Genomic DNA, 57,671 nt, shown 5'->3' on the forward strand with positions numbered 1-57,671 from the left:
CCGGCGGGTACGGGCTGTAGTGCGGTGTCGAGGACGTACGTCCGGGTGTTGGCCAGCGGGCGGCCGATCGGCACCACGTTCGGGACCGCCGAGGCTGTCGGCATCGGGAACTGGGTCGCGCACAGTGTTGTCTCGGTCGGCCCGTACAGTGCCCGCACCGCGATGCCCGGGACGGCCTCCAGCACCCGGCGGACGGCCGGGGCGGAGACGACGTCCCCACCGGTCAGCACCTCGCGCACGCCGGTGAAGATGCCCGGGTCCTCCTCCGCGATGACGCGGAACAGCCCGGCGGTGACGTGCACGTGGGTGAGCCCGTGCGCCCGGACCAGCTCGCGGATGGCGGAGGCGTCCAGGTCGCCCTGCGGTGCGACGACCACCTGGCCGCCGGAGAGCAGCGGCGCCCACAGTTCGTAGGTCGAGGCGTCGAAGGCGTGCGGCGCGTGGAAGAGCACCCGCAGTCCGTCGGGGTGGTGCCAGCACGGGTCCGTCGCGAGCTGCACCACGTCCCGGTGGGTGATGGCGATGCCCTTGGGCACCCCGGTGGATCCGGAGGTGAACATCACGTACGCGAGCTGCTCCGGGTGGAGCCCGGCGGGCTGGGTGCGCCGCCTGCGCGGGCCGTCGAACCAGCCCTCGGTGAGCGGCAGGACGGGGCAGGGGGCGTCGGCGGCCAGCGGGTGGCCCTGGTGCGCGGGATCGACCAGGACGAGCGCCGCCCGCGTCTCGGCGGTGATCTGCCGCAGCCGCTCGGCCGGGTGCCGGTCGTCCAGCGGGACGTAGGTGCCGCCGGCCTTGGCCACCGCCAGGATCGCCGTCACCAGGTCGGCGGAGCGGTCCATCAGGAGGACCACCGGGCTGTCGGCGCCGACGCCCGACTCGGCGAGGTGGGCGGCCAAGTGTTCCGCCCGGGAGTCGAGTTCGGCGTAGCTGAGCTGTTCGGTGCCGGTGATCAGGGCGGGGGCGTCGGGGGTGGCGGCGGCCTGGGCCTCGAACAGCTGCGGCAGGGTGGCCTCGGGCACCGGTGTCGTCGGTCCGTTCCAGCCGGTGAGCAGGTGCTCGCGTTCGGCGGGGTCGAGGATCTCGATGCTGCCGATCGGGATGTCGGGGTCGGCCGCGACGGCACGCAGGACGCGCAGCAGCCGCTCGGCGAGGGCGGTGGTGGTGGCGTGGTCGAAGAGGTCGGCCGCGTACTCGACCGCCACCGACAGGCCCGCCTGGGAGCCCTGTTCGGTGAAGCGGAAGGACAGGTCGAACTTGGCCACGTCCAGCTCGAAGGGGTGGTCCGCGCAGGCCAGGTCGCCGAAGGCGGCGGGCACCGCCGGGCCGCTCTCCAGGGCGACGAGCGACTGGAAGAGGGGATGGCGGGTGGTGCGCGGGGGGTTGAGGTGTTCGACCAGGCGCTCGAAGGGGATGTCCTGGTGGTCGTAGGCGTCGAGGTCGGTGCGGCGGACGCGGTCCAGCAACTCGCGGAAGGTGGGGTCGCCGGACGTGTCGGTGCGCAGCAGCAGGGTGTTGACGAAGAAGCCGACCAGGTCGTCGAGGGCTTCGTCGGTGCGTCCGGCGACGACGGTGCCGATCGGGAGGTCGGTGCCCGCGCCGAGGCGGGTGTAGAGGGTGGCGACGGCGGCTTGCAGGGCCATGAACAGGCTGGCGTTCTGCGTGCCGGCCAACTCGGCCAGGGCGGTGTGCAGTTCGGCGCCGACCTCGAACTCGGCGGAGCCGCCCCGGTGGCTGGGCGCGGTCGGGCGTGGCCGGTCGTAGGGGAGCGCCAGCTCCTCCGGGAGGCCGGACAACGCCTGCTGCCAGTGGGCGAGTTGTTCGGTGAGCAGGGTGGTGGGTTGTTGCGGGGTGCCGAGGAGTTCGTGCTGCCAGAGCGCGTAGTCGGCGTACTGCACCGGCAGCGGCTCCCACTGCGGTGCGGCGCCGGCCAGCCGGGCCTGGTACGCGGTGGCGAGGTCGCGCAGGAGCGGGGCGACGGACCAGCCGTCGGTGGCGATGTGGTGCATCAGGACGAGCAGGACGTGCTCGTCGTGCGGGAGGGAGAACAGCGTGGCGCGGACGGGCAGGTCGTGGGCGAGGTCGAAGACCTCCCCGCCGGCCTCGGCCAGGGCGGCCCGGAGCGCCTCCTCGGTGGCCACGGGTATGGCCCGCAGGATCGACTCGGGGCCCTCGGCGATCAGTTGGTGCGGCTGGCCGTCGGTGGTCGGGAAGACGGTGCGCAGCACCTCGTGCCGGGCCACCACGTCCCGCAGCGCGCCTTCCAGCGCGGTGCGATCGAGGGTGCCGGTCAGCCGGAGGGCGACGGGGGTGTTGTAGAGCGCGCTCGGGCCCTCGAACTGCTCGATGAACCAGAGGCGTTGCTGCGCGGAGGACAGCGGGACGCGCTCCGGCCGGGTGGTGGGCCGCAGGGACGGGCGGGCCGCGCCGGAGGCGGGCAGGGCGGCGGCCAGGGCGGCCACCGTCGGGTGGTCGAAGAGCGCGCGGATCGGCAGCTCCGTGCCGAGGGCGGTGCGGACGCGGCTGACCAGCTTGGTGGCGAGCAGCGAGTGGCCGCCCAGGTCGAAGAAGCTGTCGTCGATGCCGACCGAGGCCAGTCCGAGGACCTCGGCGAAGAGCGTGCAGAGCGCCTGCTCGGTGCCGGTGCGCGGGGCCCGGCCGGCGGCGGCGCCGCTGTAGTCGGGGGCGGGCAGGGCGCGGCGGTCGACCTTGCCGTTGGGGGTGACGGGCAGCGCGTCGAGGGCGACGATCGCGGCGGGCACCATGTAGCCGGGCAGGCGGTCGGTGGCGAAGGCGCGCAGTTCGTCGGGCCGGACGGGGCCCGTGACGTAGGCGACCAGGCGCTTGTCGCCCGGCTGGTCCTGGCGGACCATGGCGACGGCCTGGCCGACGGCCGGGTGGGCGGTGAACGCGGCCTCCACCTCGCCGAGTTCGATCCGGAAGCCGCGCAGCTTGACCTGGTCGTCGGCGCGGCCGACGAACTCCAGTTCGCCCGTGGTGGTCCAGCGCACCACGTCGCCGGTGCGGTACATCCGGCCGCCGGGCTCGCCGAAGGGGCAGGCCACGAAGCGCTCGGCGGTCAGGCCGGCGCGGCCGACGTAGCCCCGGGCCAGCCCGGCGCCCGCGACGTACAGCTCACCGGCGACGCCGACGGGGACCGGGCGCAGTCCGGCGTCCAGCGCGTACACCCGGGTGTTGGGCAGTGGCCGCCCGATCGGTACGGCGGCCGGCACCTCGGCGGCGGCGGCCATCGGGTGGCGGGTCGCGAAGGTGGTCGTCTCCGTCGGCCCGTAGCCGTTCACCACCCGCAGGCCGGGGCAGTGCTCCAGCACCCGCCGGATGGCGGCCGGCGAGACGATGTCCCCGCCCGTCCACACCTCGCGCAGCCCGGCGAAGGTCTCCGGGGCCTCGGCGGCCAGCACGTTGAAGAGCCCGACCGTCATCCAGGCGGCGCCGACCCGCCCCCGGCCGATCGCGGTCGCCAGCTCGGCGACGCCGAGCCGCCCGGCCGGGGCGACCACCACGCGGCCGCCCGAGAGCAGCGGCACCCAGAGCTCGTAGGTGGAGGCGTCGAAGGCGACGGGGGAGTGCAGCAGGACGCGCTCGTGGCCGCCGCCCGCGAACGCCCCGCCGAGCGCGAGGTCGACCACGGACCGGTGGGTGACGCCGATGCCCTTGGGCACGCCGGTCGAGCCGGAGGTGTGCATCACGTACGCCAACTGGTCGGCGCTCAAGGGGAGTCCGAGGTTCCCGGCGGTCTCGTAACCCTCGGGGTCGAGTACGTCCGAGGGGTCGAGCACGTCCAGCCCGGCCAGCGCGGGGTGCGCCCGGTGGGCGGTGTCGGCCAGAGCCAGCCGGGCCCCGGAGTCCGCGAGGACGGCCCGCAGGCGCTCGGCCGGCTGCGCGCCGTCCAGCGGCACGAAGGCGCCGCCGGCCTTGAGCACGGCCAGGATCGCCACCACCAGGGCGGCCGAGCGCTCCATCAGCAGTGCGACGGGGGTCTCCGGGCGGACCCCGGCCTCGACCAGCCGCACCGCCAACCCGTTGGCCCGTGCGTTGAGTTCGGCGTAGGTCAGCTCGACGTCGCCGGCCGTGAGCGCGACCGCGTCGGGCGCCGCGGCGGCCCGCGCCTCGAACAGCTCGGGCAGCGCGGCCTCCGGCAGCGGCGCGGTGGCGCCGGTCCCGCCGGTCAGCAGCCGTTCGCGCTCTTCCTCGGTCAACACCGGGACGGTGCCGACGAGTTCGGCCGGGTCGGCGACGATCCGGTCGAGCAGGGCGAGGAAGCGGTCCAGCAGGGTGCGCGCCTCGGCGGGGGTGAAGGCGTCGGGCCGGTGGTCCAGGCGCAGTTGGAGGCCGTCGCCAGGGGTGAGGGCCAGCAGCAGCGGGTAGTGCGCGCTGTCGACGTCCTCGACCAGGGTGACGTGGGTGGCGCCGCTCGGGTCGGCCTCGTCCAGGGCGGACGGGTCCGGGTAGTTGCCGTACACCGTGACGGTGTCGAACAGGCTTCCCATTCCGGCGAGTTGCTGGATCTCGGTGAGGCTGAGGTGCTGGTGGTCCAGCAGCGCGGACTGCTCGTGCTGGAGGCGCAGCAGCAGCTGCCCCCAGCTCTCGGCCGGGTCGAGGGTGACGCGCACCGGCACGGTGTTGATGAGCAGGCCCACCATCCGCTCCACGCCCGGCAGGTCGTGCGGCCGGCCGGAGACGGTGGTGCCGAAGAGCACGTCCTCGCGCCCGGTGAGCCGGGCCAGCAGCACGCCCCAGGCGGCCTGGACGAGGGTGTTGAGGGTGACGCCGTAGCGGCGGGCGGTGCGGGCCAGCGCCTCGGTGGCCGCCGGGGTGAGGCCGGTGTGCAGGCGCAGCGGCAGCTGCGGGGCGGCGGCCGAGCGGCCGGGGGCCAGCAGGGTGGGCTCGTCGGCGCCCGCCAGGGCCTGGGCCCAGGCGGCGCGGGCGGCGGCGCCGTCGCGCCGGGTGAGCCAGCGCAGGTACTCGCGGTAGGGGGCGGCCGGGGGCATCGGCTGCTGGAAGTACAGGCCCCACAGCTCCTCGGCGAACAGCGGGGTGGACCAGCCGTCGAGCAGGATGTGGTGCGCGGCGGCGATCAGCTGGTGGCGCCCGGGGGCGAGGGTGAGCAGGGTGTAGCGCAGCAGCGGCGGCCGGGCGAGGTCGAAGCGGCGGCCGTACTCGGCGGCGGCGATCCGCGCGGCCTCGGCCCGCGGGTCGGCGTGCGCCGTCAGGTCGAGGACGGTGAAGGGCAGTTCGACGCCGTCCGGCACGGCCTGCACGGGCGGGCCGTCGGGGCGCTGGTGGAAGCCCGCCTTGAGGTTCGGGTGGCGCAGCAACAGCGCCTCGGCGGCGGCGCGCAGCCGGTCGGCGTCCACCGGGCCGGTGAGGTCGAAGGTGCAGACGGAGGTGTAGACGTCGGCGCCGTCGGCGTCGTACGCCGCGTGGAAGGCCATGCCCTGCTGGAGCGGCGAGGTGGGCCAGACGTCCACCAGGCGGGCGGGGGCGTGGTGTTCGGCGAGCCGGTCCACCTCGGACTGGCCGAGCGTGACGAGCGGGAAGTCGGAGGGGGTGTGTCCGCCCGCGTCCGGCCGGTCGGCGTGCTCGGCGAGCGCGCGCAGCGCGGTGAACCACGCCTCGGCGAGCGCGGCCACGCGCTCCTCGGCGAGCAGCCCGGTGGCGTAGGACCACTGGGCGACCAGCAGCGGGCCCTGCGGGGTGTCGACGGTGGTGGCGTCCAGGCCGAGCACCCGGCCGAGCGCGAGGCCGGTCGCGGCACCCTCGCTCATCGCCTCGGTGCCGGCGAGCACGTCCTCGGCGGTGACGCCCTCCGGCGCGAAGCGGCCCAGGTAGTTGAACTCGACCTGCGGGTCGGCGTACCCCTCCAGCACGGCGGCGGTGGCCGGGTTGAGGTGGCGCAGCAGGCCGTAGCCGATGCCGTTGTCCGGGACGGCGCGCAGCTGCTCCTTGACCCGGCCGAGGGCCCGGCCGAGCCCGGGGCCGGCCGCGGTGACCTCGGACCAGGGCAGCGCCCCGGGGGCGAGCCGGACGGGGTAGAGGGAGGTGAACCAGCCGGCGGTGCGGTGCAGGTCGACACCGTCGACGATCTCCTCGCGGCCGTGGCCCTCCGCGGTCACCAGTACGGCGCCGTCCGGACCGGTGGTCGCCTCGCCGCGCCAGTGGCCGAGGGCGAGCGCCAGCGCGGTGAGCAGCACGTCGTTGACCTGCGCGTGGTAGGCGGCCGTGACCCGGGTCAGCAGCGCCTGGGTGGTCTCGGCGGGCAGCACGAGCCGCAGGACGCCCTCGGTGGCGTAGGTGTCCCGGGCCGGGTCGAGCGGGCGCGCGCCGAGCAGCGGGTCCGGGGTGGCCAGGGCGGCCTCCCAGAGCGGGAGTTCGGCGGCCCGGCGGTCGGTCCCGGCCTCGGCGGTGAGCCGCTGGGCCCAGCGGCGGAAGGAGGTGGGCACCGGCGCCAGCGCCACGGCCCGGCCCTCGCGGACGGCGGCGAGCGCGGCGAGCAGGTCCTCCTCGACGATGCGCCAGGTGACGCCGTCCACCGCCAGGTGGTGGATCACGAGCAGGAGCTGCGGGGGCAGGCCCGGCCCGGCCTCGAACCGGACGGCCTGGAGCATCCGGCCGTCCTCGGGCGAGAGGCGCTCGCGGGCGGCCTCGGTCTCGGCGCGCAGCGCCTCCTCGGTGGCCGGGCCCGCGACGTGCCGCAGCGCGGCCTCGGCGGGGACGGCGCCGGGGGCGGGGACGTGCAGCGTCCAGGGGCGCTCGGCGAGCGGGGAGGTGCGGGCGCGGAAGACGTCGTGGTGGTCGAGCAGCGCCTGGAGGGCCGTGGCCACGTGCTCGGGCCCGCTCCCGGCGGGGAGGGTGAGCAGGGTGGACTGGTAGAAGCTCTCGACGGCGCCGTGCTGCGCGGCCAGCCAGTGCACGATGGGCGTCGGCGGCACCTCGCCGAGGCCGGCCCCGGCGGGTTCGGCGACGACCGGCCCCTCCAGCGGTCGGGCGATCCGGGCCAGTGCCTCGACGGTCGGCGAGAGGAACACCTCGCGGGGGGTGAGCTGCAGCCCGGCGTGCCGGGCCCGGGAGACGAGCCGGATGGCCACGATGGAGTCCCCGCCGAGCTCGAAGAAGGAGTCCGTGACGCCCACCGCGGGCAGGCCCAGCACCTCGGCGAAGAGGCGGGCGAGGGCGTGCTCCAGCTCCCCGGCGGGGGCCCGGCCGCCCTCCTCGGCGGCGGCGAAGACCGGCGCGGGCAGGGCGCGCTTGTCCACCTTGCCGTTGGGCGTGAGCGGCAGCCGGTCGAGCACCACGACGGTGGGCACCATGTGGTCGGGCAGCCGCTCGGCGCAGTACGCGCGCAGCTCGGCCGGGTCGGCGGCGCCGACGGTGTAGCCGACCAGGCGGCGCTCGCCCGGGCGGTCCTCGCGGACCAGCACCACGGCCTGGCGCACCTCGGGGTGGGCGGAGAGGGCCTGCTCGACCTCGCCGAGCTCCACCCGGAAGCCGCGGATCTTCACCTGGTCGTCGGCCCGGCCGACGAAGTCCAGCTGTCCGTCCGGCCGGTGGCTGCCGAGGTCGCCGGTGCGGTACATCCGGTCGCCGGGCTCGCCGAAGGGGCAGGCGACGAAGCGCTCGGCGGTCAGGCCGGGGCGCCCGAGGTAGCCCCGGGCCAGGTGCGGGCCGGAGACGTACAGCTCGCCCACGGTGCCCGGCTCGACCGGGCGCAGCCGCTCGTCCAGTACGTGGATGCGCACGTCCTGGCAGGGGTGGCCGATCGGGGGCTGCTCCTCGCCGGTGAGCGGCTCGCTCATGGTGACGATGACGGTGGTCTCGGTCGGCCCGTAGCTGTTGAGCATCAGGCGGTCGCGGCCGCAGCGGGCGGCCAGTTCGCGCGGGATGGCCTCGCCGCCGCCGATCAGGGTGCGCAGGGAGGGCAGCGGCACGTCCGGCAGGGTGGCCGCCATCGCGGTGGCGATGTCGGCGTGGGTGACGCCGTACTGCTCGATCAGCGCGGCCAGCGGCTCGCCGACCAGCTGGCTCTGCTCGCGGGGGAGCACCAGGGCGGCGCCGGTGGAGAGCGCCACGGCCAGGTCGGAGACGGAGACGTCGAAGCTGAGCGAGGCGGCCTGGAGCACCCGGCTGCCGGGGCCGACCCCGGTGGCGGCGACCTGCGTGTCGATCATGCTGGGCAGCCCGGTGTGGGTGACGGCCACGCCCTTGGGCACTCCGGTGGAGCCGGAGGTGTAGATCACGTACGCGGTGTTCCCGGCGCTCAGCGGCCGCACCCGCTCGGCGGCCGTGAAGGGGGTGCCGGGCCGGGCGGCCAGCTCGGCGAGGTGCCCGGGGGAGTCGAGCAGCAGCCGGGGGGCGCCGGTCTCGGGCAGCTGGGCGGCGGCCTCGGCGGTGGTGAGCACCAGGGCGGCGCGGGAGTCGGTCAGCATGTGGCGCAGCCGCTCGGCGGGGTAGGCCGGGTCGGCGGGCAGCCAGGCGGCGCCGGTCTTGGCCACGGCGAGGATCGCGGCGACGGCCTCGGGGGACTTCGGCAGGGCGAGCGCGACGATGTCCTCGGTGCCCAGGCCGCGGGCCGCGAGCACCCGGGCCAGCCGGTTGGCGCGGGCGTCCAGCTCGGCGTACGTGAGGGTGGTGCCCTCGGCGTACAGGGCGGGGGCCTGCGGGGTGCGGGACGTCTGGGCGTCGACCAGCGCGGTCAGGGTCGGCCGCCGGTCGGCTCTGTGCGTCTGCTGGACCCCGGACATGTGACTCTCTCCCTCGTACGGCTGGCCCCCGCGGTGGCGGGAACGGCTTGCTCGGCGACCTTCGGGGCGGTCGGCCCGGGCGGTCTATGGAGCGGCGGTGCGGTGGCGTGGTGGCGCGGTTCTGGCGGTGGCGTGGTGGCGCGGTTCTGGCAGTTCCGGCTGTTCTGGTGGTGCGGCTTCAGCGCTGGGCTGTCGCGGTCAGTGGCCGGACTGCTGGGCGAGCAGGCTCTTCGGCCGCAGGTCCTGCCAGTGCTGTTCGACGTAGTCGAGGCAGTCCTGCCGCCCGGCGGCGCCGAAGACCTGCTGCCAGCCGTCGGGCACCGGGCTGAAGACCGGCCACAGCGAGTGCTGGCCCTCGTCGTTCACCAGGACGAGGTAGCTGGCGTCGGGGTCCTCGAACGGGTTCGCCATCGTCGGTTTCCTCTTTGTTCGGAGAAATTTCGGGGAGGGGGGAATTACGCCGGAGCGCGGCTCACGGACCCCAGCCGGAGTCGGCGTTGGGCGCCGAGACGGGGGTGGCGGCGGCCAGGGGTGAGGACGGGTCGGCGCTGCTCTGGACGCCCAGTCCGGCGACCAGCAGAACGGCGAGAATCCCGAGCATATGGTGAATGCGAACGGCAAGATTCTTCATCGTTAATTCCTTTTTCCGAGGGGGCGGTCGGCCCTCTTCGCTCGGAAATTCATCCTGCCGAGGCTCAAACGGGGGTGGAAGCTCTGGCCATGATCGGGAACACGCATTGCGGGAACCGGAAGCTCGAACAGATCATGTCAAAAACAGACAGATCTGATCCAAAGAGTGCCTGGCACTGTCAGATCAGTGGTGGGAACAGGTCACTGGCGAGGGTTTCGGTCAACCGCGCCCCCGCGGCGAGGGCGGCCCCGGCCCCCGGAAGCCGCCGAAGCCGCCGCGGGCGCGGGGGTTACGGAGCGTCAGGACAAAGGTTAACGGAACGTCAGAAGTGGGAGCCCCGGCGCAGTTCCTCGCGGACGGCGGGCCAGTCACCGGTCCACGTCCGCCCCGCCGAGGCGGGTGACTCCAGGGCGATCGTCGCCAGGTAGGCGCGCTTGAGCGCGGCCCGCTCGTCCTGCACCCGGCCCGAGGCCTGCTCGATCCGGCGCAGCCGGGCGTGCAGCCGCTCCAGCGCGCCCCCGCCCGCGAGCAGACGCCGCGCCTCGGGGCCGAAGCGGAAGCCCGCGGCGAGCAGCGGCCAGGCCGACCGCCACACCCGGAACACCTCGCGGTGGCCCGGACCCCACTCCCGCTCGGCCCGGGACAGCCGCGCCATCGCCGCCCGCTCGGTGGGCGCGGCACAGATCTCGCGCAGCGTCCGTGCGAGCGCACCCCAGTCCTCGCCGGGCGCGTGCCGCAGCGCGGCGGGCAGCAGGTGGGCCATCGAGCCGTGCACCAGGGTGCGCGGCCACCGCGCCGCCACCGCCTCGGCCAGGCCCCCGCCGGTGTCGCCGACCAGCACCCAGACCTCGCGCACCCCGCGCTCGGTGAGCTCGGCCAGCACCTGCGGCCAGTGCTCCCCGTCCGTGGCCGGCCACAGGCCCAGGACCTCGCGCCCGCCGTCGGCGGAGATCCCGAGCGCCAGGTGCACCAGCGGGCCGCCCGAGCGGCCGCTGCGCACCGCGTCGAGGAAGACCACCGGGTAGACGGGGTCGAGCGGGCACCGGCGCCGCTCGTCGAGTTCGTCGAGCACCTGGTCGGTGATGGCGGAGACGGTCTCCCGGCTGAGCTCCACGCCGTACACCTCGGCCAGGTGCGCCACCAGCTCGCCGGAGCTGAGGCCGCGCGCGGTGAGCGAGATGACCAGCCGGTCGAGGCCGGGCAGCCGGCGGGCCCGGGGGCGGACGGCCCGGGGGGTGAAGCTGCCCTGGCGGTCCCGGGGCACCCGCACCTCGACCGGGCCGACCTCGGTGAGCAGCCGTCTGGCCCGGGCGCCGTTGCGGACGTTGGCGCCGGGTTCGGCCCCGCGCAGGTGCTCCTGGAGTTCGAGCTCCAGGGCGTGCTCGATCAGCTGCTTGGCGAGCGTCTGGAACAGCCCGCCGTCGCCCAGCAGCCGGATCGCGCCGGAGCCGACCTGCTCGGCGGCGGCCTCCGCCAACTGCCGTACCAGCCGCTGGTCCACCAGCTCGGCCAGGTCCACGGGCGGGACCGCCGGGCCGGGATCAGCTCGCAACAAGGGGTGCCCTCCGTCTGTCGGCCGTTCGTCCGCCGGCCGTCCGCCCCGGCCGCCCTGACGGGGCGACGGGCGCGAGACGGCGGCCATCCGCCTGTCACCGCGGCCGGGTGCGCTCGGGTCCGCCACTGCCGCGGTCGGCTCCCCCGCCTCCGGGCGCGCTCGGCTTCGCCGTCGACCGCTGATTTCCGCGCCACTTGGGCGTACACTCACGGCAGTCAGAGCCCGGGGGGACGGCTTCCGAACGACAGGTGATTTCCATCCTGCCATTTCAGATGCCTTGCGGTGGCCGGTACGGGCATTCGTGAAACCGCAATGCCGAAGCCGGAAGGATGCCCAGATGTGCCTATCCCAGGACAACAGCGCGGGAATGGGGACACCGCAGCTCTGTGACCGGGGGATCGAGTTCTACCGGGTGGCGCTGGCCGAGGGCTGCGCCACCGGAGACGCCCCCGAGTGCCTGCTCGCGATGGGCCTGCTGCGCTCCGTACCCGGCTCCGGCGAGCGGCTGACCCCCGTCCCGCCCGACATCGCGGCCACCGGCCTGACCCGGCCGCTCGAACTCGCCGTGCTGGGCCACCAGGAGCGGCTCGCCGAACTGCGCACCGCCTTCACCGCCGCCGACCGCGCCTACCAGGACGTCATGCGCCGGGCCCAGCTGCCGGTCCGCCTCCTGACGGGCGAGGAGATCAACCCCGCGCTGGAGAAGGCCGTCGCCGCCTGCACCGAGGAGCTGCGCACCGCCCAGCCCGGCGGCGGCCGCAGCCCCGAGCACCTCGCGGACGCCCTCCCGCGCGACCTCGCCCTCGCCGGGCGCGGCGTGCGCCAGCGCACCCTCTACCAGCACACCGTGCGCTCGCACGGCCCGACGCTGGCCTACATCGAGCAGGTCACGGCCCAGGGCGCCCGGATACGCACCCTGAACGAGGTGTTCGACCGGGTGATCATCTGCGACCGCTCCACGGCCTTCGTCCCGGCCGCGGCCGACCGCGAGGCCGCCGCGATGCTCATCCAGTTCCCGCCGCTGGTCGAGTACCTGCTCAAGATCTACGAGCTGATGTGGGAACGCGCCGAGCCGGTCACCTACCTGGAGGGCCGCCACCGCCCCCAGCTGCTCACCGACCGCACCCGCCAGAACGTCCTGCGCCTGATGGTCAACGGCTACACCGACGAGGCCATCGCCTCCCGCCTCGGCATGAGCACCCGTACGGTCTCCAGCCACATCCAGAAGGCCAGCGAACTCCTCGGCAGCCGCAGCCGCGGCCACCTCGGCTACATCATCGCCCGCGAGGGCGTCCTGGACGAACCCCTCGACGACCTGTGACCGGCACCGGCACCGGCACCGGGGGCCGTCGCCGTCGCTCGGCGGGACGGCCCCCGGCGGCCGGTGCTACTCGTAGCGCAGTTCGGCCGGCCGCATCAGGCGCAGGAGCTGCGGCAGGCCGAGCGCGGTCGTGAGGAGGACGGCGCTGGCGGCGATCGCGGACATGGCCAGCATGGAGCCCCAGTCGAGGGCGAAGGGCAGGCCCGCCGTGTACTGGAGGACGGCTCCCATCAGCAGGCCGCCGACGGCGGCCAGCAGCATACCCAGGGCCATCGGGACGAGGGTCTGCCACAGCACCGACAGGCCCAGGATCCGGCGGCGGGTGCCGACGGCGTTCAGCACGCCGAGGATGCGGCGCTGCTCCCGGAAGCGCTCCAGCTGGCCGACCAGCAGGCTGAGGGCGACCAGCAGCAGGGTGACGGCGGAGCCGGCGGTGAGCAGGCGTTTGACGGCGAGGTAGGTCGGGTCGACGGCGCGGTCGAGCGGGGACCCGGCGAGGCCCTGCGGGTCGATCGCCATGACGTCGGTCGCGAGTTGCTCCTTCGGGTCCGGCAGCCCGGGGGCCATCGCGACCAGGACGGTCGCGGGCTGGCCGCGCAGTGCGGCGGCCGGGACGGCGCCCGGGGTGAGGAGCAGCAGGCCGGAGCCGATCCGCCCGTTGGGGTCGGCGCCTTCGACGGGCTCGACGGTGGCCGTCACGGCGGGCAGCGGCCAGGACGGCGGCTCGCCGTCACCGCGGAAGAAGGCGGCGTGGACGGTCGTGCCGGGCTTGGCCGTGGCGGCGGCGTCCGCGCCGGTGTTCGGACCGGTGTTCGTGCCGGCGTTCGTGCCGACGTCCGTGCCCGCGCTCGTGCCGCCGCTCGTGCCGACGTCCGTGCCGGCGTCCGGTCGGGTGGTCCGGCCCTGGACGGCGAAGGCGTCACCGTCCTTGCAGTCGGGCAGGGTCGCGAAGCCGCGCAGCACGGCGCAGTCGGCGATCCGGACGGCGGGCAGGTCCCAGAGCTTGGCGGTGGGGGTCTCCAGGGCGAACTCGGTGTAGGCGGCGGTGGCCCGCACCCCGGGAGAGCGCGCCAGCGAGTCGGCGAGCCGGTCGGCCTGCGGGCCGCCGCCGGGGAAGGACACCGACTGCTGGTACGGCCCGACCGCGGCGCGGGGGCCGGGGCGGTCCTCGTAGCTCGCGCTGACACCGAGGAAGAGCGTCTGCAGGGCGATCGCCCCGGCGACGGCGACGACCACGCCGCTGACCGCGGCCGAGGCGGGGCCCGAGCTCAACTGGAGCCTTCGGATGGCGAGTTGCCAGGACACGCCGCCGCCGGAGCGCCGGGTGGCGGCCTCCACCAGCCAGGGCAGCAGGGTGCAGACGCCCACCAGTATCAGCAGCACGCCGAACGCGACCAGAAGCGAACCACGGGTGTCCTGAACGGAGTTGAAGACGGCGGTGCGCCCCATCCCGGACGGGTTGTACTGCGTGGGCAGTGCCAGCGCGAGCGCCGTCAGGGCGAGGCCGGCCAGCGGCAGCGCCAGCCGCCATCCGATCCGGCGCCGGCCGGGGCCGGAGCGGCGGACCACGCCGAGCGGGTCGACGGTGACCCGGCGCATCGCGAGCAGGCTCACGCCGATGCCGAGGAGCGGCACGACCACGGCGATCGCGGCGGCGATGGCGGGGTGCGGCGCGATGTCCTCGGGGTAGAAGCTGAAGCCCGCGAGCCGCAGGTGGCCGGTCAGCCGCCGGCCGAGCAGGAACAGCGCCGCGCCCGCGACCAGGCCCAGCACCGCGCCGACCAGGGACTCCCCGGCGGCGAGCCGGGCGGTCATCCGGCGGTCCGCGCCGACCAGGCGCAGCGCGGCGAGCCTGCGGTCGCGCCGTTCGCCGCCGAAGCGGGCGGCGGCGGCGAGGAAGACGCCGACCGGGGCCAGCATCACGGTCAGGCCGACCGCGTTGAGCAGGATCAGCCGGGGGTCCATCGGCTTGGGCGGCGAGAAGTGGCCGTACGAGGTGATGCGGGAGGCTCCGGCGTCCCGCGAGAGCCGGTCGCTGCCGAGCAGGTAGCCGGCCTGGCCGGGGCCGAGCAGGCCGTCCGGGCCGATGCCGCCGACCACCGGGTAGGGGAGGCGGTCGCGCAGCAGCTGGTTGGCCGGGTCCTTCAGGAGCTCGGCCAGGGCGGGCGAGACGACCATCCGCCCCGGCGGCGGGTACGCGGCCACTCCGGGCGGGAGCGCCGCGTCCGGGCCCTCGGGCTGGACGACCCGTCCGCGGATCGCGGTGCCCCGGAAGGTGGTGTCGGCGGTGGCGATGAGGACCGTCCGGTCGCCGGGCGTGGGCAGGTCCTCGTCGCGGAAGGTGTCGTTCTGCACGTACAGGCGCTCGTTGCGGTGCTGGACGATGCCGGGGAAGGAGGCGGTGAACAGCAGCAGCGCCACCCCCAGGCCGACGCCGCAGGCGGTGAGCAGCAGCCGCCCCCAGCCGTCCCGTCCGTTGGTGAGGGCCAGCCGCACGCCGAGGCCGAGCTGGTCCAGGAACGGCGAGCGGACCCGGTCGGCGGCGGGGATGTTCGCGTCGGGGCTGCTCACGCCGGGGCTACTGGTGTCGGGGCTGCTCACGCCGGGGCCGTTCGTGGTGGAACTGCTCATATCGCGCCCGCCAGGTCGCGGGTGCGGCCGTCGCGGACGACGATCTCGCGGTCGGCGTAGGCGGCGACCCTGACCTCGTGGGTGACCAGGACGACGGCGGCGCCGCTCTCCCGGGCGGCCTGGGTGAGCAGCTTCATCACCCGCTCGCCGTTGAGGGAGTCGAGCGCGCCGGTCGGCTCGTCGGCGAAGACCGCCTTGGGCCCGGTGATCAGGGCCCGGGCGGCGCCGACTCGCTGCCCCTGGCCGCCGGAGACCTCGCCGGGGCGCTTGGCGGCCACGTCGTCGACCTCCAGGCGCTCCAGCCATTCGCGGGCCCGGGCCTCGGCGGCCCGGCGGCGCAGTCCGTTGAGGCGCAGCGGGAGCGCGACGTTCTCCAGGCAGGAGAGTTCCGGGACGAGCTGGCCGAACTGGAACAGGAAGCCGAACTCGGTGCGCCGCAGGGCGCTCAGCTCGGCGTCGGAACAGGCGGTGAGGTCGCGATCCCGGTAGCGGAGGCGACCGCTGTCGGGTCGGGTGATCCCGGCGAGGCAGTGCAGCAGGGTGGACTTGCCGGAGCCCGACGAGCCCATCACGGCGACGAGTTCGCCGGCCGCGACGGTGAGCGAGGCCCCGCCGAGCGCCGGGGTGAGCCCGAAGTTCTTGTGCAGGTCGTGGGCGGCGAGCAGGGGTTCGGACATGGTCAACGCTGGGACTCCGTGATGCGGGCGGCGAGTTCGTCCAGGCGGGCGGCGGTGAGCTCCAGCCAGCGCAGGTCGGCTTCCAGGTGGAACAGGGCGTGGTCGCAGATCAGCTGGTCGGTGAGGTCACCGGTGAGCTTGCGGCGGGTCAGCTCCCGCATCTCCTTGAGGTGTTCGGCCCGCTGCGCGTCCAGGACGTCGGCGCCGGAGCGGCCGGTCAGGAGGGCGAGCACGACCTTCTGGTAGAGCGTGCTCTGCAGGTACGGCTGCGGGCTCTCCGGGTGCGCGAGCCAGTTGGCGAGGTCGGTGACCCCGGCGTCGGTGATCGCGTACCGCTTGCGCTCCGGGCCGTCGCCGGCCTCGACGCCGTCGACCACCACCAGCCCGTTCTTCAGCAGCCGGGAGAGCGTCGCGTACACCTGCCCGTAGTGCAGGCCGCGGTCGCGCCCGAAGTGCTCGTCATGGAGGCGTTTGATGTCGTATCCGTGGCGGGGCTGGGTCTCCAGCAGGCCGAGGAACAGCTGTCCGAGTGACATGCTCCGGGACTATACAGGCCATGTATACACACAGGTGTATAGCGGGCCCCCTCGGGTCCGGCCGCCGGCGCCGACACGGCCGCGGCCTCCCCGAGCAGGACTCGGGGAGGCCGGAGCGGTTCGGTGCCCGGGTCAGTTCAGACCGTGGGCCTGGCGGTCAGGACGCCTGGGCGCGCACCAGCCAACGCTGGTTGGCATTGGCGGTGCAGGACCAGACCCCGAGCGCGGTGCCGTTCGCGTCGGCCCAACCGGGCAGTTCGAGGCACTTGTCGGAGATCGGGTTGTAGAGCGTGCCGTCGTAGCGACGGACCCAGGTCTGCGCGTCATCGGCGGCGCAGGTCTGGAAGGACACCTTGGTGCCGTTGCCGGCCGGCTTGTCGTTGGTGGTGATGCACCGGTCGGTGCCGGAGACCTTGAACTTGTTGTCGGTGGTCAGGGTGAAGTGCTGGGCGTTGCCGTTGTAGCAGTTGTAGAAGGCGACCGCCGTGCCGACGGAACCGCCCCAACTGTCGATGCACCTGCCGGGGTTGTAGGCGCTCTGGATCTGGACGCTGGAGCTGGCCGTGGCGAGCGAGTTGGCCTGCTGGTCGGTGAACGCGTACGGGTAGATCCGGACGTCGCTGACCGCGCCGTTCACGCGGCCGTCAGGCCCGGGGTACCGGGCGGTGGTCTCCCCGCCGATGTTCAGACTGCCGTTGGCCTTCCAGCCCGCAGGGACCTTCGCGCTTCCGGCCGCTCGGCCGTTGACGTACAGCGTCGCGGTCTGGGTGTCCGAGTTGAACGTCCCGGCGAGGTGGGTCCAGACGCCGATCTGGGGTTGCTCGGAGTCGACGGCCGCGTAGTACGTGGTGGGGCGGAGCTGGTCCGACGAGGGCAGGTTGAAGGCCCACTTGCCGTACGTCGCCGAGTACTGCAGGTAGAACGGACTGCGCTCGTTGCCGGTCAGGGAGACGGCGGTCTGGTAACCGTTGGTGTTGTTGACCTTGACCCAGGCGGCGACGGTGTAGCTCTGGCCGGTGTCGATGTTGGCCTGGTTGGTGCTGCGGTAGAGGGTGTTGCCGTCGAGGACGGTCGCCTTGCCCGCGGCGCCGTTGTGGTCGGTGGTGCGGGCGAACGTGCTCGGGTAGAGCGCGTTGGCGGCGTTGCTGTCGACGGCGGAGGTGCCGTCGAGTGCCCACCAGAGCGGGTTCACGGAGGTGTCCGCGGCCTGGGTCGGTCCGGCCTGCCAGGTGAAGGCGGCGTTGGGGCTGCCGGGGTTGGTGGGCGCGCCCCACCAGATGTCGATCTGGCCGTTGCCGCGCTTGCCCCAGAGACCGGCCGCGCCGTTGCCGGTGAGGTCCCCGTCCGAGCCGAGCGTCGGCCAGGTGTCCGGGGAGACGGAGCCGATCGTGACCGGGCTGGAGATCTGGGTCAGCGTCGGGAGGACGGTGGTGTTCCCGCTGCTGTCCAGTACGGGCCTGCCGTTGCGGTCGGTGGACACCACTGTCCCGGTGGTGAAGGTGTAGGCGAGCAGAGCGCCCTTGCCGCCGTCTGCGGCTGCCTCCAGGTTCCGGGCCCACAAGCCTGGGTGGCCCTGCTTGGCCCAGTCGCCGGGGGCGATGAGCTCCTTGTCCTTCCACCCGGAGGCGGCGAGCCGGACGGGCTTGCCGAGGGTCTGGCGGTCGGTTGCGGGGTAGTACCAGAGGGCGGCGTCGGCGCCGTTGGCGGTGCTCTCGACGGTGAGCAGGCCGCTCTTGTTCTTGAACTGCAGCTTGTAGTCGAGGTCCGTGTTCGCCGGGTCGCCGAGTGCGGCCACACGGAGGGTGGTGGACCAGTCGGTGGCGTTGTATCCGGTGGCGGTGAGCCAGGAGCAGTCCTCGCTGGCCGTCGTGACGCACTTCGGCTTCGGGAGGACCGACCTCGCGTCGACCCGGCCGTAGTAGCCGGTGTTGCCCGGATTCCCGTAGAGGTAGAGGTCCTTGTCACCGGGGGCGTGGGCGACGATGTCGTCGATGTTGTTGCCGCCGGTCAGCGTGCCGCGGTGGGCGAACTGGATGTCGGCCCAGCCCCGTCCGGTGGGTGAGTCGTCGCGCTTGGCGACGAGGGAGACGGCAGGGCTCTTGGCGAGCGGGTTGCCGGCCACGGCGTAGGCGCGCAGGTCGCCCGACTGGTCGGGGGTGACGATGTCGGGCGCACCGTCACCGGTGACGTCGCCGAAGACCGGCGGCGGGCCGTCCGGGTTCCACGGGACGTAGAACGCGTACTGGGCCACCGGCGAGACGTTGCGGGCGTTGTCCATCACCTGGAGGTACACGATGTTGGTGCCCCAGCGGCCCGGCAGGACGCTGACGCCGCCCTGCGGGAGGGCGGATCCGCACTGCCACTGGGCGCCGGAGAGCTGCGGGTCCCAGGACCACCGGGCGCACGTGACACCCGACGGCGTGCCGCCGTTGGGGGCGGTGTCGGCGGCGGTGAAGGGGACGATGCCCCACTCCCAGGCCTTCTTCCTGGTCACCTGTCCGTTGCCGGACGGCGGGAAGTGGTCGGCGAGCGAGCTCTCGGGAAGAGCGGTGTAGACGTCGGGGACGGACAGGCTCGGGGGAGTCAGGTCGACCCCGAAGCGGCATGCGGGGGCGTATCCCGACGAGGTGAAGTCGTCGGTGGCGAAGGAGCCCCAGCCGTAGACGTGCCCGTCCTTGATCACGTCGGAGCGCACCTGGAAGGCGGCGTTGCCTCCGTTGCCGACCAGACCCGATTTCCCGGAGTCGACCTCGGGCGCGCCCGGGAGGTTGTAGTCCCAGATCTTCGACCACGAGTAGAGCGAGTTCTGGACCGGGCTGTGCACGGTGGCGTTCAGGGACACCGCGCCGTTGAAGTTGCTGCCCGCGCCGAGCCAGCCGACCGAGGAACCGTCGCAGCCCTGGTTCTCGGCCCACGGCGACGCCGTGCCCGACGGCGGCCAGACGTAGGTGTTGGTCGGGGTGTCCGGTGCGCGGTCGTACTCGACGACCACCACCGGGTTGTACGTCAGGCGCTTGAAGGCCATCTTGTTGGACTCGTCGCCGGCGAACACGCCGAAGGTCAGGTTGTCGTGGGTGGCGGCGCGTTCCCGGTAGACGGAGGTGACGTCGTACTGGAACTCGCGGTTGTCGTAGCAGCCGCTGCCGCCGGAGCCGGCGACGTCGGCGCGGCCGAGTCGGCCGCCCACCACGGCGGGCGGGTTGTTCCAGGTGGTCTGGTTGTCGATCGGCCCGGTGAAGTAGAGGTCCACCGGATAGGTGTTGGTGCAGGAGAAGTCCGAGGACTCGTACTCCCAGACCGACATGGTGGCCTTGTTGATGACCGTGCCGCCGAATCCGCGGGTGTCGATCTGGAAGTAGGACCGCTCGATTCCCTTGTCGACCTGGTACCCCTGGTACCCGACGCCGGGACGGGCGTACTGGCCGTCGGAGGCGGTGGTCTGCCCGTAGCGGGGCGTCTTCGGGTACGCCTGCTGGGTCCAGGTCCAGGCGTTGCCACTGCGGGAGTCGTAGATCCACCCGGGATCGATGAACCAGGGGCCCTGGCCCTTGCCGAGCACCGAGGCGTCGGTGGTCAGCTCGACGGCGTCGCCGGAGGCCGTGGTGGGCATGGTCGCGACCCTGGCGCCCGTACCGGGCCCGTCCGCGCTACTGGGCTTGTCCGACTTGGCGGGAACACCGGCCTGGGCCGCGCCGTCGCCGTCGGCCGGGGCGGCCTGCGCGGCCGCGGCGGCCTTGCCGGCAGTGGCTGCGGGGACGGTGCCGGCCGCGCCGCCTGAGCTGTCCCACATCCGAGGGGCTGGGGCGTGCCAGCGGACCTTGCCGTCCTTGCCGGTGGCGGTGAGGTTGTTGGACCCGTCGTCCTTGACGGTGACGCCCTGACCGGTGGTACCGAAGCGGATCTTCTTCAGCTGCGGGTTGTTGGCGGCTTCGGCGGTCTTGACGATCAGGACGGTGCTGAGGCCGCCGAACTTGTCGGCGGTGGCCTTCAGGTCGATGCCGGGGGCGACGTCGGGGTAGACCAGGCCGTCGCCGTCGTCGTCGAGGGCCGGCTTGGTCAGCGGGAACGGCGAGTCGATGACGAGCTTCTCGCCGTCCGGGCTGGTCAGCGTGCCGAGGGGGCCGCTGCCGCCACCGGACAGGTGGACTCCGGAGGAAGCGGTCCGAGGGCGGTAGCCGCCCGCCGGGTCGGCGACGAGCTTGGCGTCCAGCGCGGCCCAGACGCCGTCCTGCCGCCTGACGCGTTGCTGGTCGGCGTGCTGGGAACGGGAGAGGTGGCCCGCGGGAGTGGCGACCGTTTCGCTGTACTCGTCCGTCAGTTCGGGTACGGGGACGGGCTTGCCGGTGGACTTGGCCTGGGCGATCGCCCGGTCGGCGGCCGCAGCCGGAGGCTTCTCCTTGGTCTGCCTGGCGTCTGCGGCGGCCATGGCCGTCAGCACGTCCGGGGGAAGCGTTCCGGGTGTGGTGGTAGGCGTGGTGGGCACCGGGGCGGCGAACGCGACGGGTGCCACCGAGGTCAGGGCCAGGACGAGGCCCACGGCCGCGGCGGATGCGCGCGCGGACGGGGTCCGTGGACGAAGGCGTGTGCAGGAGCGGGCGCCGGGCGGAGCAGCGGGCATGTGGTGAGGTTCCCCCCTCGGTACGACAATCGGGTCCGCCCCCTGGCCGATGGGTAAAGGCGCGGGCAGGGGGCGCCAGCAAGATCGCGCAATGGCAAACTGATGGTCAACTCATTTAGGTGTTCGACTGTCTGGTTTGGGGGTGGGCGAACCGCTTTGGTTCCCCTGTGACATGAATCACCACATGTCTTGATCGGTCGACTCCTCGACCCGGGGCCGCATTACCCCCTACTGTCCGCCACAGTCGTCTGTCCACGCCCTAGCTGAGGCGTGGCTACCTATGGGGGGTAACGGTGTCTGTTCGTCGTGTCCGTTTGCCGTGGTCGGCGGGGAGGGGAGCGCCGCCACCAGGGCGGCGTCGAAGCTCTCGTGTCGCTTTTGTGAGCGCTTTGACCGTGCTGAGTGCTCTTGTGTCACCTGTCGTCCCGGCGTTGGCTGCGCCGGTGGCGGACAAGGACAAGATCTGGTCGCCGCCGGGTACTCCGCTGCCGAAGACGGCTTCCGTACCGGGCTCACCAGAGCAGCCGAAGTCGGTGCCGGCGAAGAAGGGCTCACCGGACTGGGTGCCGCCGAAGGGCGCTCCGAAGAGTGCCTCGGGCTCGGCCGTCGCCCTGCTGGATCCCGCGCCGGCGCCCGGTGCGAAGGCCGTTCGCAAGGGTCCGGACGGCGCCGAGGTGTGGGAGCCGGCGGCCGGCGCCTCGAAGCGGGCCGGTGAACTGCCGGTGTGGCTGGCGCCCGTCGCGCCGGATACCGCGTCGAAGGCCTCGGGTGCTGCGCCGGGCGCGGACGCCGGTCCGGCCAACCCGCCGGTCAAGGTGAGTGTCGCCGACGCGAAGGCCACCGGTGCCGCCGGTGTGCAGGGAGCCCTGGTCACGCTGGAGCGCGCCGAGCAGACGGACGCGACGAAGGTGCGGCTGGGTCTGGACCTGTCCGGTGCCGGATTCGGTGGTGGCTTCGCCGAGCGGGCACAGCTGGTGTCGCTGCCCGCGTGTTCGCTGACCACGCCCGAGGTGGCCGGCTGCCTGGCGCGCACGCCGGTGCCCTCGCACTACGACGCGGAGGCGAAGAAGCTCGTCGCCGACATCGACCTGCCCGCCGTCGAAGCCGCTCTGACGAAGGGACAGCGAGCCGAGTCGAAGTCCGGGGACCAGGCGCCGTCCTCCGGCCCTGCGCCCGCAGCCCCGGCGCGGATGGTGCTGGCGGCCGAGGGTACCCCGTCCAGCGGCCTCGGCACCTACAGCGCGACCTCGCTCTCCCCGAGCCAGGCGTGGACGGCCGGCAGCTCGTCGGGCTCGTTCACGTACAGCTACCCGGTCCAGTCCCCGCCGTCGCTCGGCGGCACGGCGCCCCAGGTGGCACTGGGATACGACTCGGCGGCGGTCGACGGGAGGACCTCGTCGACCAACTCCCAGGCGTCCTGGATCGGTGACGGCTGGGACTTCAGCTCGGGCTTCGTCGAGCGCTCCTACAAGGCGTGCGACAAGGCCGGGATCGCCGGATCCGGCGACCAGTGCTGGGGCGGGGCGAACCTGACCCTGTCGTTGGGCGGCCACTCGGGCGAACTCGTGCCCAACGACCCCTGCGCGTCCGGTGACGCCAAGTCCGAGCAGTCCACGTGCACCTGGCGGTTGAGGAACGACGACGGGACCAAGGTCGAGTTCCTCACCGGCGCCGACAACGGCACCTGGAACGGGTCGTACCTCAAGGTCACCGACAGCTCCGGCACGGTCTACTACTTCGGCCTCAACCACCTGCCCTCCGCGTCCGGTGCGCCGACCAGCACCGGCCCGGAGAGCAAGTCGGCCTGGACGGTGCCGGTGTACTCGCCGAACGCGGGTGACCCGTGCTATGACGCTGCCAAGGGCAAGGGATCGTGGTGCCAGACGGCATGGCGCTGGAACCTCGACTACGTCGTCGACGCCCACAACAACCTGACCACCTACACCTACGCGCCGGAGGCCAACTGGTACGCCCGCGGTGGCGGCCAGAACCGCGGCAGTGGTGTGAACTCCTCGTACACCCGCGGCGGCACGCTCGCCTCGATCGGCTACGGGCAGCTGCTCTCCGACCAGCTCGGTGCGAACGGCGCGCACCAGCCCGCCGCGAAGATCGACTTCGAGACGGACGAGCGCTGCGTCTCGGGCGCGGCGGCCTGCGACCCCGCGCAGCGGACCTCGGCCAACGCGGCCAACTGGCCGGACGTGCCGCTCGACAAGCAGTGCGCCGAGCAGGGCACCTGCTCCAGCTACGGGCCGACCTACTGGTCGACCAGGTGGCTGAACGCCGTCACCACCTCGATCCGCTCCGGCGGCTCGTACCGCCCGGTGGACCGCTACGAGCTCACGCACACGTTCAAGAAACCGGCCAACTCCGATGAGAACACGCAGATCCCGTGGCTCCAGGCGGTCAAGCGGATCGGCAAGGACACCTTCAACGGGCAGACCGACCAGGCCTTGCCGGAGGTCACCTTCGCGGACCTGATGCTGCCCAACCGGGTGGACGGCCTCGTCCCGGCCCGCCCCCGCTACTATCGGCCGCGGATCGAGGTGATCACCCTTGAGACCGGCGGCACGATCGCGGTGGACTACAACCGCGAATCGTGCATGCGCACCACGGGCAAGATGCCGTCCTCGGCGGACGGCAACACCATGAGCTGCTACAACGTGAAGTGGTACGACACGGGTGTGGCCGCGATGGTGGACGACTGGTTCCTGCGCTACCCGGTCGCCTCGGTGACCGTCGACCCGAACTCCAACCTCGTCGCCGGCTCGGTCACCAAGGTCACCGCCTACGAGTACGGGCCGGCCGCCTGGCACCGCAACGACGGCGCCCTGGTGGACGACAAGTCCCGCACCTGGGACCAGTTCCGCGGCTACGCCAAGGTGACCGCCGTGACCGGCTCGGGCAAGGACGGCGCGAAGTCCAAGACGTCGACCAGCTACCACCAGGGAATGGACGGTGACCTGAAGGCGGACGGATCGGCCCGGTCGGCGACGGTGTCCGGGCCGACGAGCGGCGCCCGCCGCGACGACGACTGGCTGTCCGGCCGGGTGCTGGAGAGCGACGTCTACGTCGATGCCGACGCGGCCGCACCCGAGGCGTCCACCGTGAACACCAGCAGTGGCCCGGTGACCACCGCGACCCACAAGCGGCCCGGTCTGCCGGACCTCGTCGCCCGGTACGCGGCCACCACCTCGACCAGCACCTCGACCAGCCGGACCACCACCGGAACCCGGGCCACCTCGACGGTGACCGCCAGTGACCCGGCGAACGGCAACCGGATCAAGACCAGCCTCAGCACCGCCGACGGCACACCCGACGTCTGTGTCCGCAACTCCTACGCCACCGGCGCGAATCCGAGCATGACCGGGCTGGTGTCCGAGGCGCTGACCGTCTCCGGAGCGAACGCCTGCACGGCGACGCCGACCGCAGCGAACACCGTCTCCGGCGCCCGCACCCTGTACGACGGTGCGGCGTTCGGCGCGGCGGGAGCCAAGGGGGAACCGACCGGTGCGCAGGTGCTGGACCGCTACGACGCTTCCGGCGCAGCTCAGTTCGTGACCACCGGCACCTCCGCCTACGACGTCTACGGCCGCGCCACCACCGCCACCGACGTGACGGCCACCGACAGCGCCAATCCGAACGGCGCCACCGTGACCACGACTTACGGCTCGGCGAACCCGGGCGAGCTGCCCAACCGGACCGTGACCGGCACCCCGGCCCCGGCGGGAGCGTCCGACGCCGGAGCCAAGCGCAACACCACCACCACGCTGAACCCGGCCCGCGCGCTGCCGATCACCACCACCGACCCCAACGCCCGTACCGTCACCCAGTCGTACGACTCCCTCGGTCGACTCAAGGCGGTCTGGACCCCGGGCCGGGCGACCAGCGCGAGAGCCAACTTCACCTTCGACTACACGGTGGACGGCACAGCCCGGCCGTCCACCGTCACCAGCCGGACGCTGCGCTCCAACGAGAGCTACGCGGTCTCCACCCAGATCGTGGACGGCCTGGCCCGGACCATCCAGACCCAGACCAACCCGGCCATCTCCGCCTACCACGGCCGACTGCTGACGGACACCTTCTACGACTCGCAGGGCCGCACCAACCGGACCTTCAACACCCACTACGACGACACCGCCGGTCCGAACACGGTCCGATTCAACGCGATCCCCGCCGAGGTCCCCGGCCAGACCTCCACCGCCTTCGACGGCATGGGCCGACCGGTGAGCACACAGTTCATCGCCCTCGGCGTGCTGCAGAACACCACGACCACCGCCTACCCGGGCGCCGACCGGGTCGACGTGTCGCCGCCGGCCGGTGCCACCGCGACCAGCACCCTTTCCGACGCCCGCGGCCGCACCAGCCAGCTGTGGCAGTACAGGACGCCGTCCGCTACCGGCAAGCAGGCCGACGCCGACGTCACCACGTACACCTACACCCCGAGCGGCCAGCCCGCGACGCGAGTCGACGCCGCCGGGAACAGCTGGAGCTACGGCTACGACCAGCGCGGCCGTCAGGTGAAGGCCGACGACCCGGACACCGGCGTCTCGATCCGCACCTACGACAGTGCGGGCCGCCTGGCCACCACCACGGACGCGCGCGGTCAGTCGATGGCGCTCACCTACGACCTGCTCGGCCGCAAGACCGGCACCTACAACGGCACGGTCAACCCGGCCAACCAGCTCACCGGCTACACCTACGACACCGTCGCCAAGGGCCAGGCCGCCAGCTCCACCCGGTACGTCGGGGGCGCCGGCGGAGCGGCCTACACCAAGGCCGTCACAGAGCTGGACCCGGCATACCGGCCGACCAAGTCCACCGTGTCGATCCCCGGCAGCGAGATCGGCAAGACCGGGCAGGCGACCTACGAGTACGAGACCGTCTACGACCCGATCACCGGCGCCGTGACCACCGAGTACCGGGCCGCCGTCGGCAACCTCGCCTACGAGTCGATCGGCTACAACTACGAGATCTACGGCCTGCTGCACGACATGGGCGGGGCCGACGACACCTACCTCCGTCAGTCCGACTGGGACGCCTACGGGCGCAACATCCGCTCCACCGTCAACCCGTTCGGCTGGCAGATCGTCGCCACCAACACCTACGACGTGTCCACCGGGCGTCCGCTGACGCAGTACGTCGACAAGCAGACCTCCACCGACGGCACGGTCCAGAACACGACCTACGCCTACAACCAGGCCGGCCGGATCACGGCGATCCGGAGCATCCCGAACAACACCCCGGCCGCCACCGACCTGCAGTGCTTCTCCTACGACTACCTGGGCCGGCTCACCACCGCGTGGAGCGACACCGGGCGGCTCGACCAGCCCACCCCGTCCCTGGCAGGCCAGGGGGCGTGCGCCAACTCCACTCCCACCAGCGGGGCTTCGGCGCCTTCGAAGACGACGGTGGGCGGCAACGCCGCCTACTGGCAGGACTACACCTACGACCTGACCGGCAACCGCACCAAGCTCGTCGACCACAACCCGGCCGGTGACCAGTCCAAGGACGTGAAGGTCGACCAGACCTTCCCGACCCCCGGCACCCGCAACACGCCGACCACCGCGGCCGGCACGGGCGGCGGCACCGGCGGCCCGCACGCACTCGCCGGCGGCACGTACACCTACGGCTCGGCCACCGCCCCCCAGGGCACCGACGAGTACGACGCGGCCGGCAACACCACGAAGATCAACAACCCCAACGGCATCAAGATCCTCAACGCCGGGTCCGTCCTCAAGTCCGGTGAGAGCGTGCGCTCCAACAGCGTCCGACTCGCCATGCAGGACGACGGCAACCTGGTGCTCAGCTCGCTGCGCACCGGCCAGGTCCTCTGGTCCACCAACACCCAGAACCACCCGGGAGCCTGGGCCACCATGCAGGACGACGGCAACTTCGTCGTCTATGACCCGCAGCGCGTCCCGCTCTGGTCCTCGCAGACCTGGGCGGGTAACGCCAGCGGCTACTTCGCGACCGTCCAGGACGACGGCAAGTTCATCGTCTACGCGCCCGGTTGGAATTCCAAGTGGGGCACCTCCACCTGGAATGCCGCCGACTCGGCCAACGCCTCCACGCTGACCTGGGACGTCGAGGGCAAGCTCGCCTCACTCGCTCAGGGTTCGGCCGTCACGACGTACGTCTACGACGCCGACGGCAACCAGCTGATCCGCCGCAACCCCGGCAAGGTCACCGTCAACCTCGGCGGCGGCGACGAACTCACCTACGACACCGGTACCAAGACCAGCACCGGTACCCGCTACTACAGCATCCCCGGCGGCATCACCATGGTCCGCGAGAGCCCGACCAAGCTCACGTACCAGTTCGCCGACCACCACGGCACCAACACCCTGTCCATCGGCCGCGACAGCCTCGTCGAGACCCGCCGCCCCACCGACCCCTTCGGCGCCCCCCGCGGCACCACCTCCAGCACCACCGCCTGGGCCGGCGACAAGGGCTACGTGGGAGGCCTCAAGGACGACGCCACCGGCTTCACCAACCTCGGCGCACGCCAATACCAGCCCAGCACCGGCCGCTTCCTCAGCGCGGACCCGCTGCTCCTGCCTGCGGACCCGCAGCAGTGGAACGCGTACGCGTACGCGCACAACAACCCGGTGAACCGGTCGGACGGAACGGGCTTGTACGACCCCGATGTCCGCTGTATGAAGATGCCCGAGAGCCACGACTGCAAGGCCATGTACACCCCCGTTCCCCAGCCCGACCCGGGTGACGACAAGTACCACATCGGTTCTCCGAGCGAGCCCAACGTCGACTTCGGGGACGACTTCCCGTACGACTCGTCGGTCAAAGCGACGGACAAGGACAGAGCGAGCTACGACAGCTGGCGGAAGGCTGGCGTGGCGGTCCAGCAGTGCAGCCGGTTCGGCATCGGGCTCTGCGACAAGTTCAAGAAGAACGCCTCTCGCCTGTCGGACGGCAGTGACGCCTACATGCACTACATGGACGGGTCCGGAAGCGACTACGTGATCGACTACGCGAAGGCGTACGACGAGGACAAGAACATCCGCCAGCTGGTGGACGAAGAGGTGGAATCGGCTCAGCGGTGGGCGGAGCGGGTCGCGCTGAAGACGGGTCGCAAAGCCTTCAGCATGACCGGTTCGGACGTATCCGCACGGGCCAAGGGTCTCTACCCGGACACGGAGAACTGGCAGAAGGCCCTGGGTGACTACCGGCAATGGGGAAGTGCTGATGTGAGGGTGGAAGGGAACAAGGTCACGATGAAGCTCACCGTCCACGTGCTGGATCGGTACGACTTCAACAAGAGCAACAAGGACATCGCCAGCGGCGTCTCCGACAACGTGAACGGTAGGTTCGCGACGCTCGGCTGGGCCAAGCCCTTCACCACACGAGGCGGCCTGGAGAAGACCGTCACGTGGACAATCGGCGCATCCGGGAGCTTGGTCAGCCCGGGAAGCGGCGCGGAACACCGGTGACCTACGGGCCGGGGCCCGGTCCCGATGACACGACGTCCGGGACGGGCCCTGGCCCTGCGGTTCGGTCGGCAAGCTCTTCAACAAACCTAGAAGGTCAGGGATGATGAACCTGTGAAACGTACGTCGGTGAAGGTGACGCAGCGAGCAGATGGCGCTCGGATTCTGCTGTTGATTCCCGCCGCGGTACTGCTCGCATCCGGCTGTGCGTCTGCACCGGAGACCAGTACCGCCGGGCAAGGTTCGGACCGCCGCCCGACCATTACCGCGCCGACCCCGGCGCAGGTGCGGACGGATGTCGAACCGCTGAAGCGCCGCTTCCCGCAGTTGGGCGAGCTGACCGCGACGAAGTGGGTCGGCCAGGTGCTGACGAAGAACTCCGTGCCGGAGATCCCCGGCCCGACCGACGTGAGCCTGGACGGAGTGGCGCAGGTCGATCCGGCGATCCTGACGGCGATCACGGGCAGCGGGATGTGGCGGGAGAGCGCCATCGAGTGCGGTGTCCCGCAGGAGATCGCCGCTGAGGTCAGGGACACGAAGATGTGGCTCCACAGTGAGGCCTTCGACAAGTCGGTCACGCGGACCCAGTACACGGGGAGCTTCTACTTCGACAAGCAGAGCAGCCGAGTCTACTTCTGCACGGTGAACCCGAAGGAACGAACCAGCTGATTCCGTCACGTTCCCACCTGGGTCCCTCGCCGAAGGCGGCGCGTTCAACGAGGGGCCCAGGTGCGTTCCGACCACACCACGACCCGGTTGGAAGGCTGTCGTCCTCATGCGGGAGGACGTTCTCAAGTTCGGAACGGGTCAGGTGACGTGGTGGACATGGGTCGGCTGCCGCCCGGTGGTTTGCTGCTCACATGATGGCGCGAGATCGGGATCCGAGTCGATGCCGGTCCATGACCGGTACGTGGCCGGGTTGGTGCCGGCGTTCACCGCCGGGCCGCAGACGACTTTGTCGCTGGAGGCGCTCGCGGTGCGCACCGCGGTGCATGTCGTCACGCTGGCCGGGGACGGGGGCTCCGTTGTGGTGGGTGTGATGGCGTAGGTGGCGTACTCGACGGGGTAGGGCTTCCGAAGTCGGGAGCATCTGCCTCAGAGTCGTACTGTCCCGCACCGGCGAATCGATCTCGGTGAGTTTGCTCCGCTTTGACAGACACCATCGGTGTGGTGGTCAGGCGCGAGGACGGTTTCGTACTCGGCGGGAATGCCGATTCGATGTCATCAGAGACGGGTCTCCCAGCGGCTCCATTCTGGCCCAAGATGGACAGCACTTGGGTCTCCGGAAAGTGCACGGAAGGTTGCTAGCTATGACTGAGGCGAACCGTCGATCGGTTAGCGGGTCCACCTTCCGATGGATTGCTACCTGCGCCGTTCGTTATGCCGTGGTCTTCATGGTTGGCTGGATGGCGATATCGCTGACGGCTCCCAGGATGTCGGACCGGGCTGGAGGTTACGGTGCCCGGAAGACTTTGTGGGGATCTTTTCTGGGATACATGGAAGGGGCTCCAGGGATGTTCCTGATGATCGGAGTCCCATCCCTGATATTGCTGGCGCTGATTTCCAGGAGAAGAGGAACCTCTGCGCCTGATGAGTTCAGGGCATTTTCCGCGGCGCTCCTTGTCATCCCTGCGCTGGTGCTCTTCCTGGTCGGCACATGGGTGATGGTCGCCATCCAGATGGCGGTGCAGATCCTCTTTGCAGCGATCATCATGCCGGTTGCCAGGGAAAAGGAAAGCTTCTAGGATCGTTGAAGCACGTGGCCGGTTAAATTAGGTCACGATCAGTTTATGTGGGCGCTCGGCTGGATTTCCCAGCCGAGCGCCTCGCAGAATCCAGCGCTTGTTGGGCCGAAGGGATCGTCTGAGGCGGCAGTGAATGTGGATGCTTCGGGCGCGCAACTCAAATAAGTGGTTCTCTGCGAGGCGAGGAGGTGTGTCGCCTCGGACGGCTTCGCCCGCCCGGGTGACTTCGAGTAGTGCGCGTTGAGACGTTTAGAACGCAGGTATCGGGTGATCGAGACTCTGGGGTCAGGCTGGGAACGAGCCCAGGGCCTATTGCGTGTCCTTGCTGTCTCCCTGACTGGCATCTTGCCGCTGGCGGCTTCGCGCACGGTGGCGAAGGATCCTGTCCCGGCTGTCATCGGGTCCTGGGACACAACCGCCGCTTCGATCCGGTTCCTGGAGGGCGGCAAGCTCGGCGAGGCATGTCTGCTCCCCGCGCCGCCATGTGTCGTGGAGAGTTTCTGTTACTCGACGAGGCGATCACTATCCCGATCTAGAGGTGGTTCAGTATCGTCGAGGAGAGCGTCTCCACGTGATTGCCAGGGATGAGATGGGACAATTTCAGGGAGATCCTGGTCTGCTTGCAGTTCCGTTTGCGTCATCCCTCTTCTCGCCTTCGGGCCGTACCTACCAGAATGGCGGGTGTGTATCAGGGTGCCGATTAACAGATTTAATCGAGTCGGCCGATGGTTCAGTCGGGCGCTGCTGAGATATCTTGCGGTGTGCGTGGCTCCCGTGTGCGTTTTTATGCTCGTTCTTTCAGCATTTGCGCCCGGCGGGCATGACGCCAATGGATTCTCTCGAGCCGACTCCCTGGATAGCCTCAAGCTGCTGGCGCTCATCTCGCTCACGATAACTGTCCCCACACTGTTCTTTCTCTTCCTGGTCTCTTTTCGGGCGGCCAGGGGGAGGAATGTTCGGGGGGTGGCTGCCGTGTTGTTTGCCCTGCCCCCACTGCTCTATCTCCTTGCGGGTGCTTGGCCCTTCCTGCTGATGAGCGCACTCGGTGTGATATACGCAATGGTAGTGATGCCCGCGCCTGCGCCTGGATCCTGATTTTGCGACATCCGGGTCCCCGGGCGCGTGATGCGCATCGGGGGCCCAGATGTTTGTTCTGGGCACTTACGGTAACTTTCCGTTCAATCCTGGTGGGGCTCATCGAGTAATTGCTCGGCGAGCCCGCCACGAGTGGGGGAGCATGGGCGACGCGGGGTCCGGGGGTGTCAGGGGGGCGTCAGGAGTGGGGCGGTGATCGTTGGGATGTCGTCAAGAGGGGGTGGGGCTGGGGGTGGGATCGGGTGAGGTGGGTGGGTGCCGACTCCTCCGTTGCCTGATGTGCCTGGTCCCACTGGTGGTTACCGCAATGCGCCCACCGGGGTGCCGCCGTACGGCGGGCCGGCGGTGCCGCAGCTGCCGACTCTGGACGGGACGCTGGTGGTCGACTTCGCGTTGGTGGGCAAGGCCGGGGCGGATGCGGGCAAGGCGGCCGAGGGCATGGCTGCCGCCTGGACGGCGCTCAGCTCGGCGGCCCTGTTCGGTGCGGCGCCCTGGGGGGATGATCCGGCGCTCGGGCAGGGCTTCGACCAGGTCTTCGCCCAGCCGCGGGACGATCTGCTGAAGGCGGTGCAGGCGCTGCCGGACACCCTGCGCAAGCTGGCCGACGCCCTCGGCGCCACGCGCAGCACGTTCGAGAGGGCCGACGAGCACGCCACGGAACTCGCCTGGACGTTCCCGGGGCCCGGTAGCGGCGGCGCGTGATGGCGGTCGACGCCCCCAACGCCTCGCTGCCGGACGGGTTGCAGAACCTGCTGATGATCCTGGTGGGCAACAAGTGGCCCACCGGGAACGAGAGCGCGCTGCGGGCCGAGGCGGATGCCTGGGCCGAGGCGGCGAAGTCGATCCGTGCCTGCGTCCTGGACCTGGCGGACGCCAAGTCCCAGCTCGACCAGGGCCTGAGCGGCGCCAGCAAGGACGCGTTCGACGCCTATCTGGCCAGGCTCGCCGTCGCCGACGACGCCGCGCTGCCGCTCATCGCCCAGTGCTGCGACGCCGCCGCCGACGCGCTGCACAACCTGGCGAACCAGATCGAGACCCTGCGCATCGAGATCATCGGTGCGCTGGTGGTCCTGGCGGTTCAACTGGCCATCGACGCCGTGATGTTCCTCTTCGGCGGGGCCGAGGCGGCGCCCGTGGAGATCGCCTTCACCAGGGCCCTGGTGTGGGCCTTCCTGCGCAAGGCGCTGATCAGCGCGGTGACCCGGGTCGCCGAGTCGGTGCTGGCCCAGGTGGGCTTCGACCTGCTGGCCCAGGTGATCGAGCTGGGCCAGGGCCACCGCACGTCGATCGACGGCGGTGAGCTGGGCACGGCCGCCATCAACGGGGCGGTGGGCGGCGCGGTCGGTGTCGGTGCCGGGTGGCTCGGCAAGGGTCTGGGCAAGGGCCTGGGAAAGGGGCTCGGGAAGGGCTTCACCTCGCTGACCGGCAAGGAGGCCGGCGCGTTCGCCAAGGGCGCGGCCGGGCTGGTCTGGAACACCGGCTACGGGGCGCTGACCGGGATGGCCGAAGGCGCGGCGCAGGACGCGGTGTTCGGGCTGTCGGGTGACTACGTCTCCGGCGCGGCCAACGGCGCGTTCGCCGGGGCGTGGGGGTGGCGGCACGGGGCGATGAACCCCGGGAACAAGTTCTCCATCTCGCCGGGCGACCACATCGAGGGCTGGCTGAACGGCAGGCTGGAGGGCCCGCGCCCACCGCGCGGCGGTACGACGGGGGGCGGCACGACGGGGGACGGTACGCCAGGGGGCGGCCCGTCGGAGATCGAGCTCGTCCCGGTGGGGGACCTGCCCCATGAGCTGCCGCCGCTGCCGCCGCAGGACACGGACCTCTCGGGCCTGTTCCACGAGATGGGCCACTTCCCGGCCCCCGTCGGCGACTTCAGATCGACGCACGGCGGCACCCCGGCTCCGCAGCGCCCGCAGCCGCGGACTGTCTCCGATGCCATCCTGGAGGAGCTCAATCCGGGCGTGCACCAGCCCTCCTGATGGAGCATCAGGAGGGCTGGCGTCGGTGCGGGGGAGGGGGCTGGGGGGTGTTACTGGCTGCCTGCCGGGGCCAGGGGGGCCAGGGTGCCGGGGTAGAGGTACTCCTTCGCGGGGAGTGTGGTGCCGTGGGCCCAGGCGTCGAAGAAGCCCTTGAGGTCCTTGCCCGAGACCTTGGCGGCGAGGGCCTCGAACTGGGGGAAGGAGGCGTTGCCGTAGGCGTGGTCCGCGGTCCAGCGCTTGAGGGTGGCGAAGAACGCGTCGTCGCCGACGGTGCGCCGCAGGGCGTGCATCATCAGGGAGCCCTTGAAGTAGAGGGCTGAGGCCAGTTCCTGGCCCTGCCCGGGGTCGTACAGCTTGGTGGACCAGAACTCCGGCTTGTTCCGGTTCTCCTCGACGGTGGGGGTGTAGAAGCCGGTGTCGAGGTTGCTGCCCTGGTGCTCGTCCCACAGCTGGTTGGCGTACTGGGCGACGCATTCGGCGATGCAGCCGTCGCGCCAGTCGGTGAACGAGACGCTGTCGCCGAACCACTGGTGGGTGATCTCGTGGACGGCCGCGGAGTCCCAGAAGTAGTTGGTGTAGGTGGGCCGGCTCTGGGTCTCCAGGTCCGGCGCGCCGGTGCCCGTCTCCTTGGTCCAGCTGCGGACGATGGCGCCCGCGGAGGAGAACGGGTACGGGCCGAACTTGGAGGCCAGGAAGGCGATGATCTCCGGCTGCTGGGCCTCGGTCGCCTTGGCCATGTCGTCGATCGGCACGTCCGGGCCGTAGGCCGTGATGACCGGCGTCCCGTCGGACAGCGCCGAGCGGTGGACGGTGAACTTGTCGATGGCGACGGTGCTGAGGTAGGTCGCCATCGGCTTGTCCTCGCGCCAGCGGAAGGTCGTCGAGCCGTCCTTGCTGGTGGTCTGGCCGGGCCGGCCGTTGCCGATGGCGGTCCAGCCGTCGGGGACGGTCGCGGCGAGCGAGAAGGTGGCCTTGTCGGACGGGTGGTCGTTGGACGGGAACCAGGAGGTCGCCGAGTGCGGCTCGCCCATCGCGTTGACGCCGCCGGACACCAGCTGGTGCCAGCCCTCGGGGTCGGGCTTGCCCGCGTACACCACCCGCACCGCGAAGGTGGCGCCGCCGGCCACCCGGCGGGCGGGCACGATGTCCAGCTTGTGCGTGCCGGAGCGGGAGAACGACTTGGCCGGGGTGCCGTTCACGGTGACGGAGGCGACCTGGAAGCCCTTGAGGTCCAGGGAGAGGCGGTCGAGCGACTGGAGGGCCCGGGCGGTGACGGTCGTGTCGCCGTTCAACTGGTCGGGGTGAGCCGGGTCGTAGGCGATCCGGACGTCGTAGTTCGCCACGTCGTAGCCGACGTTGCCGTCCTCGGGGAAGTACGGGTCCCCGATCCCGGCCGCTCCCGCGGGGGCGGCGGTCAGGGCGACTCCGAGGGCGGTGGCGGCGGCCACCAGGGTGACGGCCTTGCGGCGGTGGCGACTCGGCGGTGTGCGCATCTGTGGCTCCTGGGGACGGGCGGTCAGGACCGGGCGGCGGCGGGGACGGTGGCCGGGGCGGTGGTGGCCGGAGCGGCCGGAGCGGCCGGAGCGGCGGGCTTGGCGGCTGCGGGCTTGGCGGTGGCGAACTGCCACACCACGCCGATCATGGCGTTGGTGCTGGTCGCCTGCGTCGCGGGGTCGACGTTGGCGAGGTTGTCGCACGCGCTGTGGAGGCAGTCCGAGACGCCGCTGCTGAAGCCGGACGACGGGATGCCCGCGTCCCCGAACGGCTGGCTGTCGGAGCTGTCCAGCGGGATGTCGAAGGTGGCCAGGCCCCGGTCGGTGAACCACTTCTCGAAGGCCTGGAAGGCCGCGGTCTCGTTGTTCTTCGCGTCCTTCACCAGGAGGTACTGCTGGAGGTTCTTGCTGCCCGCCTGGTCGAGGTTGAGGTACAGGTCGATGGCCTTGCGGTCGCCGGCGGACAGGTTCTTGACGTAGTCCGCCGAGCCGACCATCCCCAGCTCCTCCGCCCCCCACCAGGCGAAGCGCAGGTGCCGCTCGGGCTTCAGCTTGGCCTTGGCCACCTGGAGGGCGGTGGTCAGGACGGCCGCCGAGCCGGAGCCGTTGTCGTTGATCCCCGGGCCCATCGGGACGCTGTCCAGGTGGGCGCCGGTGAGCAGCACGTGGTCGGGGTCGCCGCCCTGCCAGTCGGCGATCAGGTTGTAGCCGTCCTTGCCGTCGTGGGAGAAGCGGCGCAGCTGCGTCTGGAAGCCGGCCCGGTCCAGCGCGTGCTTCACGTACGCCACCGACTCCGCGTACCCCTTGGTGCCGTGCGCGCGGTTGCCGCCGTTGCGGTCCGCGATCCGCTGCAGGGCCTGGAGGTGCGGCATCACCTCGGCCGCCTCGACGGTGGGCGCGGCCGGGGCGGGCCTGTGCTCGGCGGCCGTGGCCGCGGCGGCGGGGACGGTGGACAGCAGCAGGGCGGTCCCGATGACGTGGGCGGCGAGGGACACCAGGCGGCGGGAGGGCATCACACGGGAGCCTTTCGGAGGCGGGGCCGGGGGGCTTCCCCCGGCGGACTCCGTCCACCCTGGTCCGTCGATGTCAGGAACTTGTCGAGAGGCTGTCGGGAACCGGTAGGGGTGCTTCCGGAGGGCGACTTACGATCATCCTCATGTGCGCACATGTCGTGGTCGCCGAGGACGATCCCAAGCAGGCCGACCTGGCCCGCCTGTACCTGGAGCGGGAAGGGCATCGCGTGGTCGTCGTCCACGACGGCCGGGCCGCGCTGGAGCAGGCCCGGCGCGGCCCGGCGGACCTCCTGGTCCTCGACGTGATGATGCCCGTCATGGACGGGCTCGACGTCTGCCGTGCCCTGCGTGCCGAATCCGCCCTGCCGGTGCTGATGCTGACGGCCCGCACCGCCGAGGAGGACCTGCTGCTCGGCCTCGACCTCGGCGCCGACGACTACCTCACCAAGCCGTACAGCCCGCGCGAGCTCGTGGCCCGGGTCCGGGCCCTGCTGCGCCGCGGGTCCCGGCCGCTGACCCCGGGTGCTCCCGCGCCGCCGGCCGCGCCCACCCTGCCGCCGACCGCGCCGCCCGCCGCCGCGCCCCCGGCCGTACTGACCGCCGGGGCCCTCACCGTCGACCCCCTGCGCCACGAGGTCACCGCCGACGGACGGCCCGTCAGCTGCACGCCCGGCGAGTTCCGGCTGCTCCAGGTGCTGGCCGCCCAGCCCGGCCGGGTCTTCACCCGGGCCCAGCTGCTGGAGCACCTGCACGGCATCGACCGGTACATCACCACCCGGACCGTCGACACCCACGTGATGAACCTGCGCCGCAAGATCGAGCCCCAACCGCGCCGCCCCACCCGCCTGCTGACGGTCTACGGCATCGGCTACAAGCTCGCGGAGGGGCCGCGCGGTGCGTCGTGACGCCCCGCCGCGCCGCAGCCTGCTGATCCGGCTGCTCGCCCTCTCCGCCCTGGTCTCGCTCTGTTCGATCGCCGCGACGGCCTGGCTGACCGCCCGCACCACGACGGGCGCGATCAGGCAGGAGCAGCGCCAGGTCCTCGCGGACCAGGCCCGGATCTACCACGAACTGCTCGGCTACGCCGCGACCCACCCCGACTGGACGGGTGCGGAGAGCACCGTGCGGCGGCTCGCCGCCGACACCGGGCAGCGCATCCTGCTGACCACTCCGCGCTTCGAGCCGGTCGTCGACTCCGCGGCCACCGCACCCGGGTCACCGGCCGCCACCTCCGGGACCCCCGCCACCGCCCCCGGGTCACCGCCCCCGGCCGCCACGCCGTCGGCACCGCCCCCGGGCGCCGCCGACCGGACGGTGCTGCCCCGGACGCCCACCACCACGGTCGACCCGCTCTCCGTCGACCTCGCCATGCTGCCCGACGCCCCGGCCGACCGGATCGACGCCCGTGCCGTGGGCCCGTTCCGGCTGACGACCGCCGAGCGCGCGGCCATGGAGGAGGCCGCGCGGAATCGGGCCGGCTGCCTGCGGTCGGAACTGGGCGTCGAGGCGACCGTCACCGACGACGCCGCCGGCCGCCCCGTGGTGAGCGTCCCCGGCGGCCGGCCGCTCGGCGTGCGCTGCGCGCCCCCGCTGGTGCTGGACGCCCCGACCCGCACCGAGAGCGCCGCCCTCGCCGACCTCACCGCGCTCGTCAACGCCTGCCTGGAGCGCCAGCAGATCCGGCCCGTGACGCTGTCCCTGGGGTTGCAGTGGGCCCCGGCCCGCGACCGGGAGCAGGAGCAGGTGATCTCCGCCTGCCTCGCCAACTCCCGCCGGCAGCAGCTCGTCCGGTACGTGGCGCCGCCCGTGCTGCTGTTCGTCGGCGCGCCCGCCGGCGCGGCGGACCAGGCCCCCGTGCTGTCCGCCCCGCACCGCGGGCGGGTCGCCGAGGTCGCCGCGCTGGTGCTGGCGGTCACCGTGGCGATCACCACGATCGTTGGCCTGCGGCTCTCCCGGCCGCTGAACGCGCTCACCCGCGCTGCCCGGCGGATGACCGACGGGGACCTCTCCGCCCGGGTGACCGCGACCGGTCGCGACGAGATCGCCGGACTCGCCGCCGCCTTCAACGCCATGGCGCAGCGCCGCGAACAGCTGGAGGAGATGCGCCGGGCGATGGTCGGCGACATCGCGCACGAGCTGCGCACCCCGCTCAGCAACATCCGCGGCTGGCTGGAGGCCGTCGAGGACGGCGTCGTCACCGCCGACGGCGCCTTGACGAGTTCGCTGCTGGAGGAGGCCCTGCAACTCCAGCACCTGATCGACGACCTGCGGGACCTCGCCGCCGCCGACGCCGGTGAACTGGCCCTGCACCGCGAGCCCGTGGACGTCGAGGACCTGCTGGCCCAGGTCGCCACCGCGCACGGCGCCCGGGCGCAGGCGTCGGGCGTGGCCCTGGTCGTCGAGGCGGTCGCGGACCGGACGGGGCCCGAGACGGCCGGCGCCCCGGCCGGGTACGAGACGGCCGGGTACGAGGTGTTCGCCGACCCGGTGCGCCTGCGCCAGCTGGTGGGCAACCTGGTCGCCAACGCCGTCCGGCACACCCCGGCGGGCGGCACGGTCACCCTGCGGACCCGGACGGAGTCCGACGCCCTGCTCATCGAGGTCGCCGACACCGGCGGCGGCATCGCCGAGGCGGACCTGCCGTTGGTGTTCGAGCGCTTCTGGCGGGCCGACAAGTCCCGCAACCGGCAGAGCGGCGGCAGCGGTCTGGGCCTCGCCATCGTCCGCAAGCTCGCCGAGCTCCACGGCGGCGGCGTTCACGCGGCCAGCAGCCCCGGCGCGGGCTCGGTGTTCACCGTGCGCCTGCCCGCTCCGACGGCCGCCGGGTACGGGGGTGGAGCGGGCCGATAGCTAAATCATCGACATATGTTTGCCATTGATCTATGCTCACGGCCATGGCTAACCGTCAACTACAGGAGCCGACCCGGCTCGTGCTCACCGCGCTCGCCGATGCCCCGCGGCACGGCTACGCGATCGTCCAGGAAGTCCTGGCCATCTCCGACGGCCGGACCAAGCTGCTCACCGGCACCCTCTACACCGCGCTGGACCGGCTCCTCCAGCAGGGGCTGATCCGGATCGACCACGAGGAGGTCGTCGGCGGCCGGATGCGGCGCACCTTCGCCCTCACCGAGGACGGCCGGGACGTCCTGGGCGCGGAGACGGAACGGCTGCGGGCCGGAGTCGTCGAGGCCGAGCGCAGGCTCGCGCTCGGGCGGGGGCCGCGTCTCGGGGCGCTCCGGTTGAGCGGCGGTGCGGCATGACCGCGCAGCAGGCCGGGGCGCTGCCCGGCAGGCTCCCGCTGATCGGCATCTACCCCGCCGCCTACCGGGCCTCGCACGGCGAGGAGATCGCCGCCGTCTTCGCCGAGTCCGTCGAGGGCGCCGACCGGCGCACCGTGCTGCGCGAGTGGGTCACCCTGGCCGCGCACGCCGCCCGGCTGCGGACCCGGCTCAGCTCCGGAGACCCCGCGGGCCGGGCGCTCGCCGGCGCCGCACCGTTCCTGCTGGCCGGAGGGGCGGCGCTGGCCTTCGTCCAACTGGTGATGACCTTCTTCGTCGCGGACACGCGCTTCGAGCTGATGGGCCTGCACACCACGGCCGCGACCGCGGTGGGCGCGGTGCAGGCCGCCCCCTGGGTCCTCGCGCTGCTCGGCGCCGGCCTCGGGCACTGGGGCGCCGCCCGCCTCCTGGTGCTGGTCGGCGTCCTCGCCCGGATCGGCGCCGCGGTCGGCTACGCCGTCCACCCGGCCGGGGTGCTCTTCCTGTCCCTCCACCAGCTGCCCCTCTGGCTCCTGCTCGGGGTGCCGCTGCTCATCGCCCCGCCCGACGGCGTCGACCAGCGCGTCCGCGCCCGGGTCGGGACGGTCGTCGCGGCGGCCGTCATCGCGCTGCCGATGAGCGCGCTCGTCCTCGCCTGGCCCTGGCGCGACCTGGAGGACTACTCCGAGGTCATCTTCCCGCGCAGCACCCAGATGCTGCTCGACGCGTCGTCGGCCTGGCCCGCCGTGGTGATGGCGACCGCCTTCTTCGTCCACTTCGCCGCCCGCCGGCCCGACCGGCCGCGCGCCGTCGGCGTGGCGCTGGCCGCCCTCCCCTGGGCGGTCATGCTCCCCGCGCCCTACTACTTGGCACTGCCGCGCGACCTCGCCGACCTCGGGCGCAACCTCGCGGTCGTGGTCGGCCTGCTGGCCGTCGCCGCCGCCCTCGCCGCGTTCGGCCGCACCCTGGCCGCCTCCCGGAAACCGGAGCCGGTCGAGCCGGCCTGACCGCGGGGGCGGCGCCCCGAACCGACCGCCGGTGTCGGGCCGGCCGGTCCGAGGATCCCCGAGTCCCTTCTTCCGGAAGGGGCTCGGGGATCCTTCGTCGATGGTGCGGCGGCCCGGCGCGGTGTGGCGTGGATCACGGCAACGGGTGGCGGCGGCGGGACAGGAGCTGGTGTGGAGAATTCGATACGCGCCCGGGTGCGCGCTGGGGACGCGGCGGCGTTCGGGCTGGTCTTCGAGGACCACGCCCAGGCGGTGTACCGGCACGCCGTGCGGATGACCGGGGACTGGGCCGTCGCCGAGGACGTGGTCTCGCTGACGTTCCTGGAGGCGTGGCGGCTGCGCGCGCGGGTCGATCCCGAGGGGGAGAGCCTGCGGCCGTGGTTGCTGGGGATCGCGGGCAACGTCATCCGCAACACCCGTCGGGCCGCGCGGCGCCACCAGCGGGCGCTGGCCAAGCTGCCGCCGCGCGAGGCGGTGCCGGACTTCGCCGGGGAGCTGGCGGGTCGGATCGCCGACGCCGAGGAACTGGCCGCCGCGAAGGCCGCGCTGGAACGGCTGCGGCCGGCGGAGCGCGAGGTGTTCGCGCTGTGCGTGTGGGAGGGCCTGGACCACGCGGCCGTCGCCGAGGCGCTGGGCCGGCCGGTGGGGACGATCCGCTCGCGGTTGTCGCGGGCCCGGGCCCGGCTGCGGGAGTTGACGGCGAAGGAGCTCGCCGCGTCACGGTCCGCGGGCTCGGGAAGAGGTGCGCAACGCCCGGGCGCCGGCGGACAGGTAGCAGGTGACCGCGACCTCGCGGTCCGGCCGTACAAGGAGACGACCCGATGAACGCCACCCCCCGGGACCGGTCCGAGCAGACCGAGCGGGAGGAACTGGTCCGGCTGCTGCCGGCCCCGGCGGCCCCGGAGCTCCCCCCGGGCCGCCACCTCCTGCTGAAGGAACACCTGATGGACACCGTCACCGACAACTCCCGGCGCACGGCCCGGCGGCGCAGCCTGGCGCTGCGCCTGGCCCTCCCGGCGGGCCTGGCCGCCGCTCTGGTCGGCGCCCTCCTCGCCACAGGCCCCGGCCGCCCCGCCCCGGACGCCCGGCACCAGGACGCCCAGCACCCGGCCGACGGCACCGGCCACGCGCTGGGCCGCGTCGACAACGCCGCGTACACCCTCGAAGGCGGTGACGACCTCGTCAAACTCACCATCCTGGAGCAGTACAAGCCGGTGGACCCGGACCAACTGCAGCGCGACCTGGACCGGTTCGGGATCCCCGCCCGGGTCTACGCCGGCCAGCCCGGCTGCCGCGCCTCCGAGCCGGAGACCCCGGACAACCAGGAGGGCCAGGACAGTTGGGACATGCATACGGAGGGCGCCGGCCCGCTCGTCCTCACCGTCCGCCCCCGCGCCGTCCCGGCCGGCCTCAAGCTCTTCATCTACCTGCCCTTCGCCGGGACCGACCCCGCCCACAGCTCGCGCGAGATGCACACCGGCCTCATGCGGAGCCCGGGCCCGGCCTGCATGCCGTCCAAGGTCTACTTCAACCCCCTGGCGAGCCTGATCCCGACCCCGCCGCACTGAGCGGCTGACGGCTGACGGCTGACGACCGGCGGCTGACGACCGACGGGTGCGCGGCGGCAGCGGTAGCCGGCCGAGGCAGGCGATGGCAGGGGTGTCCGCCCGGGGCCTGCCGGGGGGCGTCGCCGGGCGGGCCGGCGGGTGCGGGGCTGCGGTCCGGGATGCGCCGGCGCGGTGCGCCGGAGGACGCACGGGGCGCGGGGGCCGCGGCTGGGGAAGCGCTGTGCACCGCTTGACCGGGGGGCGCCGGGGAGGGCGAGGGGCGCCGGGGAAGGGGCGCCGGGGGCGCCCTGGGAGAGGGGCGCCGGGGAAGGCGGGGCGGATCAGGTGGTCGAGCCTCTTCGGAGGTGCTGGAGGCAGTCGGCGATCTCGGCGGGGGTGGAGGGTCCGAGGGCGTCGGCGAGGCGGCCGTGGTGGAGGAAGACGACGCTGTCCGCGTACGCGGCGGCTTCCGGGTCGGTGGTGACGAGGACCGCCGTGAGGTCGAGGGCGCGGACCGCGCGGCGGAGTGAGGCGCCGATGGCGCGGGCGAGTTCGGGCGAGTCGTCGTGGCCGGGGGTGTCGACCAGCAGCAGGCGCGGGGAGCCGGCCAGCAGCCGGGCCAGCATGGCGTTGTGCTGCTGGACCCGGCCCAGCCTCCGGAGCGGCCGCCGCCAGAGCCACAGTCGGGTGATCCGACTGATCTGCCAGGCCTGGCGGCGGCCGAGTGCGGAAACGCCCGGATCGACGAATTCACGAACCGTCACATTTGGGTGGACGGGCTCGTGTTGGCCCCAGAGCGCGCCGACGGAACCCCGTTCACCGTCGGCCCAGTGGACCGTTCCGGTGGACGGGGTGGTGACGCCGGCCATGCACTCCAGGAGTGCCGTGGTGCTGGCGCGTTCGTCTCCCATGACGGCACAGAAGCGGCCTTTTCGTACGCCGAGTGAGAACTCGCGCAGGACCGCTGTGGGACCGTTCGTGCCCGGGTGGATTTTCGACACGTTTTCCAGCGTGACGGCACAGTCTGGGGCGGCTTCCCGCTCAGCTGGTCCACCTCCCATCATGAATCCGCTCCCAGGCTTCCGTAAATGATGCGTGCGGCGACAAGGCATCGTGCTTGCATGCCCAGAACCTACTCGCTCGTAATGGGTTTAGGCCATGCTGCCCGCATCCGTATGTATGGTGCACTTTCCTAGACCATCCGTGTCAGATCGAGATCGCTCCTCGGGGCGTGTTGCGGGTTCGTTACTTCGGGAATCGTCGGTATAGGGCGAATTGTCAGACCAGTGGATCCCCACGAAGAAGAGCCCCGCCCAGGGGGGTCAGGGTGTGGTGCACTTTGTTGAGCGAGCGCAGGGTGGTGATAAGTCCGGCCGCCCGCAGGACGGCGGTGTGCTGGCTCGCGGCGGCGGTGGAGATGCCCACCAGCTCGCCGACCTCGGTGGTGGTGCAGGTGGTCGTCAACACCTGGAGGACGGCCGCCCGGGTGCGTCCCAGCAGGGCCCCCAGGGCCTGGTCGCCGTCGGGTGCCGGGTCCCACAGGTTCTCCCGGTCGCGCGGGACGGGGATCGGGTAGAGCAGCAGCAGGGGCCGGTCGCCCTGCTGTTCGACCAGGATCGGCGATCGGGAGAACAGGAACAGCGACGGCGCTATCTCCAGGCCGGTCGACTCCAGTTTGATGTCGTGCCCCGTCCCGGGGACCTCCAGCACCGGGGGACGCCAGCGGATCGCCGGGTGCAGGGTGCTGAGCAACTGGTCGACGCCGCCGCTCATCATGATCTGGGCCCGGGCGTTCCGGTCGACTTCGAGCAGGGTCGACACCTGGCTCCAGTAGGGCTCCACGGCGATCCGGTGGAATGTCTCCAGATCGCGCAGAACCCGCGGTCGGAATTCGTTCCCGGATCCGGCCGCGGAGGAGTTTTCGAGAATTCGGTAGAGATCCGGGAAAGGTCGTACGGTGCGGGCGAGTTCGGCCAGTGCCCGGCCGTCCCGTTCACCCGCGACCCGTCGTCGCCAGGAATGGAAGACGGGGCCTCCGCCGCCCGTCGCGAAGGTTTCGAGGGCGCACAGCGCCTCTCGCATCGGATCCAGATGAGCGGCCGACGATACTTTGGCCAGGCTCGCCGGACTGAAGAATATGCGTCGCATTGCTGTTTTCCCCCTTGAAGTTCCGATGCTGTCGCGATCGGAGGTCATCGGTCTCAGGCCGGCATCGCTGCCGCTTCGATCACGCCCTCGGTCGCACAGTTCGGTCCGTCGGGGAGAATGGGGTAGAAGAGCGTCGGTCCGTCGGCAATGGTGTGGTCGTCCACCAGGACCGGGGAATCGGGTGCCAGGAAGTAGGACGGCGCAATGGTCAGCCCGACCTCCTCCAGTTGCACGTCCTCGTTCTGTCCGGGTATCTCCAGCGAGCAGGTGGAGAGCCGGACGGTCGGGTGAAGGGTGCTCAGCAGGCTGCGCGCGCCGCAGTCCTGGAGGATTTCCAGTCGCTTCTTCCGGTCGCTCTGGACGGTGAGGGAGATCACGTCCCAGTGCGGGGCGACCATGATGCGGTAGAAGGACTCCAGGTCCCGGAGCAGGCGCAGGTCGGCGCCGTTCCCGGAGTGCCGGGCGCGCCGGACCATGGTGTCCATGTCGGGGAACGGGCGGATGGTCCGGGCGAGTTCGACGAGCCGCTGGGTGGACCCGAGCCGGTGGGTGGGACCCAGCCGGCGGGCCGGCCCCACGGGGCGGGTTTTATGCCATCGGAGCCGGCGTTTCGCCTGGCGGTGCCGGGAAGAGAGCAGGTCCAGGGCGAAGAGTGATTCGCTGACCCAGTCCGGGGTCGGCATGATACGCGTTCTCAACAGGCTTGCCGACGTGAAGTGCAGACGTGGCACGAGTCCCCCATGAATGCCGTTGATGTAGGCGGGCCGGGAGCCGGGATCCACGGTGAGGTGGATGGTCGATCGTGCGTGACCGCATCTTCGACATGGCCATGCCCGTTCCCGTACCGACTACGCTACGTGGCGCTTTAGGGGGGTGACAGTCGAGTCTTCGCCAGTTCGAAGGTGCAGTTCTCTGCACCTGATCCGGATAGCGGACTCGACTCGGTTCGACCGCCCCCTGAGGGGTCATGTGACCCGTGGGGCGGTTGGGGAGAGAGGGGTCTGTTGGGGCCGGAGTCGCGCCGGACGTGGGTCCGCGCTCTCGGCCTACCTGCCAAGAGCGCGGAAGTTCCTCAGGCGCGGATTCGATCTGCTCGTCAGATCGTGATAAGCACGTTGATCAGAACGCCAACGGCGACCACCGCGAGGACGACCCAGGGCCACATCGGGCGTTCCTTAGTGGGCTTCCAGCCGGTCGAATCGGGCATGACTGCTCCTGGCTTGTATTGGTACGGGGAGATTTACGGCCGGGCCCCCCGGAAGACGGGGGACCCAACGAGGGGCCCGGCCAAGGGAATCGGCGGGGGAACTGTTAGTGCCCTGTTCACCGATTCCGGTCTGTGGTCACCGTGTGCGCTCTGGGAGGCTCAACGGTGACGCTGGTTCGGAAGCCCAGTCATCACGGGTAGTCGTGGTGGTCGAGGCAGGTCTGGCGCAGTTCCTTGATGCGGTCGTTCTGCTCACCGATGTAACCGACCACGGTGCGCACCGCACCCTTCTCGCGGATGTCGGCGTTGCGCATCTTGTCGGCGGTCGACTGGATCGCATTGCGGAGCTTGTCGTCCCCGGCCTGCTTGGCCAGCCCGTCGAGCTCGTCGGCCCGGTCGCGCATCTTCTTGCGGGCCTCCTCCACGTTGTCCGGGAACGGATCGGTGAAGGTCTTGCCGAAGATCTTCGCGCACAGCTCGATCCGGTCGGCGGCCTTGGTACTGACCTGGCAGGCGGATGTTCCGGCGCCGACCAGGAGGACGGCGGCCAGGGTCAGCACGACCGTCCTGCTCCGCCGGCGTCCGGGTTCGGCCCCGTGGCTCCTGCGCATCGGGTACATGCTTCCTCCCTGGGTCCCGTGGGATCCGATGATCTTCTGCCCGTCGTCCCGGCGTTGGTTCCGCCTTCGATGACTCCATCCTGAACCCGGGCGCCGCCGATTTCATGGGGGCTTACTTCCGATCCGAGGTGCAGTTCTCTGCACCTTTCTTCGTGCACGTGATCGCCTGTGCTGGGCGTTTTCGCACCGGCTTAAAGACGTGGTGGGCGGTGGGTGGCGCCATGGAGGCTGAGGTCCGTACGGCCGGGACGGCATGCGGTGGCCGGGGTTCCGCCCCAGGGCCGTGGCGCACGGACAGCGCAGGGGAGAGAGGGACGACGATGGGCCCAGCACGGACACTCGCGGAGAAGCTGTGGGAGCGCCACGTCGTGGCGTCCCGGCCCGGCGGACCGGACCTCCTCTACATCGACCTCCACCTCACCCACGAGGCCACCTCCCCGCAGGCATTCGACGGGCTGCGGCTGGCCGGCCGCGGCGTCCGGCGGCCGGGGCTGACCCTGGCGCTGGAGGACCACAACGTCGCCACCACGGCGACCGCGGTGCTCGACCCGGTCAGCCTGGTCCAGTTGGACACGCTGCGCCGCAACTGCGCCGAACAGGGCGTCGAGCTCTACTCGGTCGGCCACCGGCGGCAGGGGATCGTGCACGTCGTCGGACCCGAACTCGGCTTGGTGCAGCCCGGCATGACGATCGTCTGCGGGGACAGCCACACCGCCACGCACGGCGCGTTCGGCGCGCTCGCCTTCGGCATCGGCACCAGCGACGTGGAGCACGTCCTGGCCACCCAGTGCCTGGAGATCGGCCGGCCGCGCACCCTGGCCGTCGAGTTCACCGGCCAACTCCCCCCGGAGGTCGGGGCGAAGGAGATGATCCTCGCGCTGATCGCCCGGATCGGGGCCAACGGGGCGCAGGGCCACCTCATCGAGTACCGGGGCGACGCGGTGCGCGGGCTCTCCATGGAGGCCCGGATGACGCTCTGCAACATGAGCATCGAGGCCGGCGCCCGGGCCGGGATCGTCGCACCCGACGAGACCACCCTGGAGTACCTGCGCGGCCGTCCGCACGCCCCCGCCGGGGCGGACTGGGACGCCGCCGTCGCCGACTGGTCCACCCTGGCCACCGACCCCGGAGCCGTGTTCGACCGGACGGTCGTGCTCGACGTGGGCGGGCTCACCCCGCTCGTCACCTGGGGCACCAACCCCGCGCAGACCGTGCCGCTCGCCGCCGCCGTGCCCGACCCGCAGACCTTCACCGACCCGCTCGAACGCGCCTCGGCGCAGAAGGCGCTGGCCTACATGGGCCTGCGGCCCGGGACCTCGATGCGGGACCTCGCGATCGACGTCGTCTTCGTCGGCTCCTGCACCAACGGCCGGATCGAGGACCTCCGCTCCGCGGCCGGGGTGCTGCGCGGGCGCACCGTCGCCGGCGGCACCCGGATGCTGGTCGTCCCCGGCTCGATGCAGGTGCGGGCCGAGGCCGAGGCGGAGGGGCTGCACGAGGTCTTCCTGGCCGCCGGCGCCGAGTGGCGGCTGCCCGGTTGCTCGATGTGTCTGGGGATGAACACCGACCGTCTCGAGGGTGTCGAGCGCTGCGCCTCCACCTCGAACCGTAACTTCGAAGGCCGCCAAGGGGCGCGGGCCCGCACCCACCTGGTGTCGCCCGCGGTCGCCGCCGCGACGGCGGTGGCCGGGCGGCTCGCGGCCCCCGCCGACCTGGCCTGACAGCGCCGGCCCGGCCGGAGAGAGGACAGCTGAGTATGGAACCCTTCGTCGAACACCACGGTCGCGCGGTCGCCCTGCGCCGCGACGACGTCGACACCGACCAGATCCTGCCCGCGGAGTACTGCAAGCGGGTCACCAAGAGCGGCTACGAGGACGCGCTGTTCGCCCGCTGGCGCGCCGAGGACGGCTTCGTCCTGGAGCAGCCGCGCCACGCGGACGCGACGGTCCTGCTGGCCGGCCGGGACTTCGGCATCGGCAGCTCCCGCGAGCACGCCGTCTGGGCGCTGCGCGACTGGGGGTTCCGCGCCGTCGTCGCCACCGGCTTCGGCGACATCTTCCGCCGCAACGCCCTCAACAACGGCCTCGTCCCGGTCGACCTGCCGACCCCCGTGGTCGAGGAGCTGATGGACCTCGCGGAGTCCGCCGAGGGCCTGCGGCTCACCGTGGACCTGCGGGCCGGCCTGCTGCGCCGGCCGGGCGGCGAGCACCCGTTCACGGTCGACGCGCGGGCCCGGGCCCGGCTGCTCGAAGGGCAGGACGTGATCGCGGAGACCCTGCTCAGGAGCGGGGAGATCGAGGCGTACGAGGCGGGCCGCCCGTCCTGGCTGCCCGAGATCCCGCGCGGCGCCTTCGACCGGGCCGAACAGCGGCTCCGGGGCGAAGCGCCGCTCCAGACCGAACAGCGGCTCCGGACCGACGCCGCGGGAGTGAGCCGATGAGCGCCACCACGCACCATGACACCCCGGCCCGCCGCGCCCTGGGCGCCGAGCGGGTGGCCGGGCTGCCCGGCGGGGGGCTGGCCGCGCTGCTGCTGGAGGGGCTGCCGCCGGACACCGTCGACCTGGCGGTCGGCACCCCGGCCTACCCCGACACGTCGCCCGGGCTGGTCGAGGCGGCGGTCGCCGCGCTGCGCGCCGGCGTCCACCAGTACCAGGACCCGGCCGGGTTGGCGCTGCTGCGCGAGCGGATCGCCGCGGCCCTGCCCGGCGCCCCGGACCCGGGCTCCGAGATCACCGTCACCGTCGGCGGCAGCGAGGGGCTGGCCGTCGCCCTGCTCTCGTTCGTCGACCCCGGCGACGAGGTGATCGTGTTCGAGCCCTTCTACGAGAACTTCCTCAGCGCCATCGCCCTCACCGGCGCCCGCCCGCGCCCGGTCCGGCTGCGGGAGCCCGACTGGAGCGTCGACCCGGACGAGCTGGCCGCGGCCTTCGGACCGCGCACCCGCGCCGTCATCGTGAACAGCCCGGCCAACCCGACCGGCGTCGTCCTGGAGCGCGGCACCCTCGACCTGCTCGCCGAGCTGTGCCGGCGCTGGGGCGCCGTGGTGATCTCGGACGAGGTGTACGCCGGGTACGTCTACGAGTCGGCCGGCTACCGCTCGGTCGCCGAGATCGAGGGCCTGGCAGACCGCTCCGTGGTGGTCGGCAGCCTCTCCAAGAGCCATGCGATCAGCGGCTGGCGGCTCGGCTTCCTGCGCGCGGCGCCGGAGCTCACCGCCCTGCTGCGCAAGGTGCACGTGGCCACCACCGGCGGCGCGGCGGCCGCGCTCCAGCACGCCGCGGCCAACGCGGACCTGCTGCTGCCGGAGCGCTGGGACCACGCGGCGGGGATGCGTGAGCGGCGCGACCGGACGGTGACCCTGCTGCGGGACGCCGGATTCGGCTTCACGCCCCCGGCCGGCGGCTGCTACGTGCTGGCCCGGATCGACGGGCTGACCGACGAGCCCAGCCCGCGCTTCGTCCGCACGCTGCTCGCCGAGACCGGTGTGCTGGTGGCGCCGGGCACCTCGTTCTTCGTCGATCCGGCCGATGGCGAGCGCTACGTCCGGATCGCCTTCAACCGTCCACTCCAGACCCTCGACACCGCTGCCGAGCGGCTTCGCGCCCGCAGCCCGCAGAAGGGAGTCACTCCGTGACAACCGCCATCAGCATCTCGACCGAAGCGCGGCACGACGGACTGGTCCTCGGGATCACCGCCGAGACCGCGGGCAACCGGCTGGTCGACCTCGGCAAGGAGCAGGGGGAGTTCATCCGCCAGCGGATCACCGAGCACGGCGCGGTCGTGCTCAGCGGCTTCGACTGGCAGGAGTGGCCGGAGCTGGACACCTTCGTCAACGCCGTCGTCGGCCGGCCGCTCGACTACACCGAGCGCTCCTCGCCGCGCACCGAGCTGCACCCCGGGGTGTTCACGGCCACCGACCACCCGGCGACCGAGGAGATCTTCCTCCACACCGAGCAGTCGTACAACCTGAACGTCCCGCGCTACCTGTTCTTCTTCTGCCGCCAGGAGTCGCCGGACGGCGGCGCCAGCCTGCTGGCCGACTGCCGCGCCCTGCACGCCGGGCTGCCCCGGGAGACCGCCGAGCGGTTCGAGCGCGAGGGCTACCTGCTCGTCCGCAACTTCCGCCCCGGCCTGGGCCTCTCCTGGCAGGAGGCGTTCGGCACCAGCGACCCGGACGAGGTCAAGGCCTACTGCGACGCCAACAGCATCGAGCTGGAGTGGCTGGAGCGCAACCACCTGAGGACCCGTCAGCTCCGCTGGGCCGTCTCCACCCACCCGGAGACCGGCGTCCGCTCCTGGTTCAACCACCTGACCTTCTTCCACGCCCGCACCCTGCGCGAGGACGTCGCCGACTTCCTGCTGGAGGAGTACGGCCCGTGGGGGATGCCCACCAACACCTTCTACGCGGACGGCAGCGAGATCCCGGACGAGGTCGTCCGGCAGCTCCAGGCCGCCTACCGGGCGCAGCAGATCGACGTCAACGTGCACACCGGTGAGGTCCTGATCGTGGACAACATCAGCGTGGCGCACGGGCGGGCCCCCTTCGTGCCGCCGCGCGACCTGTTCGTCAGCATGGCCGGGGCGCACGCGTGGTCCGAACTCCGCCCGGTGGAGCGGACGTCGGCGCCCGCGGTGGCGCTGCCGACCCCGCCGCAGTGACCTCGGGCAGTACGACGGCCGATGCCGCCGTGGCAGCCGAGCCGGGCCCGCCGCCACTGTCCCGCAACCGCGAGTACAACGTGCTGTGGACCGCGAACATGGTCTCCCAGCTGGGGGCGCAGGGCACGCTGATCGCGTACCCGCTGCTGGTGCTCGGGCTCGGCGGCTCCGCCTTCGAGGCCTCGCTGGCCGAGTTCGCGATCGCCGGGTCGCGGGCGCTCTCGGCGCTTCCCTCGGGGGCGCTGGCGGACCGGGTCAGCCGCAAGACGCTGATGCTGGTCTCGGAGTTCGGGCGGGCCGTGGCGCTGGGCCTGCTCGCGCTGCTGGTGGCGATCGGGCACGCGCCGCTGGCGGCCATCGTGGTGGTGGCGGTGGTCGAAGGGGTGTGCACCTCGCTGTTCGGCACCGCCGACCAGGCGCTGCTGCCGAGCGTCGTGCCGTCCTCGCAACTCGCCGACGCCGTCACCCGCAACACCGCCCGCTACTACCTCGCGACCATCGTGGGTCCGGGGATCGGTGGATTCCTGTACGGCGTCCAGCGGTTGCTGCCGTTCGTCGCCCAGGCGGTGACCTCGGCGATCGCCTTCGTCACGCTGCTGTTCCTGCGGCTGCCCGCGCCCGCGCCGGTGCCGGCGCCGGCGCCGGCGCCCGAGGGCAAGGGCGGGGACGCGGAGCGGACCGAGGGGGCGTTGCAGGCGATGGCGTCGGGGCTGCGCTGGCTGCGCGGCAACCCGGCTGTGCGGGCCACCGTGCTGTTCGGCACCGCCTTCAACCTGGTGTTCAGCGGCCTGTTGATCGCCGTGGTGGTGATGGCCCAGCAGGACGGGCGGTCCGGTGCCGAGGTCGGCGCCATCGGCGCCCTGGTCGGCGCGGGCGGCGTGTCGGGTGCGCTGGCGGCCGGGCGGCTGCGCCGCTCGCTCTCGCCGTTCACGGCGCTCATGGTGCTGACCTGGGCCTCCGCGGTGCTGGTGCCGCTGCTCGCGGTGGTGCCGACCGGCTGGCCGGCCGGGCTGGTGCTGGGGGCCACCGCGTTCCTCGCGCCCACCGCCACCGCCCTGGTGGCCGGTCATCAGATGATGGTCACCCCCGATGAGATGCGCGGCCGGCTGGCCGGCCTGATCGGGGTCTCGATGGGCGCGGGCGCGGCGCTCGGCCCGCTGCTGTGCGGGCTGCTGCTGGAGACCGTGCACGCCGTGCCCACCGTCCTGAGCTGTGCGGCGGCGTTCCTGCTGATCGCACTCGGCGTGGCCGTCACCCCCGCGGTCCGTGCCTTCCCCGCCCTGCCCGACAACCGGGAGCACCCGTCCGGGAGTTGAGGAGGGGGACACGCAGGAGGGGCGGCGCCCGACCGGCGCCGCCCCTCTCCGCGTGTCTTCCTTCGGCCGTTCAGGCCCGCAGGTAGGTGAGCACGGCGAGCACCCGGCGGTGGCCGCTGTCCGGCGTGGGCATGTTCAGCTTGGCGAAGATGTTGCCGATGTGCTTGTTCACCGAACTCTCCGCGATGAACAGCATCTCGGCGATGGTGCCGTTGTTGCGCCCCTCCGCCATCAGCGCCAGGACCTCGCGCTCGCGCTGGGTCAGCGAGGACAGCGGGTCGTCGCCGGCCCGGCGGACCATCAGCTGCGAGATGACCTCCGGGTCCATCGCGGTGCCGCCGTCGGCGACCCGCTCCAGCGCGAGCAGGAACTCCTCGGCGCGCCCCACCCGGTCCTTCAGCAGGTAGCCGACCCCGGAGGCGCTCTGCGCCAGCAGCTCCGTCGCGTAAGCCCGTTCGACGTACTGCGAGAGCACCAGGACGGGCAGGTTGGGCAGTTGCTTGCGCGCCTCGACGACGGCGCGCAGGCCCTCGTCCCGGAACGTCGGCGGCAGCCGGACGTCCACCACGGCGACGTCCGGGCGGTGTGCGAGCAACGCGGGCAGCAGGTCGTCCCCGTTGTCCACGGTGGCGCACACCTCGTGCCCCTCGCTGTTCAGTAACAGGACCAGCCCCTCACGGAGCAGGGCGTTGTCCTCGGCGATCAGGATCCGCATGGAATCTCCACCTTCAGTACGGTCGGGCCCCCGGGCGGGCTGAACAGGTCGGTGGTGCCGTCGAAGGCGGCGACCCGGCGCCGGAGTCCGAGGATCCCGCTCCCCGTGCCCTCGGTGGCGCCGCCCTTGCCGTCGTCCTCGACCCTGATCGAGATGGCGTCCGACGCGATCCGCAGCCACACCAGCGCGCTGCGCGCCCCGCTGTGCTTCGTGATGTTGGTGAGCGCCTCGGAGATCACGAAGTAGGCCGCGGCCTCGGCGGCGGCGGGCGCGCGGGGCGCCGCGCCGGCCGACTCGTCGATGTCTATCCGGGTCGGGACCCCGCACAGCGCGGTGAGCGCCCGGACGGCGTCGGTCAGCCCGCGGTCGGCGAGCACCGGCGGGTAGATGCCGCGGACGAGGTGGCGCAGCGACTCCAACGCCTGTTCGGCGAGGTTCTGGGCCGCGTCCACCATCTCCGGGACCTGCTCGGGCCGTTGGCCGAGCGCGCGCTTGATCATGCCGAGGCGCAGCGAGACGGCGACGATGCCGGCCTGCGCCCCGTCGTGCAGGTCGCGTTCGATCCGGCGCAGTTCGGCGTCGTGCGCGTCGAGCGCCTCGGCGCGGGTCACGGAGAGTTCGCGGACCCGCTGCGCGAGCGCGACCCGGGGGCGGGCGGTCAGCAGCCGGCGGGACATCCGGGCGTGCACGAGGGCCAGCCCGCGCATCGCGGCCATCGCCACCACGGCGTAGCCGATGCCGATGAACACCGCGACGAAGGACTTCAGCCACGAGTCGACGTTCATCAGGATGATCGAGTTGCGCTCGCCCGACGCGAGCTTCCACCACACCGGTGCGGACAGCCAGTTGAAGGCGTTGCCGCAGATGCTCAGGGCGAAGATGCACAGGGCCGAGCCGACGACGCCGTGGGTGATCACCCAGAGCAGGTCCTTGCGGACGGCCGGGTCGCGCAGGGAGGGCTTGCGGGGGCCGGTGCGGCCGGGCTCCAGGTCGCGGTAGGGCGTGCGGACCTCGGTCTCCAGCAGCCGGCCGACCCACCGGCGGTGGACCTCGGCGTACCTGCGCAGCACCCGCAGTGTCCTGGGCAGCAGCAGGAAGCCCGTTCCGACCAGGCAGAGCGCGAAGATGATGGCGATCAGGTAGAACAGCAGCAGCCCGGCGAGTCCGGTCATCAGGCAGAGCAGGACGTAGCCCGCGGCCGGAGGGAAACGGATCACCGTCTGGCGGACCCACTGCTCGGGCTGTAAGCGTCGCAACTCGGCAATGCTGGGGGCGCGCACGGCTCCTAAAACCCTCCGAGTCGTCATCCCGATCACCCTACCACCGTCCCAAATGCGGCGGTGGGTGGCACTTTTCTGCACCATCGACTCTCCAGTTCGTGCCCTGGTTCCGTACCTGCTCCAGGACTTACCTTCGTGAACGTCAAGTAGTGCGTGCGAGTGGTGGAGGCCGGAAGTGAGCAGAAAGGGACGCGGAGCGCGGACGGAGGAGTTCCAGGGCGCGGCCGCGGAGGAGGAGTACGCGGCGCCGCCGCGACCGGACGGCAGTGCCGCGCTGGACGCTCACTGGGTCGTCCGCCTCGACGGGGTCCGGAAGACGTACGGCAAGGGCGCCGGGGCCGTGCACGCGCTGCGCGATCTGTCCCTCGCCTTCGCCCGGGGCACCTTCACCGCGGTGATGGGCCCGTCCGGGGCGGGCAAGAGCACCTTCCTGCACTGCGCCGCCGGGCTGGACCGCCCGGACGCCGGCTCGGTGGTGCTCGGCGGTACCGAACTGGCGCAGCTCAGCGAGGTCGATCTGACCATCATGCGCCGGGAGCGGGTCGGCTTCATCTTCCAGGCGTACAACCTGATGGCGGCGTTGACCGTCGCGGACAACATCACCCTGCCGCTGATGCTGGCCGGCCGCCAGCCGGACCACCAGTGGTTGCAGCAGGTCGTGACGCAGGTGGGTCTCGCCGACCGGATGAGCCACCGGCCCTCGGAGCTGTCCGGCGGCCAGCAGCAGCGGGTGGCCATCGCCCGGGCGCTGGCGGCGCGGCCCGAGGTGGTCTTCGCGGACGAGCCGACCGGCGCGCTGGACACCCGCACCGCCAAGCAGGTGCTGACGCTGCTGCGCGAGGTCGTGGACAGCCTCGGACAGACGGTGATCATGGTGACCCACGACCCGATCGCCGCCTCCTACGCGCACCGCGTGGTGTTCCTCGCGGACGGGAGCTACGCGGAGGAGATGACGCATCCCACGCCGGACCGGGTGGCCGAGCGCATGACCCGGCTGGGGGAGTGGTGAGGCGTGTTCAGGCTCGTCGTACAGACCGTCAAGGAGCGTAAGGCCGGGTTCGTCGGGGCGTTCGTCGCCCTGTTCGGCGCGTCCGTGCTCGTCACGGCCTTCGGAATCATCCTGCAGTCCGGCATCGGCAACGGGGTGCCGGTCCAGCGCTACTCCGGCGCTGCGGTCGTGGTCGGCGGTCAGAAGCACTTCACGGTCCACGAGGCCAAGAAGAGCAAGTCCAAGGACCTCAAGGACGCCGTCGGCGTCCCGATCGACCTGGTCGACAAGGTCGCCAGGACCGAGGGCGTCGACAAGGCCGTCCCGGTGCTCACCTTCCCCGCGCAGGTCGTCTCCAACGACGGCGAGGAGCTGGTCAAGGGCGCCGACGACCGGACGTCCAACGGCACCAACTGGGGCGCGGCCGCGCTCGGCCCGTACGACCGCAACGGCGACGAGCCGAAGCGGGCCGGCGAGGTGGTGCTGGAGAAGTCCGTCGCCGACCACCGCAAGGTGAAGGTGGGCGACAGCGTCAAGATCGCCTCCACCCGGGACGCCAGCTCGTACAAGGTCGTCGGCATCGTCACCTACAAGGGCGGCGGCGGTGCGCTGCGCACCCCGCCGGTGTTCTTCTCCGACGACGAGGCGCGCACCCTGTTCGGCCGCACCGACCAGGTCAGCGCCATCGGCGTGCTGGCGCCCAAGGACACCAACGCCGGCAAGCTCGGCGACCGGATCGACAAGGCGCTCAAGGGCTCCGCGATCGACGTCTACACCGGTGACGGGCGCAGCAGCGTCGAGAACCCGGACGTCGCCTCGGCCCGGGGCAGCCTGAAGGAGCTGGCGGGCTCGCTCGGCGGCACCGTCGTGCTGATCACCATGATGGTGGTGGGCAGCACCCTGGCGCTCAGCGTGCACCAGCGCCGGCGCGAGCTGGCGCTGTTGCGCGCGGTCGGCGCGACGCCCAAGCAGATCCACAAGATGATCTCGGGCGAGGCCCTGGTGATCTCGCTGGTGGCCTCGATCCTGGGCTGCTTCCCCGGCATGCTGGCCGCCGGGGTGCTGCGCGGGGCGCTCGGCGCGATCGGCATCCTGCCGGACGACTTCGAGTTCTCCTACGGCCCGATCCCGGCGATCGCCGCGGTCGGCATCGGCGTGATCGCCGCGCAGGTGGCGGCGTTCGCGGTGGCCCGCCGGGTGGTGTCGATCCGGCCGGTGGAGGCGCTCAGCGAGGCCCAGACCGAGCAGCCGGGCATCGGCGGCGCCCGGGTGGCCATCGGGATCCTGCTGTTCGTCCTCGGCTTCTGCGCGTCGCTGTTGCCGCTGTTCTTCGGCAGCATCTTCGCGGTGGCCGCGGCCGGCAGCGGCGGCCTGATCATGGTGATCGCGATCCTCATGCTGGCCCCGCCGGTGGTGGCGAAGGCGACCAGGCTGATGGCCGCGCCGTTCCAGCGCCGGTTCGGGACCCTCGGGTTCCTGGCCGTGGCCAACACCCGGGCCAACGCCCGGCGGCTGGCGGCCGGCATCGGCCCGCTGATCCTGGCGATCGGCTTCGCCTCGGTGCAGCTGTTCATCCCGACCACCACGTCGGGTGCGGCCGAGGCGCAGGCCCAGGCGGGCGTCGTCGCCGACTACACGGTGACCAGCGAGTCCGGCGGCCTGCCGGTCACCGCGCCGAAGTTCATCGCCGGCCTGGACGGGGTGGACGCCGCGGCCGGGACGGTGCGGGTGGACCTGTTCGCCTCGACGAAGATGCTCGGCTCGCCGGAGATCTTCGACTACAAGGCGCAGGGGCTGACCCCGGGCAACCTGAGCCGGGTCGTCGACCTGGACGTCTCCGAGGGCTCCCTGGACAACCTGTCCACGGACACGGTGGCGATCAGCAGCGGGGCTTCGGCCACGCTCGGCGCCAACGTCGGCGGCCAGATCAAGGTGCACATGCCCGACGGGCAGACGCTGGAGCCGAAGGTGATCGCCGTGTACAAGCGCGGCCTGGGCTTCGGCGACATCACCCTGTCCTACGACACCGTGCTCCAGCACAGTTCGCGCCGGATGTACGACTCGGTGCTGGTGCGGGCCAAGGACGGCGCCGACAAGAAGAAGGTGATCGGGGAGCTCACCGGGCTCAACGACCGCTACCCCGGGGTGCACGTCCAGGACAAGGGCGGCCTGTCCGCCGCCCAGGAGAAGGCCGGCACGGCCAACCTGTTCGGCAGCGCGCTGCCGCTGGTCCTGGTCTTCGGGTACATCGCGGTGGCCGTCGCCAACACCCTGGTGATGACCACGCTGTCCAGAGCACGGGAGTTCGCGCTGCTGCGGCTGGTGGGCGCGACCCCCGAACAGGTCATGCGGATGATGCGCACCGAGACGCTGATGCTGATCCTGATCGCGGTGGTGGTCGGCAGTCTGGTGCCCGTCGTGCCGTTGATGACGGTGAGCATGGGCCTGACCGGGTCCCTGGTTCCGCACATTCCTCCGCTGCTCTACCTGGCGATCGTGGCGGCGACCTCGGCCCTGGCCGCGGCGGCCGTTCTGGTGCCGACCAAGCTCGCCCTGCGCGCCCGCCCGGTGGAGGCCATCGGACTGCGCGAGTAGCTCCGCCCGCACCATTGCCACACCGACCCGCCGATGGGGTCCGCGACCGCGGACCCCATCGGCGTTTTCGGGTTTCCGGGCAGGTCGAACGGCGTTTCGCAGTGCGGCAACCAGGGTCATTCGGCTGCCGCTTAACGACCCTGACCGGCCCCGCCGCCCGGTGTTAGCCTGCATTCACCAGAGCGAATTCCCCTTTTGCGTAATCCCCGTACCGACGAGCCGTGGACGGAACACGGCCGAACGGGGCTGTTGTGCTGCGCCTTTTTCGGATTCCGGTGAATGCGGTGGGTGGGTTTTAGTGAATTCACAGTCATGGCGTGAAAAGGCCGGACGGCTCGCGCGCGAACACGGTGTGCGCTCCCTCCGGTGCGCCTTCTACGACGCCGGCGAACTCCACGTCGCCGAGGCGGGTGCGGAGCCCGGGCCGGCGCCCGCCGCGCCGTTCGCCTCGCTCACCAAGCTCTTCACCGCGACGCTGGCCATGCAGCTGGCCTTCGACGGCGACCTCGACCTGGACCTGCCGGTCGGCGAGTACCTGACCGAACCACCCTTCGCCGAGCTGAGACTGACGACTCGTCACCTGCTTAGCCACTCCTCCGGGATGGTCTGCGACGGCCCCGGCGACGGCGGGCTGCGGGCCGCCGTCGCGGCCAGCCCGCTGTTCGCCCCCGGCACCGCGTTCTCGTACTCCAACGCCGGGTTCGCCCTGGCCGGAAAGGTCATCGAGGCCGCCGCCGGGGTGAGTTGGCGCAACGCCGTGACGGACTTCCTGCTCCGGCCGCTGGACATCGAGCCGGCCTTCCTGGCGGTCGGCGAGATCCCCCGC

37 protein-coding genes (1 of these 37 running past the window's edge) are annotated in these 57,671 nt (G+C 72.1%); 21 read left to right on the forward strand and 16 right to left on the reverse strand.

Annotated elements, in window-relative coordinates; genetic code table 11:
• From AB0P03_RS22250 to AB0P03_RS22265, 4 genes are all read right to left on the reverse strand, one after another.
• A partial coding sequence (locus AB0P03_RS22250; RefSeq protein ID WP_363630385.1) for an amino acid adenylation domain-containing protein occupies positions 1-8,759 on the reverse strand: 8,759 nt, incomplete at its 3' end.
• A 198-nt stretch (positions 8,760-8,957) separates the two neighbouring features.
• On the reverse strand, positions 8,958-9,170 hold the full coding sequence (locus AB0P03_RS22255; protein WP_363585184.1) for an MbtH family protein: 213 nt from the start codon (positions 9,168-9,170) through the stop codon (positions 8,958-8,960).
• 61 nt (positions 9,171-9,231) lie between these two features.
• Entirely contained in the window at positions 9,232-9,360 is a 129-nt protein-coding gene (locus AB0P03_RS22260) for a hypothetical protein (RefSeq protein WP_363623293.1), read from the reverse strand.
• Between the two features lie 352 nt (positions 9,361-9,712).
• Complete coding sequence (locus AB0P03_RS22265; RefSeq protein ID WP_363585180.1) at positions 9,713-10,945, reverse strand: IS256 family transposase; 1,233 nt, start codon at positions 10,943-10,945, stop codon at positions 9,713-9,715.
• A gap of 337 nt (positions 10,946-11,282) precedes the next feature.
• Between AB0P03_RS22265 and AB0P03_RS22270 the strand changes: the two genes are divergently transcribed.
• A complete protein-coding gene (locus tag AB0P03_RS22270) occupies positions 11,283-12,266 on the forward strand; it encodes a helix-turn-helix transcriptional regulator (protein ID WP_363630386.1) in 984 nt (327 codons plus the stop codon).
• A 66-nt stretch (positions 12,267-12,332) separates the two neighbouring features.
• On the opposite strand, the gene AB0P03_RS22275 is transcribed toward AB0P03_RS22270, so the two are convergent.
• The 4 genes from AB0P03_RS22275 to AB0P03_RS22290 form a co-directional block, all read right to left on the reverse strand.
• Entirely contained in the window at positions 12,333-14,837 is a 2,505-nt protein-coding gene (locus tag AB0P03_RS22275) for an ABC transporter permease (protein WP_363630387.1), read from the reverse strand.
• 56 nt (positions 14,838-14,893) lie between these two features.
• Positions 14,894-15,574, reverse strand: a complete 681-nt coding sequence (locus AB0P03_RS22280; RefSeq protein WP_363630388.1) for an ABC transporter ATP-binding protein — start codon at positions 15,572-15,574, stop codon at positions 14,894-14,896.
• A 2-nt stretch (positions 15,575-15,576) separates the two neighbouring features.
• Positions 15,577-16,110 carry a PadR family transcriptional regulator gene (locus AB0P03_RS22285; RefSeq protein ID WP_363374032.1) on the reverse strand — a complete coding sequence of 178 codons (534 nt, stop codon included), beginning with the start codon at positions 16,108-16,110 and terminating at the stop codon, positions 15,577-15,579.
• 157 nt (positions 16,111-16,267) lie between these two features.
• A complete protein-coding gene (locus AB0P03_RS22290; RefSeq protein ID WP_363630389.1) occupies positions 16,268-20,647 on the reverse strand; it encodes a LamG-like jellyroll fold domain-containing protein in 4,380 nt (1,459 codons plus the stop codon).
• A 524-nt stretch (positions 20,648-21,171) separates the two neighbouring features.
• Between AB0P03_RS22290 and AB0P03_RS22295 the strand changes: the two genes are divergently transcribed.
• The 6 genes from AB0P03_RS22295 (at position 21,172) to AB0P03_RS22320 (ending at position 32,998) form a co-directional block, all read left to right on the forward strand.
• Positions 21,172-28,179 (forward strand): RHS repeat-associated core domain-containing protein, encoded by a 7,008-nt coding sequence (locus tag AB0P03_RS22295; RefSeq protein ID WP_363630390.1) that lies wholly within the window; start codon positions 21,172-21,174, stop codon positions 28,177-28,179.
• 126 nt (positions 28,180-28,305) lie between these two features.
• Positions 28,306-28,845: a hypothetical protein gene (locus AB0P03_RS22300; RefSeq protein WP_363630392.1), complete on the forward strand. Its 540-nt coding sequence runs from the start codon at positions 28,306-28,308 to the stop codon at positions 28,843-28,845.
• Positions 28,846-29,065: 220 nt separating this feature from the next.
• A complete protein-coding gene (locus AB0P03_RS22305; protein ID WP_363630393.1) occupies positions 29,066-29,224 on the forward strand; it encodes a hypothetical protein in 159 nt (52 codons plus the stop codon).
• 466 nt (positions 29,225-29,690) lie between these two features.
• The gene (locus tag AB0P03_RS22310) at positions 29,691-29,921 is read left to right on the forward strand and encodes a hypothetical protein (RefSeq protein ID WP_363630395.1); all 231 of its coding nucleotides are present in this window, start codon (positions 29,691-29,693) and stop codon (positions 29,919-29,921) included.
• A 1,374-nt stretch (positions 29,922-31,295) separates the two neighbouring features.
• The gene (locus tag AB0P03_RS22315; RefSeq protein ID WP_363585170.1) at positions 31,296-31,718 is read left to right on the forward strand and encodes a hypothetical protein; all 423 of its coding nucleotides are present in this window, start codon (positions 31,296-31,298) and stop codon (positions 31,716-31,718) included.
• Positions 31,715-32,998 carry a hypothetical protein gene (locus AB0P03_RS22320; protein WP_363630397.1) on the forward strand — a complete coding sequence of 428 codons (1,284 nt, stop codon included), beginning with the start codon at positions 31,715-31,717 and terminating at the stop codon, positions 32,996-32,998. The genes AB0P03_RS22315 and AB0P03_RS22320 overlap by 4 nt, the downstream gene beginning before the upstream one ends.
• Before the next feature lie 50 nt (positions 32,999-33,048).
• Here AB0P03_RS22320 and AB0P03_RS22325 read toward each other — a convergent pair whose 3' ends face one another.
• On the reverse strand, positions 33,049-34,491 hold the full coding sequence (locus AB0P03_RS22325; RefSeq protein WP_363585166.1) for a M1 family metallopeptidase: 1,443 nt from the start codon (positions 34,489-34,491) through the stop codon (positions 33,049-33,051).
• 23 nt (positions 34,492-34,514) lie between these two features.
• Positions 34,515-35,504 carry a M20/M25/M40 family metallo-hydrolase gene (locus tag AB0P03_RS22330; RefSeq protein WP_363585164.1) on the reverse strand — a complete coding sequence of 330 codons (990 nt, stop codon included), beginning with the start codon at positions 35,502-35,504 and terminating at the stop codon, positions 34,515-34,517.
• Positions 35,505-35,647: 143 nt separating this feature from the next.
• Between AB0P03_RS22330 and AB0P03_RS22335 the strand changes: the two genes are divergently transcribed.
• From AB0P03_RS22335 to AB0P03_RS22360, 6 genes are all read left to right on the forward strand, one after another.
• A complete protein-coding gene (locus tag AB0P03_RS22335) occupies positions 35,648-36,409 on the forward strand; it encodes a response regulator transcription factor (protein WP_363630399.1) in 762 nt (253 codons plus the stop codon).
• Positions 36,399-38,354, forward strand: coding sequence for an ATP-binding protein (locus AB0P03_RS22340; RefSeq protein ID WP_363630401.1), 1,956 nt, complete (start codon positions 36,399-36,401; stop codon positions 38,352-38,354). The genes AB0P03_RS22335 and AB0P03_RS22340 overlap by 11 nt, the downstream gene beginning before the upstream one ends.
• Positions 38,355-38,398: 44 nt before the next feature.
• Positions 38,399-38,764: a PadR family transcriptional regulator gene (locus tag AB0P03_RS22345; protein ID WP_363585158.1), complete on the forward strand. Its 366-nt coding sequence runs from the start codon at positions 38,399-38,401 to the stop codon at positions 38,762-38,764.
• A complete protein-coding gene (locus AB0P03_RS22350) occupies positions 38,761-39,768 on the forward strand; it encodes a hypothetical protein (RefSeq protein ID WP_363630403.1) in 1,008 nt (335 codons plus the stop codon). The genes AB0P03_RS22345 and AB0P03_RS22350 overlap by 4 nt, the downstream gene beginning before the upstream one ends.
• Before the next feature lie 171 nt (positions 39,769-39,939).
• A complete protein-coding gene (locus AB0P03_RS22355) occupies positions 39,940-40,593 on the forward strand; it encodes an RNA polymerase sigma factor (RefSeq protein ID WP_363630405.1) in 654 nt (217 codons plus the stop codon).
• Positions 40,590-41,336, forward strand: a complete 747-nt coding sequence (locus AB0P03_RS22360) for a hypothetical protein (protein WP_363630407.1) — start codon at positions 40,590-40,592, stop codon at positions 41,334-41,336. Before AB0P03_RS22355 ends, AB0P03_RS22360 begins: the two co-directional genes overlap by 4 nt.
• Positions 41,337-41,656: 320 nt before the next feature.
• Here the strand turns inward: AB0P03_RS22360 and AB0P03_RS22365 are convergent, their stop codons facing one another.
• The 4 genes from AB0P03_RS22365 to AB0P03_RS22380 form a co-directional block, all read right to left on the reverse strand.
• Positions 41,657-42,427, reverse strand: a complete 771-nt coding sequence (locus AB0P03_RS22365) for an ATP-binding cassette domain-containing protein (RefSeq protein WP_363630409.1) — start codon at positions 42,425-42,427, stop codon at positions 41,657-41,659.
• 166 nt (positions 42,428-42,593) lie between these two features.
• Positions 42,594-43,157, reverse strand: a complete 564-nt coding sequence (locus AB0P03_RS22370; protein WP_363585150.1) for a winged helix-turn-helix domain-containing protein — start codon at positions 43,155-43,157, stop codon at positions 42,594-42,596.
• A 359-nt stretch (positions 43,158-43,516) separates the two neighbouring features.
• The gene (locus AB0P03_RS22375) at positions 43,517-44,146 is read right to left on the reverse strand and encodes a hypothetical protein (protein ID WP_063349701.1); all 630 of its coding nucleotides are present in this window, start codon (positions 44,144-44,146) and stop codon (positions 43,517-43,519) included.
• 715 nt (positions 44,147-44,861) lie between these two features.
• Positions 44,862-45,281 carry a hypothetical protein gene (locus AB0P03_RS22380; protein WP_363585146.1) on the reverse strand — a complete coding sequence of 140 codons (420 nt, stop codon included), beginning with the start codon at positions 45,279-45,281 and terminating at the stop codon, positions 44,862-44,864.
• 329 nt (positions 45,282-45,610) lie between these two features.
• On the opposite strand from AB0P03_RS22380, the gene leuC reads away from it, so the two are divergent.
• Genes leuC through AB0P03_RS22405 form a run of 5 tightly spaced genes read left to right on the forward strand, consistent with a single transcriptional unit; the run spans position 45,611 to position 51,267 of the window.
• Complete coding sequence (gene leuC, locus AB0P03_RS22385) at positions 45,611-47,011, forward strand: 3-isopropylmalate dehydratase large subunit (protein WP_363623338.1); 1,401 nt, start codon at positions 45,611-45,613, stop codon at positions 47,009-47,011.
• Between the two features lie 35 nt (positions 47,012-47,046).
• Positions 47,047-47,730 carry a 3-isopropylmalate dehydratase small subunit gene (gene leuD, locus AB0P03_RS22390; RefSeq protein WP_363630411.1) on the forward strand — a complete coding sequence of 228 codons (684 nt, stop codon included), beginning with the start codon at positions 47,047-47,049 and terminating at the stop codon, positions 47,728-47,730.
• Positions 47,727-48,926: a pyridoxal phosphate-dependent aminotransferase gene (locus AB0P03_RS22395; protein ID WP_363630413.1), complete on the forward strand. Its 1,200-nt coding sequence runs from the start codon at positions 47,727-47,729 to the stop codon at positions 48,924-48,926. The genes leuD and AB0P03_RS22395 overlap by 4 nt, the downstream gene beginning before the upstream one ends.
• Complete coding sequence (locus AB0P03_RS22400) at positions 48,923-49,951, forward strand: TauD/TfdA family dioxygenase (protein ID WP_363623342.1); 1,029 nt, start codon at positions 48,923-48,925, stop codon at positions 49,949-49,951. Before AB0P03_RS22395 ends, AB0P03_RS22400 begins: the two co-directional genes overlap by 4 nt.
• Positions 49,952-49,980: 29 nt before the next feature.
• Positions 49,981-51,267, forward strand: a complete 1,287-nt coding sequence (locus AB0P03_RS22405) for an MFS transporter (RefSeq protein WP_363630415.1) — start codon at positions 49,981-49,983, stop codon at positions 51,265-51,267.
• A 70-nt stretch (positions 51,268-51,337) separates the two neighbouring features.
• Here the strand turns inward: AB0P03_RS22405 and AB0P03_RS22410 are convergent, their stop codons facing one another.
• Together AB0P03_RS22410 and AB0P03_RS22415 are read right to left on the reverse strand one after the other, a co-directional pair.
• On the reverse strand, positions 51,338-51,982 hold the full coding sequence (locus AB0P03_RS22410; protein ID WP_350880992.1) for a response regulator transcription factor: 645 nt from the start codon (positions 51,980-51,982) through the stop codon (positions 51,338-51,340).
• Positions 51,970-53,238, reverse strand: a complete 1,269-nt coding sequence (locus tag AB0P03_RS22415; RefSeq protein ID WP_363585134.1) for a sensor domain-containing protein — start codon at positions 53,236-53,238, stop codon at positions 51,970-51,972. Before AB0P03_RS22415 ends, AB0P03_RS22410 begins: the two co-directional genes overlap by 13 nt.
• Before the next feature lie 298 nt (positions 53,239-53,536).
• On the opposite strand from AB0P03_RS22415, the gene AB0P03_RS22420 reads away from it, so the two are divergent.
• The 3 genes from AB0P03_RS22420 to AB0P03_RS22430 form a co-directional block, all read left to right on the forward strand.
• On the forward strand, positions 53,537-54,271 hold the full coding sequence (locus AB0P03_RS22420) for an ABC transporter ATP-binding protein (RefSeq protein ID WP_063351478.1): 735 nt from the start codon (positions 53,537-53,539) through the stop codon (positions 54,269-54,271).
• A gap of 3 nt (positions 54,272-54,274) precedes the next feature.
• Positions 54,275-56,845: an FtsX-like permease family protein gene (locus AB0P03_RS22425; RefSeq protein ID WP_363630417.1), complete on the forward strand. Its 2,571-nt coding sequence runs from the start codon at positions 54,275-54,277 to the stop codon at positions 56,843-56,845.
• A gap of 298 nt (positions 56,846-57,143) precedes the next feature.
• Positions 57,144-57,671 carry the 5' portion of a serine hydrolase domain-containing protein gene (locus AB0P03_RS22430; protein WP_363630419.1) on the forward strand. Its footprint extends 687 nt past the window's final position, so 528 of the gene's 1,215 nt are visible here — the first part of the coding sequence; it begins with the start codon at positions 57,144-57,146; its stop codon lies beyond the right edge, outside the window.

The sequence above is a fragment of the Kitasatospora sp. NPDC088779 genome (genome assembly GCF_040685395.1).
Lineage (GTDB): Bacteria > Actinomycetota > Actinomycetes > Streptomycetales > Streptomycetaceae > Kitasatospora.

Bases quoted from the DNA above. Each gene is read 5' to 3' on its own strand.
- AB0P03_RS22255 (WP_363585184.1), bottom strand. From the start codon at position 9,170: ATGGCGAACCCGTTCGAGGACCCCGACGCCAGCTACCTCGTCCTGGTG.
- AB0P03_RS22260 (WP_363623293.1), bottom strand. From the start codon at position 9,360: ATGCTCGGGATTCTCGCCGTTCTGCTGGTCGCCGGACTGGGCGTCCAG.
- AB0P03_RS22270 (WP_363630386.1), top strand. From the start codon at position 11,283: ATGTGCCTATCCCAGGACAACAGCGCGGGAATGGGGACACCGCAGCTC.
- AB0P03_RS22280 (WP_363630388.1), bottom strand. From the start codon at position 15,574: ATGTCCGAACCCCTGCTCGCCGCCCACGACCTGCACAAGAACTTCGGG.
- AB0P03_RS22285 (WP_363374032.1), bottom strand. From the start codon at position 16,110: ATGTCACTCGGACAGCTGTTCCTCGGCCTGCTGGAGACCCAGCCCCGC.
- AB0P03_RS22305 (WP_363630393.1), top strand. From the start codon at position 29,066: ATGCCGGTCCATGACCGGTACGTGGCCGGGTTGGTGCCGGCGTTCACC.
- AB0P03_RS22310 (WP_363630395.1), top strand. From the start codon at position 29,691: ATGTTCCTGATGATCGGAGTCCCATCCCTGATATTGCTGGCGCTGATT.
- AB0P03_RS22325 (WP_363585166.1), bottom strand. From the start codon at position 34,491: ATGCGCACACCGCCGAGTCGCCACCGCCGCAAGGCCGTCACCCTGGTG.
- AB0P03_RS22330 (WP_363585164.1), bottom strand. From the start codon at position 35,504: ATGCCCTCCCGCCGCCTGGTGTCCCTCGCCGCCCACGTCATCGGGACC.
- AB0P03_RS22335 (WP_363630399.1), top strand. From the start codon at position 35,648: ATGTGCGCACATGTCGTGGTCGCCGAGGACGATCCCAAGCAGGCCGAC.
- AB0P03_RS22345 (WP_363585158.1), top strand. From the start codon at position 38,399: ATGGCTAACCGTCAACTACAGGAGCCGACCCGGCTCGTGCTCACCGCG.
- AB0P03_RS22350 (WP_363630403.1), top strand. From the start codon at position 38,761: ATGACCGCGCAGCAGGCCGGGGCGCTGCCCGGCAGGCTCCCGCTGATC.
- AB0P03_RS22360 (WP_363630407.1), top strand. From the start codon at position 40,590: ATGAACGCCACCCCCCGGGACCGGTCCGAGCAGACCGAGCGGGAGGAA.
- AB0P03_RS22365 (WP_363630409.1), bottom strand. From the start codon at position 42,427: ATGCCTTGTCGCCGCACGCATCATTTACGGAAGCCTGGGAGCGGATTC.
- AB0P03_RS22375 (WP_063349701.1), bottom strand. From the start codon at position 44,146: ATGCCGACCCCGGACTGGGTCAGCGAATCACTCTTCGCCCTGGACCTG.
- AB0P03_RS22380 (WP_363585146.1), bottom strand. From the start codon at position 45,281: ATGCGCAGGAGCCACGGGGCCGAACCCGGACGCCGGCGGAGCAGGACG.
- leuC (WP_363623338.1), top strand. From the start codon at position 45,611: ATGGGCCCAGCACGGACACTCGCGGAGAAGCTGTGGGAGCGCCACGTC.
- leuD (WP_363630411.1), top strand. From the start codon at position 47,047: ATGGAACCCTTCGTCGAACACCACGGTCGCGCGGTCGCCCTGCGCCGC.
- AB0P03_RS22395 (WP_363630413.1), top strand. From the start codon at position 47,727: ATGAGCGCCACCACGCACCATGACACCCCGGCCCGCCGCGCCCTGGGC.
- AB0P03_RS22410 (WP_350880992.1), bottom strand. From the start codon at position 51,982: ATGCGGATCCTGATCGCCGAGGACAACGCCCTGCTCCGTGAGGGGCTG.